The 55784-nt window shown below is 58.2% G+C and carries 56 protein-coding genes, 1 pseudogene and 1 riboswitch (1 of these 58 running past the window's edge); of the genes and pseudogenes, 18 read left to right on the plus strand and 39 right to left on the minus strand.

The genetic code is table 11. From position 1 onward, the window contains the following. Positions 1 to 217: 217 nt before the first annotated feature. The 5 genes from argH to A7P95_RS06200 form a co-directional block, all read right to left on the minus strand. The gene (gene argH, locus A7P95_RS06190; protein ID WP_067592745.1) at positions 218 to 1606 is read right to left on the minus strand and encodes an argininosuccinate lyase; all 1389 of its coding nucleotides are present in this window, start codon (positions 1604 to 1606) and stop codon (positions 218 to 220) included. A 24-nt stretch (positions 1607 to 1630) separates the two neighbouring features. Further along, positions 1631 to 2065, minus strand: a complete 435-nt coding sequence (locus tag A7P95_RS11150; protein ID WP_218916360.1) for an HNH endonuclease — start codon at positions 2063 to 2065, stop codon at positions 1631 to 1633. Between the two features lie 49 nt (positions 2066 to 2114). Further along, positions 2115 to 2339: a hypothetical protein gene (locus tag A7P95_RS11645; RefSeq protein ID WP_156503525.1), complete on the minus strand. Its 225-nt coding sequence runs from the start codon at positions 2337 to 2339 to the stop codon at positions 2115 to 2117. A gap of 134 nt (positions 2340 to 2473) precedes the next feature. Continuing rightward, entirely contained in the window at positions 2474 to 3175 is a 702-nt protein-coding gene (locus tag A7P95_RS06195) for a class I SAM-dependent methyltransferase (RefSeq protein ID WP_067592748.1), read from the minus strand. Positions 3176 to 3306: 131 nt separating this feature from the next. Further along, on the minus strand, positions 3307 to 3945 hold the full coding sequence (locus tag A7P95_RS06200) for an SMI1/KNR4 family protein (protein ID WP_067592749.1): 639 nt from the start codon (positions 3943 to 3945) through the stop codon (positions 3307 to 3309). 162 nt (positions 3946 to 4107) lie between these two features. Here A7P95_RS06200 and A7P95_RS06205 point away from each other — a divergent pair, with 162 nt between their 5' ends. After that, entirely contained in the window at positions 4108 to 5208 is a 1101-nt protein-coding gene (locus A7P95_RS06205; protein WP_067592752.1) for an anhydro-N-acetylmuramic acid kinase, read from the plus strand. Positions 5209 to 5405: 197 nt separating this feature from the next. On the opposite strand, the gene A7P95_RS11155 is transcribed toward A7P95_RS06205, so the two are convergent. From A7P95_RS11155 to A7P95_RS06225, 5 genes are all read right to left on the minus strand, one after another. Then, the gene (locus tag A7P95_RS11155; RefSeq protein WP_082890751.1) at positions 5406 to 5603 is read right to left on the minus strand and encodes a hypothetical protein; all 198 of its coding nucleotides are present in this window, start codon (positions 5601 to 5603) and stop codon (positions 5406 to 5408) included. Positions 5604 to 5678: 75 nt separating this feature from the next. After that, entirely contained in the window at positions 5679 to 6164 is a 486-nt protein-coding gene (locus tag A7P95_RS11160; RefSeq protein ID WP_082890752.1) for a hypothetical protein, read from the minus strand. 86 nt (positions 6165 to 6250) lie between these two features. After that, positions 6251 to 7117 (minus strand): peptidylprolyl isomerase, encoded by an 867-nt coding sequence (locus A7P95_RS06215; RefSeq protein ID WP_067592755.1) that lies wholly within the window; start codon positions 7115 to 7117, stop codon positions 6251 to 6253. Positions 7118 to 7168: 51 nt separating this feature from the next. Next, entirely contained in the window at positions 7169 to 7435 is a 267-nt protein-coding gene (locus A7P95_RS06220; RefSeq protein WP_067592758.1) for a BolA family protein, read from the minus strand. Further along, positions 7432 to 7722, minus strand: coding sequence for a YciI family protein (locus tag A7P95_RS06225; RefSeq protein WP_067592761.1), 291 nt, complete (start codon positions 7720 to 7722; stop codon positions 7432 to 7434). The genes A7P95_RS06220 and A7P95_RS06225 overlap by 4 nt, the downstream gene beginning before the upstream one ends. 414 nt (positions 7723 to 8136) lie before the next feature. Between A7P95_RS06225 and A7P95_RS06230 the strand changes: the two genes are divergently transcribed. The 4 genes from A7P95_RS06230 to A7P95_RS06245 all read left to right on the plus strand — a co-directional run bounded on the left by A7P95_RS06230 (position 8137) and on the right by A7P95_RS06245 (position 12373). Continuing rightward, on the plus strand, positions 8137 to 10212 hold the full coding sequence (locus A7P95_RS06230; protein WP_067592764.1) for a FimV/HubP family polar landmark protein: 2076 nt from the start codon (positions 8137 to 8139) through the stop codon (positions 10210 to 10212). Between the two features lie 313 nt (positions 10213 to 10525). Continuing rightward, complete coding sequence (gene truA, locus A7P95_RS06235) at positions 10526 to 11335, plus strand: tRNA pseudouridine(38-40) synthase TruA (RefSeq protein ID WP_067592886.1); 810 nt, start codon at positions 10526 to 10528, stop codon at positions 11333 to 11335. A 30-nt stretch (positions 11336 to 11365) separates the two neighbouring features. Continuing rightward, positions 11366 to 11611, plus strand: a complete 246-nt coding sequence (locus tag A7P95_RS06240) for a glutaredoxin family protein (RefSeq protein ID WP_067592767.1) — start codon at positions 11366 to 11368, stop codon at positions 11609 to 11611. 147 nt (positions 11612 to 11758) lie between these two features. Beyond that, complete coding sequence (locus A7P95_RS06245; RefSeq protein WP_067592770.1) at positions 11759 to 12373, plus strand: phosphoribosylanthranilate isomerase; 615 nt, start codon at positions 11759 to 11761, stop codon at positions 12371 to 12373. Positions 12374 to 12456: 83 nt separating this feature from the next. Here the strand turns inward: A7P95_RS06245 and A7P95_RS06250 are convergent, their stop codons facing one another. From A7P95_RS06250 to tsaD, 4 genes are all read right to left on the minus strand, one after another. Continuing rightward, entirely contained in the window at positions 12457 to 14085 is a 1629-nt protein-coding gene (locus tag A7P95_RS06250) for an FAD-dependent oxidoreductase (RefSeq protein WP_067592772.1), read from the minus strand. A gap of 155 nt (positions 14086 to 14240) precedes the next feature. Next, entirely contained in the window at positions 14241 to 14933 is a 693-nt protein-coding gene (locus tag A7P95_RS06255) for a DedA family protein (protein WP_067592775.1), read from the minus strand. A 27-nt stretch (positions 14934 to 14960) separates the two neighbouring features. Continuing rightward, positions 14961 to 16292, minus strand: a complete 1332-nt coding sequence (gene glmM, locus A7P95_RS06260; protein WP_067592778.1) for a phosphoglucosamine mutase — start codon at positions 16290 to 16292, stop codon at positions 14961 to 14963. A 401-nt stretch (positions 16293 to 16693) separates the two neighbouring features. Beyond that, complete coding sequence (gene tsaD / locus A7P95_RS06265; protein ID WP_067592780.1) at positions 16694 to 17749, minus strand: tRNA (adenosine(37)-N6)-threonylcarbamoyltransferase complex transferase subunit TsaD; 1056 nt, start codon at positions 17747 to 17749, stop codon at positions 16694 to 16696. A gap of 234 nt (positions 17750 to 17983) precedes the next feature. Here tsaD and A7P95_RS11650 point away from each other — a divergent pair, with 234 nt between their 5' ends. The 7 genes from A7P95_RS11650 to dnaE all read left to right on the plus strand — a co-directional run bounded on the left by A7P95_RS11650 (position 17984) and on the right by dnaE (position 25124). Further along, the gene (locus A7P95_RS11650) at positions 17984 to 18346 is read left to right on the plus strand and encodes a hypothetical protein (RefSeq protein WP_156503526.1); all 363 of its coding nucleotides are present in this window, start codon (positions 17984 to 17986) and stop codon (positions 18344 to 18346) included. An 86-nt stretch (positions 18347 to 18432) separates the two neighbouring features. Next, positions 18433 to 18714, plus strand: coding sequence for a hypothetical protein (locus tag A7P95_RS11165; RefSeq protein WP_082890754.1), 282 nt, complete (start codon positions 18433 to 18435; stop codon positions 18712 to 18714). A gap of 290 nt (positions 18715 to 19004) precedes the next feature. Beyond that, positions 19005 to 19652, plus strand: a complete 648-nt coding sequence (locus A7P95_RS11930; protein ID WP_067592783.1) for a DUF4131 domain-containing protein — start codon at positions 19005 to 19007, stop codon at positions 19650 to 19652. Next, positions 19538 to 20209 (plus strand): ComEC/Rec2 family competence protein, encoded by a 672-nt coding sequence (locus A7P95_RS11935; protein WP_179945905.1) that lies wholly within the window; start codon positions 19538 to 19540, stop codon positions 20207 to 20209. The genes A7P95_RS11930 and A7P95_RS11935 overlap by 115 nt, the downstream gene beginning before the upstream one ends. Beyond that, positions 20173 to 20553 carry a ComEC/Rec2 family competence protein gene (locus tag A7P95_RS11940; protein WP_067592790.1) on the plus strand — a complete coding sequence of 127 codons (381 nt, stop codon included), beginning with the start codon at positions 20173 to 20175 and terminating at the stop codon, positions 20551 to 20553. The genes A7P95_RS11935 and A7P95_RS11940 overlap by 37 nt, the downstream gene beginning before the upstream one ends. Before the next feature lie 105 nt (positions 20554 to 20658). After that, positions 20659 to 21444 (plus strand): hypothetical protein, encoded by a 786-nt coding sequence (locus tag A7P95_RS06285; protein ID WP_067592793.1) that lies wholly within the window; start codon positions 20659 to 20661, stop codon positions 21442 to 21444. 248 nt (positions 21445 to 21692) lie between these two features. Next, the gene (gene dnaE / locus A7P95_RS06290) at positions 21693 to 25124 is read left to right on the plus strand and encodes a DNA polymerase III subunit alpha (RefSeq protein WP_067592796.1); all 3432 of its coding nucleotides are present in this window, start codon (positions 21693 to 21695) and stop codon (positions 25122 to 25124) included. Positions 25125 to 25246: 122 nt separating this feature from the next. Here dnaE and A7P95_RS06295 read toward each other — a convergent pair whose 3' ends face one another. After that, a complete protein-coding gene (locus A7P95_RS06295) occupies positions 25247 to 25801 on the minus strand; it encodes a YagU family protein (protein WP_067592799.1) in 555 nt (184 codons plus the stop codon). A gap of 185 nt (positions 25802 to 25986) precedes the next feature. Further along, a riboswitch (TPP riboswitch) is annotated at positions 25987 to 26081 on the plus strand. 188 nt (positions 26082 to 26269) lie between these two features. On the opposite strand from A7P95_RS06295, the gene cytX reads away from it, so the two are divergent. After that, positions 26270 to 27496, plus strand: a complete 1227-nt coding sequence (gene cytX / locus A7P95_RS06300; RefSeq protein ID WP_067592800.1) for a putative hydroxymethylpyrimidine transporter CytX — start codon at positions 26270 to 26272, stop codon at positions 27494 to 27496. 165 nt (positions 27497 to 27661) lie between these two features. On the opposite strand, the gene A7P95_RS06305 is transcribed toward cytX, so the two are convergent. From A7P95_RS06305 to A7P95_RS06315, 3 genes are all read right to left on the minus strand, one after another. Beyond that, positions 27662 to 28885 carry an aromatic amino acid transporter gene (locus A7P95_RS06305; RefSeq protein WP_179945907.1) on the minus strand — a complete coding sequence of 408 codons (1224 nt, stop codon included), beginning with the start codon at positions 28883 to 28885 and terminating at the stop codon, positions 27662 to 27664. Between the two features lie 291 nt (positions 28886 to 29176). Next, positions 29177 to 29395, minus strand: coding sequence for a hypothetical protein (locus A7P95_RS06310; protein ID WP_067592805.1), 219 nt, complete (start codon positions 29393 to 29395; stop codon positions 29177 to 29179). A gap of 168 nt (positions 29396 to 29563) precedes the next feature. Beyond that, positions 29564 to 30274 (minus strand): BPSS1780 family membrane protein, encoded by a 711-nt coding sequence (locus tag A7P95_RS06315; RefSeq protein ID WP_342667767.1) that lies wholly within the window; start codon positions 30272 to 30274, stop codon positions 29564 to 29566. Between A7P95_RS06315 and A7P95_RS06320 the strand changes: the two genes are divergently transcribed. Further along, positions 30173 to 30394 (plus strand): hypothetical protein, encoded by a 222-nt coding sequence (locus tag A7P95_RS06320; RefSeq protein WP_067592808.1) that lies wholly within the window; start codon positions 30173 to 30175, stop codon positions 30392 to 30394. The two genes, A7P95_RS06315 and A7P95_RS06320, sit on opposite strands and share 102 nt — an antisense overlap. Before the next feature lie 182 nt (positions 30395 to 30576). Here the strand turns inward: A7P95_RS06320 and A7P95_RS11655 are convergent, their stop codons facing one another. From A7P95_RS11655 to pilM, 10 genes and pseudogenes are all read right to left on the minus strand, one after another. After that, positions 30577 to 30723 (minus strand): hypothetical protein, encoded by a 147-nt coding sequence (locus A7P95_RS11655; RefSeq protein WP_156503528.1) that lies wholly within the window; start codon positions 30721 to 30723, stop codon positions 30577 to 30579. After that, positions 30720 to 32759 (minus strand): ATP-dependent DNA helicase RecG, encoded by a 2040-nt coding sequence (gene recG / locus A7P95_RS06325; protein ID WP_067592809.1) that lies wholly within the window; start codon positions 32757 to 32759, stop codon positions 30720 to 30722. Before recG ends, A7P95_RS11655 begins: the two co-directional genes overlap by 4 nt. Before the next feature lie 167 nt (positions 32760 to 32926). Next, entirely contained in the window at positions 32927 to 33658 is a 732-nt protein-coding gene (locus A7P95_RS06330; protein ID WP_156503529.1) for a hypothetical protein, read from the minus strand. A 134-nt stretch (positions 33659 to 33792) separates the two neighbouring features. Further along, positions 33793 to 34869 (minus strand): 3-dehydroquinate synthase, encoded by a 1077-nt coding sequence (gene aroB / locus A7P95_RS06335; protein WP_067592813.1) that lies wholly within the window; start codon positions 34867 to 34869, stop codon positions 33793 to 33795. Continuing rightward, positions 34869 to 35417, minus strand: a complete 549-nt coding sequence (locus A7P95_RS06340; protein WP_067592815.1) for a shikimate kinase — start codon at positions 35415 to 35417, stop codon at positions 34869 to 34871. Before A7P95_RS06340 ends, aroB begins: the two co-directional genes overlap by 1 nt. A gap of 29 nt (positions 35418 to 35446) precedes the next feature. Beyond that, positions 35447 to 37577 (minus strand): annotated as a pseudogene (locus A7P95_RS06345) (type IV pilus secretin PilQ). A gap of 21 nt (positions 37578 to 37598) precedes the next feature. Continuing rightward, entirely contained in the window at positions 37599 to 38129 is a 531-nt protein-coding gene (locus A7P95_RS11175; protein WP_179945906.1) for a pilus assembly protein PilP, read from the minus strand. A 36-nt stretch (positions 38130 to 38165) separates the two neighbouring features. Then, positions 38166 to 38780, minus strand: coding sequence for a type IV pilus inner membrane component PilO (locus tag A7P95_RS06355; protein ID WP_067592821.1), 615 nt, complete (start codon positions 38778 to 38780; stop codon positions 38166 to 38168). 15 nt (positions 38781 to 38795) lie between these two features. Next, on the minus strand, positions 38796 to 39479 hold the full coding sequence (locus tag A7P95_RS06360; protein WP_067592825.1) for a PilN domain-containing protein: 684 nt from the start codon (positions 39477 to 39479) through the stop codon (positions 38796 to 38798). A 1-nt stretch (position 39480) separates the two neighbouring features. Next, the gene (gene pilM, locus A7P95_RS06365) at positions 39481 to 40581 is read right to left on the minus strand and encodes a type IV pilus biogenesis protein PilM (RefSeq protein WP_067592827.1); all 1101 of its coding nucleotides are present in this window, start codon (positions 40579 to 40581) and stop codon (positions 39481 to 39483) included. 131 nt (positions 40582 to 40712) lie between these two features. Here pilM and A7P95_RS06370 point away from each other — a divergent pair, with 131 nt between their 5' ends. Both A7P95_RS06370 and dapC read left to right on the plus strand, forming a co-directional pair. Continuing rightward, positions 40713 to 43079 carry a penicillin-binding protein 1A gene (locus A7P95_RS06370; protein ID WP_067592830.1) on the plus strand — a complete coding sequence of 789 codons (2367 nt, stop codon included), beginning with the start codon at positions 40713 to 40715 and terminating at the stop codon, positions 43077 to 43079. Positions 43080 to 43399: 320 nt separating this feature from the next. Then, entirely contained in the window at positions 43400 to 44593 is a 1194-nt protein-coding gene (gene dapC / locus A7P95_RS06375; RefSeq protein ID WP_067592833.1) for a succinyldiaminopimelate transaminase, read from the plus strand. Between the two features lie 92 nt (positions 44594 to 44685). On the opposite strand, the gene A7P95_RS06380 is transcribed toward dapC, so the two are convergent. The 4 genes from A7P95_RS06380 to ilvB all read right to left on the minus strand — a co-directional run bounded on the left by A7P95_RS06380 (position 44686) and on the right by ilvB (position 49419). Further along, positions 44686 to 45504 carry a class I SAM-dependent methyltransferase gene (locus A7P95_RS06380; RefSeq protein WP_067592889.1) on the minus strand — a complete coding sequence of 273 codons (819 nt, stop codon included), beginning with the start codon at positions 45502 to 45504 and terminating at the stop codon, positions 44686 to 44688. A 93-nt stretch (positions 45505 to 45597) separates the two neighbouring features. Next, complete coding sequence (gene serC, locus A7P95_RS06385) at positions 45598 to 46704, minus strand: 3-phosphoserine/phosphohydroxythreonine transaminase (RefSeq protein ID WP_067592836.1); 1107 nt, start codon at positions 46702 to 46704, stop codon at positions 45598 to 45600. Positions 46705 to 47149: 445 nt separating this feature from the next. Next, on the minus strand, positions 47150 to 47641 hold the full coding sequence (ilvN, locus tag A7P95_RS06390) for an acetolactate synthase small subunit (RefSeq protein WP_067592839.1): 492 nt from the start codon (positions 47639 to 47641) through the stop codon (positions 47150 to 47152). Beyond that, positions 47641 to 49419, minus strand: coding sequence for a biosynthetic-type acetolactate synthase large subunit (gene ilvB / locus A7P95_RS06395; RefSeq protein ID WP_067592842.1), 1779 nt, complete (start codon positions 49417 to 49419; stop codon positions 47641 to 47643). The genes ilvN and ilvB overlap by 1 nt, the downstream gene beginning before the upstream one ends. 288 nt (positions 49420 to 49707) lie before the next feature. Between ilvB and A7P95_RS06400 the strand changes: the two genes are divergently transcribed. After that, positions 49708 to 49887 (plus strand): hypothetical protein, encoded by a 180-nt coding sequence (locus A7P95_RS06400; RefSeq protein ID WP_156503530.1) that lies wholly within the window; start codon positions 49708 to 49710, stop codon positions 49885 to 49887. A 35-nt stretch (positions 49888 to 49922) separates the two neighbouring features. Here the strand turns inward: A7P95_RS06400 and A7P95_RS06405 are convergent, their stop codons facing one another. The 6 genes from A7P95_RS06405 to A7P95_RS06430 form a co-directional block, all read right to left on the minus strand. Further along, the gene (locus A7P95_RS06405) at positions 49923 to 50690 is read right to left on the minus strand and encodes a lysophospholipid acyltransferase family protein (RefSeq protein WP_067592849.1); all 768 of its coding nucleotides are present in this window, start codon (positions 50688 to 50690) and stop codon (positions 49923 to 49925) included. Beyond that, complete coding sequence (gene gmhB / locus A7P95_RS06410) at positions 50690 to 51247, minus strand: D-glycero-beta-D-manno-heptose 1,7-bisphosphate 7-phosphatase (RefSeq protein WP_067592853.1); 558 nt, start codon at positions 51245 to 51247, stop codon at positions 50690 to 50692. Before gmhB ends, A7P95_RS06405 begins: the two co-directional genes overlap by 1 nt. A 48-nt stretch (positions 51248 to 51295) precedes the next feature. Beyond that, positions 51296 to 51838 carry a dTDP-4-dehydrorhamnose 3,5-epimerase gene (rfbC, locus tag A7P95_RS06415; RefSeq protein ID WP_067592856.1) on the minus strand — a complete coding sequence of 181 codons (543 nt, stop codon included), beginning with the start codon at positions 51836 to 51838 and terminating at the stop codon, positions 51296 to 51298. A gap of 270 nt (positions 51839 to 52108) precedes the next feature. Further along, on the minus strand, positions 52109 to 52498 hold the full coding sequence (locus A7P95_RS06420) for a DUF488 domain-containing protein (RefSeq protein ID WP_067592859.1): 390 nt from the start codon (positions 52496 to 52498) through the stop codon (positions 52109 to 52111). Between the two features lie 102 nt (positions 52499 to 52600). Next, positions 52601 to 53029: a hypothetical protein gene (locus A7P95_RS06425; protein WP_067592863.1), complete on the minus strand. Its 429-nt coding sequence runs from the start codon at positions 53027 to 53029 to the stop codon at positions 52601 to 52603. Between the two features lie 96 nt (positions 53030 to 53125). After that, positions 53126 to 54319 carry an amino acid aminotransferase gene (locus tag A7P95_RS06430; protein WP_067592865.1) on the minus strand — a complete coding sequence of 398 codons (1194 nt, stop codon included), beginning with the start codon at positions 54317 to 54319 and terminating at the stop codon, positions 53126 to 53128. Positions 54320 to 54621: 302 nt separating this feature from the next. Here A7P95_RS06430 and A7P95_RS06435 point away from each other — a divergent pair, with 302 nt between their 5' ends. Further along, the gene (locus A7P95_RS06435) at positions 54622 to 55449 is read left to right on the plus strand and encodes a formate/nitrite transporter family protein (protein WP_225748264.1); all 828 of its coding nucleotides are present in this window, start codon (positions 54622 to 54624) and stop codon (positions 55447 to 55449) included. 141 nt (positions 55450 to 55590) lie between these two features. Here the strand turns inward: A7P95_RS06435 and nadD are convergent, their stop codons facing one another. Next, a protein-coding gene (nadD, locus tag A7P95_RS06440; RefSeq protein ID WP_067592867.1) for a nicotinate (nicotinamide) nucleotide adenylyltransferase crosses the window boundary here: on the minus strand, positions 55591 to 55784 show its final stretch. Its footprint extends 427 nt past the window's final position; 194 of the gene's 621 nt are visible here — the last part of the coding sequence; its start codon lies beyond the right edge, outside the window; it ends in the stop codon at positions 55591 to 55593.

Here is a 55784-nt window from a genome sequence, read left to right on the forward strand (position 1 = left end):
ATCAAATCCGGCCAGCCGTTTGACGAGAATCGGCACAAACCAGCGTAAAACAGCAGTCTAAAGTGTTGCAAAAAAGCGGTAGCCGATGGCTATCGCCGCCTTACTGTTGCTTGCGTTTTTAAAAAGTGCTTGACTTTCGATTACGGTATCTTTTGTGTTCCGGCCAGCATACCGCAAGCGGATAGAGCCGGGATTGAGGCTACCTGAAAAATACGTTTCAAGCCTGTTTCTCCAGCAATCCGCGCCAGCGGGCTACCTGAAACTTCACCTGCTCCGGCGCGGTGCCGCCCAGGTGGTTGCGGGCGTTCAGGCTGCCTTCGGGCGTGAGCACTTGGTACACATCGTTGTCAATCAGCGCGCTGAATCCTTGCAGCACGTCCAGCGGCAGGTCTTCCAGCCCGCAGCCTGCCTGTTCGGCGTGGCGCACGGCTTGGGCAACCGCTTCGTGGCTGTCGCGGAAGGGCAGGCCTTTTTTGACGAGATAATCGGCCAAATCGGTGGCGGTGGCGAAGCCTTGCAGCACGGCGGCGCGCATGGCTTCGGGCTTCACGGTGATGCCGCGCATCATGTCGGCGTAAATCCGCAGCGTGTCAATGAGCGTGTCCACCGTGTCAAACAGCGGCTCTTTGTCTTCCTGATTGTCTTTGTTGTAGGCCAGCGGCTGGGATTTCATCAGCATAATCAGGCCGGTGAGGTGGCCGATGACGCGGCCCGATTTGCCGCGCACGAGTTCCGGCACGTCGGGGTTTTTCTTCTGCGGCATGATGGATGAGCCGGTGCAGAAGCGGTCGGCGATGTCGATAAAGCCGAAGCGCGGCGACATCCACAAAATCAGTTCTTCCGATAGGCGGCTCAGGTGCACCATAATCAGCGAGGCGGCGGCGGTGAATTCGACGGCAAAATCGCGGTCGGACACGGCATCGAGCGAGTTTTGGCAGATTTGCTCGAAGCCCAAGAGTTCGGCGGTGCGCTCGCGGCGGATGGGGAAGGTGGTACCGGCCAATGCGGCCGCGCCCAAGGGCATGCGGTTGGTGCGGCGGCGGCAGTCGGCCATGCGTTCGCTGTCGCGGCCGAGCATTTCCACATAGGCGAGCAGGTGGTGGCCGAAGCTGACGGGCTGGGCTACCTGTAAATGCGTGAAGCCGGGCATGACGGTGGCGGCGTTGGCTTCGGCCAAATCCAGCAGGGCAGCCTGCACGTCTTGGATGAGCGTGCGGATGACGGCAATTTCGTCGCGCAGCCACAGGCGGATGTCGGTGGCGACTTGGTCGTTGCGGCTGCGGCCGGTGTGCAGGCGTTTGCCCGCGTCGCCGATTTTATCGGTGAGGCGGCGTTCGATGTTCATGTGCACGTCTTCCAAATCGAGCGACCACTGCAGGCTGCCTGAATCGATTTCGGCCTGGATTTCGGCCATGCCGCGCTGAATATCGGCCAAATCCTGCGCGGAGAGCACGCCTGCTTCGTGCAGCATTTGTGCGTGGACGAGCGAGCCTTGGATGTCCCAGCGGGCGAGGCGTTGGTCGAAACCAATCGAGCCGGTGTATTGTTTGACGAGTTCGGACACGGGCTCGTTGAAGCGGCCGGACCAGGTTTTGTTGTTGGTCATGGGGATTCCTTATTTTTGAGAGAGTTATTTTCCATAGTGTTCATTACGATGGCAGTTTGGGCAGAGTGCAATGGCATTTTCTACACTATCCTCTCCGCCATCTGCTAATCGGATTTTGTGATGAACCTCTAAGTAAGGCTTGTCATCTGATTTTCTGATAAAAGGGGCAGGATTGTTACACACTTCGCAGATTCCTTTTGCTCTTTCCAAAACCTCAGCCACAACATCAGGATTTCTTTTAAATCGTACAACCCTAATAATTTCTTTTTCTGGTTTTTTTGGTGCTGCGTCTAATCTCTTTTTACGTTCTTTTGAACTTATCCTTAGAGATTCAGTAACTCTTTTATGTTCCTCAGCATTTAATGCATCTAAGTTACTCGGAACTTTTTGCTCAAACTCTTCTAATACCTTACGAAGACCAGGCATGGGGGAGTTAGATTGTTTGATATGCAGATGCACTGAGCGGATAGCTGTTAGTAAAGCATCATCACCATTGGTTTCATAAATTTTATTTAAAAAATAAGCTTATTGCCTCTATGCTTGCGCCTCTGGAAAAGGATTTCCCTTCGCGCATGCATCTATATTTATTGATAAATTCATCCGCAGTTGATTGGTTGATACCATGTTTATCATGCAGATATTTTGCTCCACTTATTCTTGTATATTCTCCGTTATATACTCGAACAGCTCTCTCATAAGCTGCTATATATTGTTCTTGTGTAACTTTTCCCATCGGAAGTTCTCCTTTAATTGATAACAGTGAATCAGTCTATACGGGTGGTAATCATGGCACAACCCATACATGATGATGCTGAAGTTTAGCCTTAGGAATTAACAAAAGCTACCTGAAAAACCAGAAACGGGTTTTCAGGTAGCCTTCCCTTTATCTGCGGCAAACACGACGAAATTGTAATGCTGAAAATACAGTGCAGGCTGCAAACCAACTTCGTGCAGCCATTGGAACTGCTCGGAGAGCTTGCTCATGCGGTCGAGCTTGATGCGCTCGAAGGCGGCGGCTTTGTCGGCTTCGGATAAGCCGGGATGGTGCAGGACGTGTTGCCGCCAGGCTTGGGTGTAGGCGGCTTCGGCCTCGGGGGTTTCGCCCAGCACCTGGTCGGCGTTGATGAAGCGGCCGTGCGGGGCGAGCAGGCGGGCGATTTGGCGGAACAAGGGTTGCTTTTGCGCGCCGCTCAGGTGGTGGATGGCGAGGGCGGAGATGATGAGGTCGAAGCAGTTTTCAGGTAGCCTCTCGCACGGTTCGAGCTGCGTGAGGTCTTGTTCGATAAAGCGGAAATTCGGCAAGCCGTGGAAGCGTTCGCGGGCTTTGGCGAGCATCTGCATGGAGATGTCGGCGAGCACGAATTCGGCTTCGGGGCGGCGTTCGTACACAAACGCGCTTATCAGCCCGGTGCCCGCGCCGAGGTCGAGCATGCGGCGCACGTTTGGCACGCTTTCGGCCAGCCCGGCGGCGGTTTGGTAGAACAGGTCGAAGCAGGGGATGAGGGCGCGGCGCTGGCTGTCGTAGCGGGCGGAGGCGGCGTTGAATTGGGTTTGGATGGCACGGTTCATGGGGTGTTTTGGGTTTGGGTTGGGGCGGGTGTTTTTAGCTTTGCGGAAACTCACTGTGTTCGTTTTCAGGCAGCCTTTACCGCGGCAGAGGCTACCTGAAAATATTCATTCGTTGATATGAGGATGGTTTTTCAGGCAGTTTGTGATTGGTGTTGCTCCAATTCTTTGAATTCTGATTGGGAAATCAGGCCGTAATCTTCATGCAGCAGGTATTGGCCGCTTTCCAGGTCTTGTGCGAATTGCGCCAACAGGGCATGCAGGGAGGGGGCTTCGAGGCTGCGTTCGGGGCTGTCGTGCCACATTTGGATGATTTGCCCGGCTGTGCCGCTTGGGGCGGGGTCGAGGTCGATCATCATGCCGTTGCCGCCGCCATCGGCAGTGAGCGGAATCCATTTGGGATTCCACCAGAAATCGGGCTTGATGCCGGGGTGTTCGGGGGAACAGCCGAAATCGGTGTGGTCGGGACGTTGGAAGCTGCCGTCGTCAAACAGGGATTTCCACGTGCCGTATTCTTGGATAATGCGTTCAATCGACAGCCATTCTTGGTCTAGTAATACGCCGGCGATGCCGTTTTCGCCGTTGGCGGCGCGGTAGAGGGCTTTGAAGTCTTCGGGCAGGGGAAAGCCTAGTGTTTGTTCGAGCCGGGCGAAATCGGCTTCGCCGGCGTCGGGATTGAGGGTGTAGTTGAGGCCGAGTTCGGCCACGGCGGCCGGGTATTGCTCCCGGAGGATATTGAGCTGGGTGATGATGCGCTGGAGCAGGGTATGCATGGGGATTCCTTGGCGGTGGAGTGATGTTCAGTTTTTTCAGGTAGCCTTTACTGCACCAGGGGCTACCTGAAAATATCGCCAAGCATTATAGCCCAAGCACCGCAGCGCGGAAGGCCGCCGTTCGCTATATAATGCCGCCGTTTCCCACACTGCTTATCCGCCATGACCCAACACTATATCGGCTTGATGTCCGGCACCAGCATGGACGGCGTGGACGCCGTGCTGGCCGCGCTCGACGGCGCGCGCTGGCAGGGCGCGCTCGGCCACTTTGCCGTGCCCTACAGCCCCGACCTGCGCCAACGCCTGCTCGCCTTGCAAGACAGCGGCGCCCACGAAATCCACCGCAGCGAAATGCTCGCGCAAGAGCTGGCGCGGCTCAACGCCCAAGCCGTGCACGGCCTGCTCGCGCAGCAAAAGCTCGCCCCGGCCGACATCGCCGCCATCGGTGCCCACGGCCAAACCGTCCGCCATGCCCCCGAGCACGGCTACACCGTGCAGCTTATCAACCTGCCGCTCTTGGCCGAGCTCACCGGCATCGACACCGTCGGCGACTTCCGATGCCGCGATATGGCCGGCGGCGGGCAGGGCGCCCCGCTGGTGCCCGCCTTCCACCAGGCCGTGTTCGGCAGCCCCGGGCACAGCCGCGTGGTGCTCAACATCGGCGGCATCGCCAACATCAGCGTGTTGCAGCCCGGCACGCCCCCGCACGGCTTCGACACCGGCCCGGGCAATATGCTGGCCGACGCCTATATACAGCAGCGCTTCGGCCAAGATTGCGACCGCGACGGGCAGCTTGCCGCCGGCGGCCACGTTATCCCCGAGCTGCTGCAAGCCCTGCTCGCCCATCCCTATTTCCGCCGCCCCCCGCCCAAAAGCACCGGCCGCGACCTCTTCTCGCACGATTGGCTGCAAGGCTACCTGAAACCCAACTACGGCCCGCCCCACATCGTGCGCACGCTCAACGCCTTCACCGCGCAAACCATCGCCGACGCCATTGCCACGCACGCTCCCGATGCGCGCGAAGTGTTCGTGTGCGGCGGCGGCGTGTTCAACCCCGTGCTGATGGGCGAGCTGGCCGAGCGGCTGGCCGCCCTCGGCATCCGCACCGCTTCCACCAACGAGCTCGCCTTGCCGCCGCAATGGGTGGAAGCCGCCGCCTTTGCCTGGCTCGCCGCCTGCCGCCTCCAGCGCCAGCCCGGCAACCCGCATGCCGCCACCGGCGCGGCGCGGCCGTATGTTCTCGGCGCTTGGCATTGCGCGTGAGGACGGCTGTTTTCGGGCGGGCAAGTTTTCAGGTAGCCTCTGCCGTGTGCGGGAGGCTGCCTGAAAAACAGAAGGGCAGGATTTATGTGTCCTTACAAAGGCTTGAAAGGCTACCTGAAAATCGCGGGCGGATATTTCAGGTAGCCTTGGTGTTGCGGGGTGAAAAAGGCTACCTGAATTTTCAGGTAGCCTTTTGGTTAGTTCGGGTCGATGCCGTTTTCTTGCAGCAGCTTGAGGATGGTTTGTTGGGCTTGCTGCTGTTGGATTTGTTCGACGAGGCGGGGTTTGAGCTGCTCGAAGGGCGGGGCGTCTTCCATGGGGCGGGTGGCGCTGAGTTTGAGCAGGAGGATGTTGCCGTTGCCTAGGGGCAGGGGTTTGATTTGGCCGCGGGTCATGCCGCGCACGGTGTCGGCGATGGGCGGCGGCAGCTGCTGGAGGCTGAGCCAGTTGGCTTCGCTGCTGCCGTTGGGCTAGCGTGCCATGAGCTGCTCGAAGCTGAGGCCTTTGCGCAGGGATTCGATGGCGGCGTCGGCTTCGGCCTGGCTGGCGAATTGGATGTGTTGTAGCTGGATTTGCTGGGTCATGGCGGCGTAGAGCTGGCGGGCTTCGGCGTCGCTCACGCGCACTTGGCCGGCGAGGTGTTGGGCATAGGCCTGGGCGTAGAAATTGGCTTCGAGGTTGGCAAGCCGGGCTTGGATGTCGGGATTTTTATCGAGCCCGGCGCGGATGGCGGCGGCTTTGAGCACTTCGTCTATTTGTAGCTGTTTGACGGCGTATTGGCGCAGTTGCTCGGCATCGGGTGCGGGCTCGCCGGGCTGGGCGGGGGCTTGCTGCTGCAAGGTTTTCACCTGCTGGGCGATGCGGTTTTCGTCAATCTGCGGGGCGGCGGCGATGGCCCAGCCGGCGGTGAAGGCGGCGAGGGCGAGCAGGCTGGCGGCGAGGGTTTTCTTTTGCATGGCGGTGTGTTCCTAAAAGATTGTTTTGTTGGATTGAATGATAGCGGCTGCCGGAAAAGCAGCCGCTATGTTGCGCTCAATGGAGATTAGCGGATGGTGGCCTGCTGGTAGAGGCGGGCGATTTCTTGCTCGATCAGCAGGTTTCGCAAATCTTGCTGGATTTGCGGCTTGAGCTGGGCAAAGGGCGGCACGCGCACGGGGCGTTTGTTGGCCATATAGAAGACGGCGTAGATGCCGTTGCTCTGCACCGGGGTTTCGGTGAATTTGCCCTGCTGCAGGGATTTGACGGCGTTGTACACCATCGGCGCGCCTTCTTCCAAGTCTTTCAGCGGGGTGAAGGAGGGGCTGATGCCGCCGTTGGCGCGGCTTGGGGTGTCGATGGTGTATTGGCGGGCCACGTCGGTGAAGCGGCGGCCGCGTTTGAGGTCGGAAATGGCTTTTTGGGCGTTGTCGGCGTTATCGAGGATGATTTCGCCGAGCTGCACTTCCTGCGTGCCGCGGTAGCGGTTGGTGATTTCCTGGTAGGCCTGTTGCACTTGGGTGTCGGTTACCGGCTTGCTGCGCAGGATGTGGGCAACCAGGGCTTGGGCGGTAACGTTGCCTTCGAAGGTGTTCCAGTCTTGCTGGAAGGTGGGTTTGCGGTCTTCGCCGCTGCTGCGGGCGTCGGCGCGGGCGCGCTCGATAATCTGCTTGAATTCGGGGGTTTCGTTTAGGCGCAGGCGGCGGGATTCTTGAATCATCAACTCGCGGGTAACGAGGCGGCGGGCGATGTTTTCGCGCAGCTCGCGGCTGTCGGGCACTTGGCCGTTGCTCTGCTCGTTGATGATCTTCACCTGCTGGTCGATTTCAGCGCTGTCGATGCGGGTGTTGTTTACGGTTACGATGGTTTGGGCAGCCAGCGGGGCGGCGGCCAGGGCTGTGGTGAGCAGCAGTGCGAGTGAAGTGCGTTTCATGTTGTCGTCCTCAAATGGAAAGATTGGCTATGTTTGGATTATAAAGGATTTTCAGCTTCGGTACTCTTCCGGCGTTTGCGCGCGGATGCTCAGGGCGTGGATTTGGCCGGGATAGAGGTCGTGTAAAGGCGCTTGCACGGCGCGCTGGCGTTCGATGCGGCTCATGCCGGCAAAGCGCGGGCTGACAATGTGTATCCGGTAGTGGCCGCCGCCGGTGTTGCCGGCGTGGCCGATGTGCAGGTGGCTTTCGTCGGCCAAGTCGAGCAGTTCGGGCTCGAAGGCGGCCTGCAGGCGTTGGCGGATGGTGTGCGCGCTCATTCGGGCAGCACTTTCTTAAACGGGCGGATGAGGATTTCGGCATACACGCCGGCTTCCACATAAGGGTCTTGCCCGGCCCATTCTTCAGCCGCATCAAGCGATTCGAATTCGGCCACAATCAGGCTACCTGAAAAACCGTGTTCGCCGTCGGGCAGGGGGCAGGGGCCGGCCAATACCAGCCTGCCGGCCTCTTGCAGGGCTTTCAGCCTGGCCAAATGTGCCTCGCGGGCGGCCAGGCGGGCTTCGGTGGAATCGGCAACATCTGAGGCCATCAGCATAAACAGCATTTTATATCCCTTCAATGTGGGTGTGGTTTGGGGATAATCAAGGAAGTGCCAATCTTAAAGCAAATACGGCGATTCTGCACTTAAATATCGCTGAATCAAGCCGCATCATCCTATCTTGGCAACAGTGCACTCAGGCAGGCTACCTGAAAATTTCAAATAGCCGTGTTCCGTTAAATAATTAAAAAATGTTTCATTCCTGTATAGAAAATGGGGGCAAATGGCAGAAATGGCTTGGCATAAATAGGAAATAAACGATATGATACCTAGGTTTAAAGAATTTAATCCGTTGCGCGTTAGGCCGAATCGGGCTGGGAGATTGCTTGCGTCAGCCTGTATTCTTCTGTTAGCTCAGAAGCTTAACGAGCATTACTTTAAGGTTGTAAGGGGGATTTGATGTTTTGTAAGCAGTATAAAATGAAGCTGATTGCCGCTTCTCTGGGTTTGGTTGCTTCGGTTCACGCTTATGCCGCGATGGGCGGCATGCAGGTGCATTCGCGCCTGAACGAGCCTTTTTCCGCCACTGTGGTGGTAACCGGCGACGAAGCCCGCGCACTGGCCGGCTCGGCCAAGCCTACCATCAACGGCGCAAACCTGAACGCCACGGTTACCCGCCAAGGTGCCGACCGGGCCGTTATCCGCTTGCGTTCCAGCGCGCCGATTAAAGAGCCGGTGATGACATTCTGGCTCGGCGTGGGCAACCAAAACCATCAATATACCGCCATGCTGGATCCCCGCGACTACCAGCATCCCGATGCCGCTGCCAACCACACGCGTCGCGAACGCCGTGCCGAAGCCGAACCGAGCCGCCGCCGCTCCTCCCGGCATCAAGAACGCGCCGGCCGCCGCGAAGCACCGGTGCAGATTCAAGGCAGAAGCTATCAGATTAAAGACGGCGAACTGCTGGTGGATATTGCCGAACAAGTTAAACCCTCCGGCATGACCCTGCGCCAAACCATCAATGCGCTGGTGGCTGCCAATCCGCGCGCCTTCCGCAACGGCAATCCGGACTTGATGTATCGCGGCGCCACTTTGATTATTCCCGATGCGGCCACTCTGCGCCGTTTGGCACATAACCCGCCGCGCCGCGTGACCACTTCATCCGAACGTGCCGCCGCCGATACCGCGCCGGCTGTTCAACAACCGCCGGTAACCACCGCGCCGACTCCGCCGGTGGAAACCAAACCTGCAGCCTCAGTGCAGCAGCCGGTTACCCCGCCGCCCGCTCCCCCTGTGGAACCCGCCCAGCCGCCGCAGCCTGCTGTGCCGCCGGCAGTGAGTGAACCTGTGGCCGAAGTGCCTGCTTCAAACGTATTGCCGGCAGATCAGGCCGAAGTGGTGGCCAGCATGCCCGAACAGGCTTCCGACATGATGGTTTCCGAGCCGGTAGTCGAGCCTGCTCCGCCTGTGGTGGCTCCGCCTGTAGTAGAAGAGCCGCCGATGGAAGAAGAAGGCATGGACATTATGCAGATGGCCATGTATGGCGGTGGCGGCCTCTTGGTATTGGGCGGTTTGGCTTATCTGCTGCTAAACCGCCGCCGCAAAGGTGCAGCACCTAAGCGCGGCCGGACAGCGGTTGATGAGGAAGATGATGACGACGACGATCTGTATTTCGAAAGCGTTACCGACCATTCCGACAGTATTGCCGCCGCGCCCATCGCGCCTGCCGCACCGGCTCCCCAGCCTGCGCCGGCCGCTCCCGTTGCCCCGCAGCCAACGGTGAGTGAAGAAGACTTGGGCTTGGATTTGAGCCATTTGGACGAACAGCAGCAGCTGGGCAGCACGCCCAGCACTACTGAAGCCGCCCAGCAGGCAGAAGCTGATGACTGGAGCTGGCTGGCCCAGGCCGAAGAAGAACCGGCCGCGCCCGCCCAAGCAGCCGCCCCGGCCGCGCCTGTGGCGGAAACTCCGGCCGCAGAAGACGAATGGCTGAACTTCGGCAGCGAAGAGCCGGCCGATGTGGGCGCTCCGGTGGAAGCTGCGTCGGCTGCCGCTCCGGCAGAAACGGCCGAGGGTTTGGATTGGGTGTTGGACGAAACCCCGGCTGCCGTGCCGCAGTCTTTCCAAACCGAGCCCGCGCCGACCGTTGATTTCGACGTGCCAGCCCAGCCGGAAGCCCCGGCAGTGGAAGATACCGCGCTGTCTTTCGAGATGCCGGAACTGGATTCAGCCAGCCCGCAGCAAGAAGAAGCGCCTGCCGCTTCCAACACGATGGATTTCAATTTGGATTTCGACACGCCGTCTGCTCCGGCAGCCGAGCCTGTTGTTGAGACTGCTCCGGCAGCCCAGCCTGCCGCCGTGGCGGACGAGCCCGCTGTGGCCGGCCCGCTGCCGAAAGAGGCGCTGGAAGCCAAATTGGAACTGGCTAAGATGTATCTGGAAATCGACGACGCCAACACCGCCCGCCAGACCCTGCTGGAACTGATTAACGAATCGGAAGGCAGCAGCATTCAGGCACAGGCACAGGCACTGTTGAACGACATCGGCCACTGATTTTAGCTCCGCTGAAGCTGATGCTTTCAGGTAGCCTATCCCAACCCGGGCAGCATTGCCCGGGTTTTTGCAACCAGGCATTTATGCAGGCTTGGTGTGCAGCGGTTAGGCAGAAATAAGACAAAATAGCGAATGAACTGAAGTTTTTATACGGCGCTAGCTTGCCTCGCCGTATCGGTGTAAGTTTATTTCACGATACGGGTTTGCGCTTCGCCGCCTTATGCCGCAGAGCATTAACCCGCTATCAGGCTACCTGAAAAATTTCCACGCCAACCAAACCAGCAAACGCCTCCCCCTTACTGCGCCACTTTTTATGCCTTCTCCCGCCCCGCAACGCCGCGCCTTGTTTGTCAGCTACGACGGCAGCCGATTTTTCGGCTGGCAGAAACAGGCCGACGGCATCACCACCGTGCAGAACGCCTTGGAAAACGCCCTGAGCGCGATTGCCCAAGAGCCGATAAGCGTTATCACCGCCGGCCGTACCGATACCGGCGTGCACGCCACGGCGCAGGTGGTGCACTTCGATTCCGCCGCCCGCCGGCCGGAGCAGGCTTGGGTGCGCGGCGTGAATGCGCACCTGCCCGAAGGCGTGGCGGTGTGGCAGGTGCGCGAAGTGGCGCCGCAGTTTCATGCCCGCTTCGACGCCTGCGGCCGGCGCTACCGCTATCTGCTGCAATCGGCGCCGGTGCGCTCGCCGCTGCTGGCCGCCCGCGCAGGCTGGACGCATTACGCGCTGGATATCGAAGCCATGCGCCAAGCTGCCGCGCTGCTGGTGGGCGAACACGATTTTTCCAGCTTCCGCGCCGCCGAGTGCCAGGCCAAATCACCGGTGAAAACCCTATACAGCGTGTCGCTGCACGGCACGCCCGAGCTGCTGGCGGTGGATTTCCACGGCAACGCTTTTTTGCACCACATGGTGCGCAACATCATGGGCGCGCTGGTGTATGTGGGCTGCGGCAAGCTGGCCGTGCCCGAGTTCGCCGATTTGCTGGCTGCCCGCAGCCGCCGCCTGGCGCCACCTACCTTTATGCCCGACGGGCTCTACCTCACCGGCGTGGACTACCCGCCGCAATGGGGCGTGCCCACGCCGCCGCTGCCCGCCTGGCTGTTTCCTGATTTATAACGTTTGCCGTGTTTGCAACGAGATAAACGCATGACTTTAACCTTGATGTTCCGCGAATATTGCAGCCTGTGCCACCAGATGCGCGCCGCCTTGCAGCCCTATCAGGCCGAATACGGTTTTGAACTGCAAGTGTTGGATGTGGACGACGATCCCGGGCTGGAAGCGCGCTATAACGAGCTGGTGCCGGTGCTGCTGCACGGCGGCGAGGAAATCTGCCACTGGCATTTAGACGAAGCCAAGCTGCTGGCCGTGCTGCAAAACGCAAAGGCTACCTGAAAACATAGTGGATTAACAAAAATCAGGACAAGGCGACGAAGCCGCAGACAGTACAGCTAGTACGGCAAGGCGAGGCAACGCAGTCCTGGTTTTTGTTAATTCACTATATCTGCCGCCCGTCCGGAAGGCTACCTGAAAGGAATCCCGATGCCGAAAATCAAAATCTGCGGCCTCACCCGCCCGCAAGACGCGCAAGCCGCCGCCGAGCTGGGCGCCGATGCCGTCGGCCTGGTGTTTTACCCGCAGAGCAAGCGTTATGTGAGCGTGCCGCAGGCGCGGGAAGTGGTGGCGGCGCTGCCGCCGCAGGTGGCTAAGGTGGCGCTGTTTGTGAACGCATCGGCGGAAAGCGTCCGTGCGGTGCTGGCACAGCTGCCGATTGATATATTGCAGTTTCACGGCGACGAGCCGCCGGAGTTTTGCTGCCAGTTCGGCAAGCTTTATTGGAAGGCGGTGCGCGTGCGGCAGGCGCGGGATATTGCCGATGCCGCCGCCCGCTATGCCGATGCTGCCGCGCTGCTGCTGGATGCGCACATCGAAGGCCAATACGGCGGCACGGGGCAATCGTTCGATTGGCGCCTGCTGCCGGAGAGCATGCCGCTGCCGTGGATTCTGTCGGGCGGGCTGAACGCGGACAATGTGGCGGAAGCCGTGCGGCAAACCGGCGCGGCGTGGCTGGATGTGTCCAGCGGGGTGGAGCGGGCGCCGGGCATCAAGAGCCGGGATTTGATGGCGCGATTTGTGCGGCAGGCGCGCGAGGAGTGATTGGCAAATGGTGCGGGAAATAGAGAGGCTACCTGAAAATTTCAGGTAGCCTTTATCGTGTGTGGCGGTTGGGCGCTGCCGGCTTAGCGCGGCAGGATTTTCTTGGCGGCTTCCACGCCCCAATACACGGCTTCTTCCATTACGGAATAGCTGCTCAGGTCGCTGTGGGCGAAGAGGAGGCGGGAGCGGTGTTGGCGCAGTTGGAGTAGGGTTTCTTGGGTGAGGTAGCCGGGCGTAGGCACGCTCATGCCGTGGCCGCGCACGCCGATATCTACGGCGGACACGTGCTGCCAGAAGCCGGGGCCGTAGGCTTGGATGAGGTCTTGCGCGGCGTGTTCGAGCAGCTCTTCTTCGCCGGCTTTGAGCAGCCAGCGGCGGATTTCGGAGGGGCTGTCGTGGTTGAGGGCGGTGTAGGCGGTGAAGATGCTGCGTTCGGGTTTGGCGGTGCGGATGAGCTGGTTGGTGGAAACGACGTAGCCGAGGCCGCGGCTGCCATATACGACGTTGTCCCAAGCGAGCTCGCTGTGTTGGGCTTCTTTGGGGAAGCTGTGCAGCACGAAATTGCTCACCAGCCAGGGGGCGTAGGCGGGCAGGTTGAGCGAGAAGCCGTAGCGCTGGGGCTGGGCGATGATGCGGGCGGCCACCATCAGGGGCATGGCGCAGATGACGTGTTGGGCGCGGATGAGGGCGGTGTGGCCGCTTTGGTTGTGGCGCAGGATCACGGCTACGTCTTCACCGGTTTCGCTGATTTGCAGGGCGGTGGCATCTAGAGCGGTGGGCTGGGGGAAGGCGAGCTCGGGGTTTTCAGGTAGCCTTTCGATGGTTTGTAGGCGGATGTGGTGGCGGATGGCTTCGGAGAGGTGGGCGAGGCCGTCGGGCCAGGTGAGCACGGCTTCGTTGGTGTGGCCGCGGGCGGTGAAGTAGTGCAGGCCGGCGAAGGCGGATACTTGCTCGATGCCTTGGCCGTAGTCGTCGCGGCAGCAGTAGTCGAGATACCAGAGCAGGCCGGGGGAGCGGTAGTTTTCCTGCTTGAGCCAGGCGGCGAAGGTGAGTTGGTCGAGGCGGCGCCATTCTTCGTCGGCGGAGGAGAGGGCAACGGGGATGGTGAAGATTTTGAGGCCGTCGCGGCCGCGGGCGGTGCGCAGGCGTTCGACCAGGGCGTGGAAGCGGCGGCTGTCGGCGTCTTCTTGCGGCAGCAGGGAGTATTGCCAGCGTTTTTGGTAGAGCAGGCGTTCGGTGGGGGCGTAGACGAGGTCGGTTTCGCGATAAACGGGCTCGGGCTCGCCGATGCCGCTGAGCAGGATGCCGAGGTCGGCGAGCAGCTGGCGCACATAGATGCTTTCCAGCGAGGGCAGGGCGAGATAGTGGGCGGCGGAGGGGGCGGAAAGGCTACCTGAAACATAGGCGGCGTTGTTGCCGTTGCGCTCGATGCCTTCGGCGAGGAGGAAGTTGTTTTGGCCATGCTTGGCGAGATACCAGGCGGCGGAAAGGGCGGCGGCGCCGCTGCCGAGGATGAGGGTGTGGCAGCGGTGTTCGGATTGGGGCTCGAGGGGAACTTGGCCGTTGCGCAACTGGTGGCCGAAGGGCAGGCCGATGCGGTTGATGTGCACGCTCGGGCGGCGCTGGAGGTGTTGGTAGCCTAAGCGGGAGGCAGCTGCGGCGGCGGAAAGGGCGGCGGCGCTGCCGAGCAGTTGGCGGCGGGTGAGTTTCATTTTTTTCAGGTAGCCTCGGCGGGAGGCGGGGCGAGGGAGGAGATAACAAAATGTCGGGCATGAACGCCCGACCTACGGTTTTTATTTTTCAGGTAGCCTTTTATGCAGAGGCTACCTGAAAAAGTTTGGCAACAATAGATGCGGTGCAAACAGTCTTATTCTGACGGTTCTTGTTCGTTGCCGCTGTGCCGTTTGCCCTGCCCGGCCTGACGTTTTTGGCGCAGCTCTTGCAGCTTGGCGTGGAAGAATTGGCTGCGGCGGCGTTTGCGCTGCCAGAAGTAGAGCAACACCAGGGCGCCGATGCCGATGAGCACGAACAGGATGTGCTGGAACTGGTGCGCCTTCATCAGCAGCCAGTCTTTGTTGGCGGCGCCGTAGTGGCCGAGATACACCCAGGCGGGCACGGAAATGAGCGAGGCGAGGCCGTCCATCAGCAGCCAGCGCCAAAAGGAAACCTTGCCGCTCATGCCGGCGGTGATGAAGATGGGCGTGCGCAGGCCGGGCAAGAAACGCGCCACAAACAACACCCAGCTGCCGTGTTTGTCGAACTTTTCCTGCACTTGCAGGTAGCGGTGCGGCGGCATCAGGCGTTTGATGAAGCGGGCTTTGAGGATGCGGTCGCCATACGTGTGGCCGAGCATGAACATCATGCCGTCGCCGGTGAGCACGCCGAGCATGCCCACCACCACCATAATATGCGCATTGCTGTGGCCGAGGCCGGAAATCACGCCGCCGGCAATCAAGGTGATGTCTTCGGGAATTGGGATGCCGAAGCCGCAGGCAACCAACACCACGAATACGGCCGCATAGCCGTATTGGGTGAACAAGGCTTCTAGGATATCAAGCATGGTGAGGGGTGTTCCTGTGAAACGGCGTTATTTTTGACGGATGCTCTCGGCAATGCGTTCGGCGCAGCGCTGCGCCAGCTTGGTGTCGCGGGCTTCCACCATCACGCGCACCACCGGCTCGGTGCCGGATGCGCGCAGCACCACGCGGCCGTGCTCGGCCAGCTCGGTTTCCACCGATTGCAGGGCGGCGGCGGAGGCAGATTGCCAATCCTGCCCTTTGCTGATGCGCACATTAATCATAGTTTGCGGGAAGGGCAGCCAATCCACGGCGGCGGCCAAGTCCTGATCCAGCGTTTGCAGCGCGGCCAACACTTGCAGCGCGGCGATGGTGCCGTCGCCGGTGTTGTGTTTGTCGAGGCAGAGGATGTGGCCGCTGGCTTCGCCGCCGAGCTGCCAGCCGCGCTGTTGCAACTGCTCCAGCACATAGCGGTCGCCCACTTTGGCGCGGGCAAATTCGATTCCTTGTTGCGATAAGGCCAGCTCCATCGCCATATTGGTCATCACCGTGCCGGCCACGCCGCCGGTGAGCGTGCCGGTTTTGCTGCGGGCGCGGGCGATCACGTAAATCAGCGAATCGCCGTCGTACACTTTGCCTTGTTTGTCCACCATCATCAGGCGGTCGCCGTCGCCATCCAGCGCGATGCCGTAGTCGGCTTCGTTTTGCAGCACGGCGGCTTGCAGGGTTTTGGTGTAGGTGGCGCCGCATTTGTGGTTGATGTTGAAGCCGTTGGGCTGATTGCCTATTTCGATCACGTCGGCGCCGAGCTCGTGGAATACTTTGGGCGCCACGTGGTAGCCGGCGCCGTTGGCGGTGTCCACCACCAGTTTGAGGCCGCGCAGGTTCATGTTGGCGGGAAAGGTGGATTTGCAGAATTCGATGTAGCGGTCGTCGGCGCCGCTCACGCGTTTGGCGCGGCCGAGCAGGTCGGAGGAAACGGTGTGCATTTCCTGCTCCAGCTGCTGTTCGATTTCCTGCTCGATTTCGTCGGAGAGCTTGATGCCGTCTTCGGTGAAGAATTTGATGCCGTTGTCGGCGTAGTGGTTGTGTGAGGCGGAAATCATCACGCCGGCGGAAAGGCGCAGGGCGCGGGTGAGATAGGCCACACCGGGGGTGGGCAGCGGGCCGGTTTGGATCACATTCACGCCGGCGGCGGTGAAGCCGGCCACCAGCGCGGTTTCCAGCATATAGCCGGAAATGCGGGTGTCTTTGCCGATGAGCACGGTGGGTTTGTGTTCGTCGTCGCGCTTGGTGAGCACCTGGCCGGCGGCGTAGGCCAGCTTCAAAACGAAATCGGGCGTAATCGGAAATTTGCCCACTTCGCCGCGCACGCCGTCGGTGCCGAAATATTTTTTTGCCATCGCGAAAATCCTTTGCAGTTGCCGCTTTGCGGGTGGAATGGGCGAATTGTAAAGCAGCGTTCGGGCTTGCGCCAGCGTTGTGGCGGTTAAATCGGGCAAACCTGCTTTGGGGAAAGGGTTTTTGGCGGTTTGGCGGGGCGAAGGCTACCTGAAAAATCTAGGCGGCGGTTTGAATGCGCCCGGCAACAGGCAAACGGGTTTTCAGGTAGCCTCACACCACGTGGCGGATGGCTACCTGAAAAAGGGAAATCCCGTTTGCAAGCGAAGTGGGGGAAGGCTGCTTTAGATGGCGCGGATGATTTTTTGCTTCGCAGAAACTCAGCCTTGACTAGGCCAAGACATCATTTTCAGGTGGACTCAACACCAAATAAAGGCTACCTGAAAATTTTGCGGCACACTGTTTAGCGTACGATTTCCGCCAGCGGCCAGCGTGGGCGAACGCTGAAGCCGGCGGCGGCTTGGGCGGCTTGCAGGTGCATGGCGCCGGCGAAGGCGATCATGGCGCCGTTGTCGGTGCACAGCGGCAGCGGCGGGAAATAGGTGCGCACGGCTTCGGGCGGGCTCTTGGGGCCGGAGCGCACTTGCAGCGCGGAAAGCTCGGTGCGCAGCTTCCAGTTGGCGCCCACGCCGCCGGCCACCACCAGCGTGCGGTAGCCGGTGTGCAGTAGGGCTTGGCGCGATTTGGCGAGCAACACATCCACCACGGCGTCTTGGAAGGCGCGGCAGATGTCGTTGCGCACGGCATCGGGCAGGCCGCCGCCGTGATCGGTGCGCACGGTTTGCACGGCGGTGAGCACGGCGGTTTTGAGGCCGGAAAAGCTCATTTGCAAATCGTGCGAATGCAGCATAGGGCGCGGGAAGCTGAAGGCGTCGGGGCGGCCGAGGCGGGCGAGGCGGGCGAGTTCGGAGAGCTTGGCGCCGCCTGGGTAGGGCAGGCCGAGCAGCTTGGCGGTTTTGTCGAAGGCTTCGCCGGCAGCGTCGTCCACGCTTTCGCCCAGCAGCTCGTAATCACCGATGCCGCGCACGGCCATGAATTGGGTGTGCCCGCCGGACACGAGCAGGGCGACGAAGGGGAAGGCGGGCTTGTCGTCGGCCAAAAGCGGGGAGAGCAGGTGGCCTTCGAGATGATGCACGGGGATAACGGGCTTGCCCAGCGAGAAGGCGAGGGCGTTGGCAAAGGCGCTGCCGGCCAAAAGCGCGCCGCCGAGGCCGGGGCCCTGGGTGTAGGCGACGGCATCGATATCGGCATAGTTTTTACCGGCTTCGCGCAGGCAGGCTTGGGTGAGCGGCACGAGGCGGCGGATGTGGTCGCGGCTGGCCAGCTCGGGTACCACGCCGCCGTATTCGGCGTGCATGGCCATTTGGGTGTGCAGTTGGTTGCCAACGAGGCCGTGTTCGGTGCTGTAGAGCGCCACGCCGGTTTCGTCGCAGGAAGATTCGATGCCGAGAACGAGCATATATAAGGCTACCTGAAAAATATCGGCGGCAATGCCGAAGTGGGAAAGGCATTATTTTAGCGGCAATGCCGGGCGGGGGCTATGTGCGACATAATGAGGCTACCTGAAAGCGATGTCTTGGCATAGCCAAGGCTGAGTTTCTGCGAAGCTAAAGCGTCAGCTTCAACGAGGTGGACCGATGTTTTGGCGAAACCGAGGCTGAAGTTTCTGCGAGGCGAAAATTTTTGGCAGCAGATGTTGGCTTATTTGAAGAAACGAACAGCGGCGGCAAAAATATGCCACCCGATAAGTGCGGAAACGGGGATTGTTGTTTTTTTGCACACGCTAAATCGGCTTGCGGAAACGGGTTTTACTATCGCGCGCTCCGGCGTAATGCAAAAATATGCAAAGGAAAGCAGTGCAGTATATTGGCATGAAAAATATATATTTTTTGGCTATAACGATAGAAACACCCCGTTATTGGGGCGGAATATGTTAATTAATGCTCGGCCGGGCGCAGCTTTTTGCCGGCGGCCGGGCGCAGCGGCAGGAAGCCGGATTAGGATAATTGCGTTGCCAGCGGCGGGCAAACGGCGGATAATGCGCAGCAATTCTTAATTGGAATTTATCTGTGCGACGGCTAGAGGTCCGCAGATAGGGAATTTTTAAAGTTATAACTTGAATTTGTTTAGAGGTAATTCAACATGAAAAAATCTTTGTTTGCCGCTGCCCTGATGTCTCTGTTCTTGGCTGCTTGTGGTGGCGAAGCTCCGGCTCCCGCTGCTTCTGACGCTTCTGCTGCTTCCGCCGCTTCTGAAGCTGTAATGGCTTCTGAAGTTGCCGGTGCCGCTTCTGCCGTAGAACAGGCTGCTTCTGAAGCTACTTCTGCTGTTGAAGGCGCTGCTTCTCAGGCTACTGCTGCTGTTGAAGGTGCTGCTTCTGAAGCTACTGCTGCTGTTGAAGGTGCTGCCAGCTCTGTTAAGTAATCCAGCGGTTACTTGAAAACTTAAAGCCTTGCCGATGTGCAAGGCTTTATTTTTGCCTGCCGCCTGCCTGCTGATTTGGGTTCAGCATGGCGGCGGCAGTGTTTTTGTAGTGGATTAACAAAAACCAGTACGGCGTTGGCTCGCCTTGCCGTACTGCTTGTACTGTCTGCGGCTCGCCGCCTTGTCCCGATTTTTGTTAATCCACTATAAGTGTCCGCTTTGCCAAACATTGGCCGGATTTGCGATAAAATCGGCCGCTTGATCAAACAGGAAAACGGCGGGAACGGCAAATGATTCGGGGCGGATTGTGGTGGTGGATAGCGGGTGTGCTGCTGGCATTTGGTTTGCCGGCAGCACATTTTGCTGCTGTTGCCTCTGCTTCGGTGGTGCTGCTGGCTTTGCTCGGCTGCTGGCAGCGGGCACGCGGGGCGTGGTGTTTGCTCTTGGGTTTGCTCTACGGCGTGTGGCGGGTGCAGCTGGCGCTGGCGCAGCAGTGGCCGGCCGAGCCGGAGTTTCAGCGGGTGCGGCTGGATTTTCAGGTAGCCTCGGTGGCGGAGGTGTCGGCGCAGGCGGTGCGCTTTGAGGCTTGGGCGGAAACGGAGGAGGGGTGGCGCTACCGGCTGCTGGTGTCCGACCGGCAGCTGCGCGAATGGCGGCCGGGCAGCCGCTGGCGGATGACGGTACGGGTGCGGCCGACGGTGGGCGAGCGCAATGCAAACGGCTTCGACCGCGAGGCATGGGCGCTCAGCCGGCGCATCGACGGCATCGCTTCGGTGGCGCGTGAACGGGCAGAACTGGCGCCGGACACGGGCTGGCAGGCGCGTTGGCAAAACTGGCGCCGGACACGGGCTGGCAGGCGCGTTGGCAAAACTGGCGTTACAACCGGCAGCAGGATTGGCAGCAGGCGGCGCAGGAATATCCCAACGGCGCGGCGCTGATGCAGGCTTTGGGCGGCGGCGGATACGGCGGGCTGGCGGACGAGCATTGGCAGTCGTTCCGCAACTTGGGCATCAATCATTTGATCAGCGTGTCTGGGCTGCACATCGGCATGGTGGCGCTGGCGGCGGCTTGGTTGGCGCGGCTGGTGCTGCTGCAGCTGCCGTTGGCGGAGCCGCGCCGTTGGTATTTGGCGGCGGGCTTGGCGGCGGCGTTGTTTTATTCGGCGCTGGCGGGCTTCGGCGTGCCGATTCAGCGCAGCCTGCTGATGCTGGCGGTGTTTGCCTGGCAGTGGTATCGGCGCGGCAGCCCGCAGCCTTGGCGGGCGTGGGGCTGGGCGCTGGCGGCGGTGTTGCTGTTCGACCCGCTTTCGGCTTTGAGCGTGGGCTTTTGGTTTTCCTTCGGCACAGTGGCGGCGCAGAGTGGTGCGCGGGCGATACGGCTTGGGAGTGGGACGGAGTGCATTTTGAGTTTCTCACGCCGCCGCGCAGCCCGGAGGCGGACGATAATGAGCAAAGCTGCGTGCTGCGCGTGGTGGCGGGCGGGCAGGCGCTGCTGATTGGCGGGGATTTGGGCGTGGCGGGCGAGCGCTGGCTGGTGGGGCAATATGGCGATTCGCTGCGCAGCCAGCTGCTGGTGTTGGGGCATCATGGCAGCCGTTCGTCTTCTTCGTCGGCTTATTTGAACACGGTGGCGCCGGAAGCGGCGGTGGCGGCCAACGGCTTTGCCAATTCCTACGGCCATCCGGCTGAAATCGTGCGCCACCGGCTTTCGGCGCACGGCATTCGGCTCTACACCACGGCGCGCGGCGGGCAGCTGGATTTTGTGTTGGGGAAAAACGGGGAAATGCGGCCGCGGCGGCTGGGCAGGCGGTTTTGGCATCGCAAGCCGTTTGAGGAGTGAGTGTTTTCAGGTAGCCTGTTGGGAGTGGTTGGAGGCTACCTGAAAAACAGGGAAGGTGTAAGATTGTCGTATTGAAGCTAATTTTATTTTTAGAAAGGGAAGAATATGCGAGCTTGGGCTTGTTGGCTGGCGGTTGGCTTGGCTGTTGTGCTGCCGTGGCAGGCGGTGGCGCAGGGTGTACGTTTGCAGCAGCGGGAAGTGGTGGCGCAGGAAACCGCGCAGCAGGCGATGGAACGGATTTCGAAGAGCCGGAATATGCAGGTGTGGGATAGGCTGACGGCGGAGGAGTATCGGGAGATACCTGCGGGTAGGCGCGTTAGAGATAGGAATTTTTCGCGGCAGGCTGTGCCATTGAGAAGGATTGTGGGGATTCCGAGGGAGGATGTCCAATCAATAGAGTTGAAAGTGATTAACGGATTGCATCGTTATGAGATTGCTGTGTCGAGGCCTGAGGAAGTTAGCGCTGGAATAAGGCCAGGCAAAGCCAGTGCCATGATTTCTGAGGAATATTATGACCGAGCAACTGATTACGCCTATTATTCGATTGAACCGCAGGAATTTGATCGGGTTTTGGATATTATTGAGAATATGCAGGTTAAGGTTTATCCGCGGGACACTGATAGAGGGTATGACTACCGGATGGCTATCAGTATTAAATATAAAGATGGGCATACGGTTTATCTTGCTAGTGATGGGCTTTATTGGGCTCACAACCATACCCGGGGCTCGATTATCGGTTTGGGCAGAGAGCCTATCCATGTGGATTACAGCTTCAGAGATTTGAACATATTGTTTCAATATATTGACCCAAACATGATTATTTTCTCTACTCGGTATGGTTCTACGGCATTTTTCGATCAATGGGAAGCCGAGCGCCATCTGCCGCAGTAATCCCGGCATCATGCTAAATTTTCAGGTAGCCTCCAGAGGCTACCTGAAATCTTGTTTGCCGCCATCCCAACACGCCCCGCCGCGCCCGCCGCCCGTTTGCGGTACAATGTGCGCCCTCATTCTGTTCAATCAGGCTACCTGAAAGCGTCAGCTTCAACGGTTAAAACGATGTCTTGGCGCAGTCAAGGCTGAGTTTCTGCGAAGCTAAAGCCGCGTAGCTCCATCCATCCCGTCCCCAAGCCCGAAATATGACCGCCCCCGTTTACATCCCCCTGCGCCAACACACCGAATTTTCCATCACCGACGGCACCTTGCGCATCAAAGAGCTGGTGAAGAAGGCCGCCGCCTTCGGCCTGCCCGCGCTGGGCATCAGCGATTTGATGAACACCTTCGGCCTGGTGAAATTCTACAAAGCCTGCCGCGTCGCCGGCATCAAGCCCGTGGTGGGGGCGGATGTGTGGGTGGCCAACCCGGAAAACTCCGAGCAGCCCTTCCGCGCCATGCTATTGGTGCGCAACGAAGCGGGCTACCGCCGCCTGTGCGAGCTGCTCACCCGCGCCTATGTGGGCAGCGACCGCAACGTTGCCCACGCCGAGCTGGAGCCGCAATGGCTGGCCGAAGGCGGCAACGAAGGCCTGATTTGCCTCTCCGGCGCGCACCTGGGCGAAGTGGGCCGCCAGCTGATGAACGGCCACGCCGATGCCGCCCGCGCCGCTGCGCAGAAATACACGCAATGGTTTCCCAATGCTTTCTATCTGGAGCTGCAAAGGCTACCTGAAAAACCGGAATGGGAAACTTCGGTTTCAGGTAGCCTCAAACTGGCGGCCGAGCTGGATTTGCCCGTGGTGGCCACCCATCCGGCACAATTTCTCAACCCTGATGATTTCAAGGCGCACGACGCGCGCGTGTGCATTGCCGGCGGCTGGGTGCTGGCGGATAAGCGCCGCCCGCGCGAATTTGTGTCCGGCCAGTATTTTGCCTCGCCCGAAGAAATCACCGCCCGCTTTGCCGACCTGCCCGAAGCGTTGCAAAACACGGTGGAAATCGCCAAACGCTGCAACCTCACGCTCACGCTGGGCAAAAACTTCCTGCCGCAGTTTCCCACGCCCGAAGGCATGAGCCTGGACGACTACCTCGCCCACCTTGCCAACCAAGGCCTGCGCGAGCGGCTGGCCGCGCTCTATCCCGACGAGGCCGAGCGCGCACAAAAGCTGCCCGAATACCAGGCGCGGCTGGATTTTGAGTTGGGCACCATCGTGCAGATGGGCTTTCCGGGCTACTTCCTGATTGTGGCCGACTTCATCAACTGGGCGAAAAACAACGGCTGCCCGGTGGGCCCGGGGCGCGGCTCGGGCGCCGGCTCGCTGGTGGCCTATTCCTTAAAAATTACGGATTTAGACCCGTTGCGCTATGCGCTGCTGTTTGAGCGCTTCCTCAACCCCGAGCGCGTGTCGATGCCCGACTTCGATATCGACTTCTGCCAAAACAACCGCGGCCGCGTGATTGAATATGTGCGCCAAAAATACGGTTTCGAGGCAGTGAGCCAGATTGTTACCTTCGGCACGCTGTCTTCCAAAGCCGTGATCCGCGACGTGGGGCGCGTGCTGGAGCTGCCCTTCGGCGTGTGCGACAAGCTTTCCAAGCTGATCCCGCTGGAAGCCAACAAGCCGCTGAGCCTAGGAAAGGCGATGGAGGCCGAGCCGGAAATCGCCAAGGTGTTGGAAGAGGAAGAGGCCGAAGAGCTGATGGAGCTGGCCAAAAAGCTGGAAGACCTCACGCGCGGCCTGGGCATGCACGCCGGCGGTGTGTTGATTGCGCCGGGCAAGATTTCCGATTTCTGCCCGGTGTATCAGGCCGACGAATCCGCCTCGCCCGTGTCGATGTATGACAAGGGCGACGTGGAAGACATCGGGCTGGTGAAGTTCGACTTCCTCGGCCTGCGCAACCTCACCATCATCGAAATGGCGCAGGCGTTCATCGCCCAAACCACTGGCGAGCATATCGACATCAACCACATCGATTTAGACGATCAGCAGGCCTACGAAGTGTTCCGCAAGGCCAACACCACGGCCGTGTTCCAGTTTGAATCCACCGGCATGAAAAAGATGCTGGCGCAGGCCAACACCACTAAGCTGGAAGAAATCATCGCCTTTGTGTCGCTCTACCGCCCCGGCCCGATGGACCTGATTCCCGACTTTATCGCCCGCATGAAGGGCGCGCACTTCAAATACATGCACCCGCTGCTCGAGCCCGTGTTGCAGCCCACCTACGGCATCATGGTGTACCAAGAGCAGGTGATGCAGGCGGCGCAGGTAATCGGCGGCTATTCGCTCGGCGGCGCGGATTTATTGCGCCGCGCCATGGGCAAGAAAAAGCTGGAAGAAATGGTGAAACACCGCGCGATTTTCGCTGAAGGCGCGGCCAAGCGGGGCATCAGCCAGGAGAAGGCCGACGAAATCTTCGACTACATGGAAAAATTCGCCGGCTACGGTTTCAATAAATCCCACGCCGCCGCCTATGCGCTGGTGGCCTACCAAACCGCTTGGCTCAAAGCGCACTATCCCGCCGAATTCATGGCCGCCACCATGTCGAGCGAATTGGACAACACCGACCAGCTCAAGCTCTTCTACGACGACGCCCGCGATAACGGCATCCGCTTCCTGCCGCCCGATGTCAACCATTCCGGCTACCACTTCCAGCCCAACGCCCAACGCCAAATCCGCTACGCGCTCGGCGCCATCAAAGGCACCGGCGAAGCTGCGGTGGAAGCCATCGTGGCGGCGCGGGAAGCCGGCGGCGCGTTTACCAGCCTGTTTGATTTCTGCGAACGCGTGAGCCGCCAGCACATCAACCGCCGCACCATCGAAGCCCTGGTGCGCGGCGGCGCCTTCGACAGCATCGAGCCCAACCGCGCCCGCCTGCTCGCCAACATCGACCTGGCCATGAGCAACGCCGAACAGCAGGAAGAAAACGCCAACCAAGGCGGCCTCTTCGATATGGTGGAAGACGCGATTGCGCCACTGGAAATGACAGACGTGCCAGCCTGGGGAGAAGCCGAGCTCCTGGCCGAAGAAAAACAAGCCATCGGCTTCTATTTTTCCGGCCACCCCTTCGGCCCTGCCGAAAAAGAAGTGCGCCAGTTTGCCCCCGCGAAACTGTCGCAGCTCAAGCCCAACGACAACGTGCGCGTGGCCGGCTTCGCCACCGCTGTGCGCAGCATGGTGGGCAAGCGCGGCAAAATCGCCTTCGTTACGCTGGAAGACACCGGCGGCAAAGCCGAAGTGATGATTAGCGGCGAAACGCTCGAACAGCTCGGCCGCGACACCCTGCGCGCCGACCAAGTGCTGATTGCCGAATGCCGCATCAGCAAAGACGACTACGGCGGCGAAGACGGCCTGCGCATCATCGCCAACCGCCTCTACACCCTGCAAGAAGCCCGCAGCCACTACGCCCGCGCGCTCACCCTACACCTTTCCCCGCAGCACGACATCCGCCGCCTGGCCGAGCTGCTGCAACAGGGCGGCGAAGGCAAACGCGTCCCCCTGCGCCTGCATTATGCCAACGGCAAAGCCGCCGGCGAGCTCATCCCCGACGGCCGCTGGCAGCCCTGCCTGAACACCGAGCTGCTCGAAGCGCTGGTGTCGCTGCTCGGCGAGCGGCAAGTGAGTGTGAGCTGGTAGAGGCTACCTGAAAAAACCGGTGCAGGTTGGGTTAGTTGGCAAGCTGTAATCCAATATCTGCTTCTTTATGTTGGATTACGCCTGCGGCTAATCCAAGCTCCATTTGCCGCGGCCATCAATCATTAATCATTCCACCATTTTCCGTACAAGGGGCGGCCGAAATGCGCCAGCACCGCAATCATGCAGATTTCGATGGAAACAGACCAATAAATGTGCCCCATGATTTCGCTGAAATGCTCGGCAAAATTCAAGTTCCACAGCCAACCTGTTGCGCCGTCGGCATATTTCGGATTGCGGAAGCCGAAGGCGGGAATCAGCAGGCCGTGCATCACCAGCGTGATGATGATGCCGTACAACGCACCCCACCACAAACGCATCTTCGACCAATACATCGATCCGACTACATAAACCAAAGCGAAGGCAAAGCTAAACAGCCAGTGGTATAAAGTAACCGCACCCAAAACGTGCACGCCCTGATAGGTATAGTCTAAAGAATGCTGGTTGATGCCCAGCCAGCCCAACCAGGCGTCGATATGCGCCCCCGGCGGGGAAATTTCGCCCGGCATGCGCGGCGGGGTATTCACTTCCGAGCCCCACTTGACCAAAGAGCTGATAAAGCCGCCGATTAAAGTAGTCCACACGATAACTTGGCGGTTTTGTTTGTCCGAAAAATTCATAGCATTCCCTTTTTTAAAAAGTAAAATTTTCAATACACTAGCAAAGGTTTTCTCTTGTTGGTGAGCGGTATTATACATAGACAGCACAAAGATGTGCGGGCTTGAGGGGTGAATATATTTTCAGGTAGCCTGCTGCCCGTTTGGCAACTGGTTGGACAAAGCGGGGCGGCGGGGTATAATCAGCGGGCAATTAGTCGGGGTGCTGCGCAAAGCGGCTGAGAGGATACCCGTTGTACCTGATCCGGTTAGCACCGGCGTAGGGAACTAACTATGGCGGATGATGGAACCATCGCGGCGTTGGCTTGCCGGGTTGCGCTTGGAATCGAATCTGCCGGCATCCGAAGGCGAAGCTGCCTTTTTCTCAGTGCGTGTTGTGTGCCCCGGCCTAAGTTGCCGGGTTTTTTGTGGCCATGTGCGGCGCGGAGGCCCGGCTGGTTTTGCAAACGAACAACTGGGAGCAGGCATCAAATGGAACAAGATCAAGGCGGTAAACTTTCGGCGGGCGCTTCGGCGCTGATTTGGTTTGGGGCGGCGGTGTCGGTGGCGGAAATCCTCACCGGCATGCTGTTTGCGCCGCTGGGCTGGCGCATGGGGCTGTTGGCGGTGGCCGTCGGCCATGTGATTGGCGGGGTGTTGTTTTACCTGGCCGGGCTGATTGGGGCGCAAACGGGGCGCAGCGCGATGGAAACGGTGCAGCTTTCCTTCGGGCGGCGCGGCTCGCTGCTGTTTGCGGCGGCGAACGTGGTGCAGCTGGTGGGCTGGACGGCGATTATGATTTTCACCGGGGCGCAGGCTGTGGCGGCGCTCACGGCGGGCTGGAGCGGGGCGCAGGCCGGGTGGTGCATTATCATCGGCATGCTGATTTTGCTGTGGCTGCGTATTGGGATGCGCAATTTCAGCAAAATCAATGTGGTGTCGATGAGTACGCTGTTTTTGCTCACGCTGTGGCTGAGTTTTCAGGTAGCCTCGGGCGAGCCGGCGGCGGCTGTGCAGCAATCGGAAGCGATGAGCTTCGGGCTGGCGGTGGAGCTGGCGGCGGTGATGCCGCTGTCGTGGCTGCCGCTGGTGTCGGACTACACGCGGCGTGCGGCTAAGGCGCGCCCGGCCACGCTGGCGGCCACGCTGGCTTATTTCTGCACCAGCTCGTGGATGTATGCCATCGGTTTGGCGGCGGCGCTGTTTGCCGGCCAGAGCGAGATTGCGCCGATGCTGCAATATGCGGGGCTGGGCGCGGCGGGGATTGTGGTGGTGGTGTTGTCTACGGTGAGCACCACGTTTTTGGATGCGTATTCGGCGGGGGTGAGCGCCCATGCCATCAGTGGGCGCTTGGGCGAAATGGCGGTGGCGGCGGGGGTAACGCTGCTGGGCGTGCTGCTGGCGCTGCTGTTTGATGTGGGGCGTTTTGAGGCGTTTCTGTATTTTATCGGCTCGGTGTTTGCGCCGATGATTGCAGTGCAGATAGCGGATTATTTTGTGCTGAAACGTGCGCCGGCGGCGGGGGCGGTGGATTGGGTGAGCCTGGCGCTGTGGCTGGCGGGCTTTGTGTTCTACCGCAAAATGCTGGAATGGCAGCCGCCTTTGGGCACCACGCTGCCGGTGATCGCGGCCACTTTTGCGCTGACGGTGTTGGTGCGCAAGCTGCTGGCGGCGGCAAAATCCGGCGGTGCAGCTGCGGCGGGCCCGCATGGGAATTGAGCGGGCAAGGCATGATAAAAGAGGGCGCGGGCAGCGTCCTCTTTTTTCAGGTAGCCTCTAAGCGGCCGTAGGTTAGGTATGAATGCGCGATCTACATTTTTCAGGTAGCCTCAAATGTTTTCAGGTAGCCCTTGGTAGGCTACCTGAAAAATTTTTGCAAACCAATCAGCCAGTAAACACAGGCAAAATATTCGCACGACTGAGGACTTGCGCAGCCACGTTGGCCAGGCCGAACAGGAATACCCACACCATCAGCCAGCGTCCGCCATACACGCTGTAGCCCTTGCCCGCGCCGAACTTTTTGCGGCAGGCGTGCAGCAGCAGGGCGGGCACGAAGGCCGTCCACACCGTGGCGGCGAAGCCGACGTAGCTGATGGCGATCACGAAGCCGGTGGGAAACAGCAGGCAGGCAACGAGCGGCGGCAGGAAGGCCAGCGCGGCGGCTTTGCTGCGCCCGGCGCGGTTGCGGCCGAAGCTGAACAGGTCGGTGAGGTAGTCGAGCAGGCCGAGGGTCACGCCGAGGAAGGAGGAGGCGATGGCCATGTAGGAGAAGAAGGAGAGCACTTTCACCAGCCCGCTGCCGGCCACTTGCGAGAGCGCGGCGAGTAGGGCGGCCACGTTGTCTTGCGCGGCAATCACGGGGGCAAACTGGCTGCGCGGCAGGTTGCCCTGCACGGCAAACTGCCACAGCACGTAGATGACCAGCGCAATCAGCGTGCCCAGCCACAGCGAGCGGGCCACTTTTTTGGCGTCGCCGCGGAAGTAGTCGAACAGGCCGGACACGTTGCCGTGGAAGCCGAAGGAGGCGAGGCACACGGGCAGGGCGGTGCCCAGGTAGATCCAGTAGTTGCCGCCGTGGCTGCCGGCCAGGGTGTCGAACAGGATGGCGCTTTGCGCGGAGCCGAGCAGGCCGCCGTTGGCCCACAGGAAGGTGATGACCATGCCGCCGATGAGGATGCTGGTGGCGCGGTCTACCCAGAAGGTGGACCACCACACGCAGCCGGCAAACACTAGGGTGAACACAATCTGCCCCACCGGCAGCGGCGCGCCGAGGGCTTGGGCGGTGAGGTTGCCGCCGGTGAAGATGTAGGCGTAGGTGAGCAGGTAGAGTACGAAGGCCACGGAGAGGCCGGTGATAATGCTCCAGCCGCGGCCGAGCAGGTCGCTCACGATGGTGTCGAAATTGGCGCCTTGGGGGTAGTGGGTGGTGGCTTCGAGAATCATCAGGCCGCTGGAGAGCATGGAAAACCAGGTGTAGAGCAGCACGGCGAGCGAGCCGGCAAACCAGATGCCGGCGGTGGCGGTGGGGTTGGCGAGCATGCCGGCGCCGACTACCGTGCCGGCAATAATCATGGCGCCGCCGAAAACGGAGGGATTTTGGTTCATGATGTGATGGGGTGTGGGGGAGCGTTGGCTTAGCAGAAGTATTGCTTGGCTATGTTTTAGCTTTGCAGGAACTCGCTTCGCACGTTTTCAGGTAGCCTTTTGCGCTGTTGGCGGGCAACGGGGAAAAGGCGGGAAATAAAACCGCCGCCCCGAAAAAGCGGCGGCTGCGGCAGGATTATACGGATTGCGGCTTGGTTTGACTATAAAGTTGCGGGGAAGAGGCTACCTGAAAGCGCCAGCTTCGGCGCAGCTAAAACGATGTCTTGACACAGTCAAGGCTGAGTTTCTGCGAAGCTAAAGCGCCAGCTTCAGCGCAGCTAAAATGCTGCCGAAGCGTTGCCGGGCATCGATGCGGGGCGGCGTAGGCTTGAGCGGCGTGAATAGGCTTTGGTTTTTCAGGTAGGTGTTGATGAGCAGGTTTTCCGCTGCCACCAGCGAGAAAGTGCCGATGAGGCGGCGTCGGTTTTGGCTGGCGATGGTTTTGAGGGTTTGGAAGGCGGTGGGGGCGGGCATGGGCGGTGTGTGTGAGTGTTTGGATGAATGGTTTTCAGGTAGCCGCATGATACGGGAAGGCTACCTGAAAATGTATTGGCATCGGATTGCAAAGGAATGCGGTTTGGTTTTCAGGTAGCCTGTATGCCGGTGGAGGCTACCTGAAAATTTGGGCGGCGGGCGCGAACGTTATTCCTCTTTGAAAAACAAATCGCGGTACACCGCATAGGGCAGGAGAAACAATATGGGCAGGAAGGCCAGCATGATGAGGATAACCAGCAGCACGACCAGCCAGCCCATACCGGATGATGCTGATAGCGAGCTCAGCAGCCCGATTAGAAACACGGTGCTGAATATCGTGCCGCAGAAGGCAAGGCCGACATAAAGGGCACACAATATCGCGCCGACGATATTGCGGAGGAAGCCTTTGCAGCTCAGGCCGACGGCGCGGAACAGTTTTTCGTTTTGCAAGATAATCAGCGTGGGCACGAGGAAGGTGAGCGCCAGGTAAACGACGAAGAAACCGATATTCAAGGCGTTCATGCCGGCCGGCATATCGTTTTGCCTGCTGTAGGCGAAAGCTTCTAAGCCGTCTAAACCATCATTACCAAGTAGAATGAATATGGCTATGCCGTACAGGAAGGAGAGCGCCAGGCTGAACAGGCCTGCGCCGAGCAGGGATTTGCCGTTTTTCCAGAAGCCGGTGAGGAAGATATCGCCGATGCCGAAGTTGCCACGCTGTTCGAGGCTCTGCGCGGCATAGGCGATGCCGGCTAGGATAACCATCATGAACAGCGGTTGCAGCAACATGCCAATAAAAGGCAGCAGAATGATGACGAAGTTGGCAAGCAGGATCAGCAGCGACGCGCCCAGCCATTTGATTGGCTGCTGCTTGAACAGTCGCCAGACGTTGCGCAGCCAAACGAGCGCGTGGCCGGGGCCGACGGATTGCGGTTCGCCGAGATAGCCGTCGGCATCGCGGCTGGGCTGTTCTTCGGCGGGGGGGAGGGCGGAGCGTAGCGGTCGAATTCGGGGGTGTTCATGATGGCTTGGCTGTGGTGAGGATAGGGCTATATTTTAACTGAAGAAGACTGTGGACGCAGGGGGCGGCGGCTTGGTGGGCGGCGGGTTGTGGGGAAAATGCACGGCGGCAAAGGCTGGGTTTCTCGGAGGGGGAAGGGCTACCTGAAAACGCAGTTGCATTACATTGACAAGCAAGGCGGTTTGTTTTCAGGTAGCCCGAAGGAGGCGCGATAGGCTACCTGAAAAACAAGGGCTACCTGAAAATCTGTTTTACCCAAATCGCAGGGCATGATTGTTTTCAGGTAGCCTTTGTTGTGTGCGTTCACACGCCGAGATAGGCTTCGCGGCTGGCGAGCCAGCGGTCGAGGTGGCGCTCTACGATGTCGGGGTGATGGGCGATGAGCTCGGGGGCGAGCTGGCGGGCGGCTTCGAGCAGGGGCAGGTCTTGTTCCAAATCGGCGAAGCGCAGCATGGGCAGGCCGCTTTGGCGGGCGCCGAGGAATTCGCCGGGGCCGCGGATGTTGAGGTCTTGGCGGGCGATTTCGAAGCCGTCGGTGTGTTCGTAGATCACTTTGAGGCGGGCTTTGGCGGTGTCGCCCAGGGGCTCGGCAAACAGCAGCACGCAGCTGGATACGGCCGCGCCGCGCCCCACGCGCCCGCGCAGTTGGTGCAGTTGCGAAAGCCCCATGCGCTCGGCGTGTTCGATCACCATCAGCGCGGCGTTGGGCACGTCCACGCCCACTTCGATCACGGTGGTGGCCACCAGCACATGAATGCGGCCGGCGGCAAATTCGGCCATCACGGCGGCTTTGTTGGCGGCTTTCATGCGGCCGTGCACCAGGCCGACGGTGAGCTCGGGCAGGGCGGCTTGCAGCTCGGCGAGCGTGTCGGTGGCGGTTTGCAGTTGCAGCACTTCGCTCTCTTCAATCAGCGGGCACACCCAATAGGCCTGCTGCCCTTTTTTGCAGGTGGCCAGCACGAAGCCTTCCACTTCGCGGCGGCGCAGGTTGTTTACCAGGCGGGTTTTGATGGGGGTGCGGCCGGGCGGCAGCTCGTCGATAATGGATACATCGAGGTCGGCGAAGAAGCTCATGGCCAGGGTGCGCGGGATGGGGGTGGCCGACATCATGAGCTGGTGCACGTCGCGGCCCTTGTTTTTCAGGGCGAGGCGCTGGGCGACGCCGAAGCGGTGTTGCTCGTCCACAATCACCAGGCCGAGGTTGTGGAAGGATACGTCGTCTTGAAACAGGGCGTGGGTGCCCACGGCGAGGCAGATGCGGCCGTCGGCGAGCGCGGCTTTGGCCTGCTCTTTTTCTTTCTTTTTGAGGCTACCTGAAAGCCAGGCCACACTGATGCCGAGCGGTTCGAGCCATTGGCGGAATTTGATGTGGTGTTGTTCGGCGAGGATTTCGGTGGGCGCCATCACGGCCACTTGGGCGCCGGCTTCGATGGCGGCGAGCGCGGCGAGCGCGGCTACGATGGTTTTGCCGCTGCCCACGTCGCCTTGCAGCAGGCGGTGCATGGGGTGGGGCTGGGCGAGGTCTTGGCGGATTTCGGCCAGCACGCGCTGTTGGGCGGCGGTGAGGGCGAAAGGCAGGCTCTGCACCAGGTGCTCGGCGAGGCTGCCGTCTCCTTCCAGCGGCATGGCTTGGCCGCTGAGGCGCTGGGCGCGGGCGAGGCGCATGGAGAGCTGCTGGGCGAGCAGTTCGTCGAACTTGAGGCGCTGCCAGGCGGGCAGGCTGCCGTCGGAAAGCTGGCTGACGCTATATTCGGGCGGCGGGGCGTGCAGGAGGTGCAGGCTGGGGGCGAGCGGGGGGAGTTTGAGGCGGGCGAGCAGGTTTTCAGGTAGCGTGTCGGCGAGGTCGGTGTGCTCGAGGGCTTGGCGGATGATGCGGCGCAGGGTAGGCTGGCTGAGGCCGGATACGGTGGGGTAAACGGGGGTGAGGCTTTCGGCGAGGCTTTGGCCGGCGGCGTCGCGGATTTTGGGGTGCACCATTTCGTCGCCGAAAAAGCCGTGGCGGATTTCGCCGATGGCGCGGATGCGTTTGCCTACGGCAAGCTGTTTTTGCTGGCTGGGATAGAAGTGGATGAAGCGCAGGTGGAGCACGCTGCCGGAGTGGTCGCGGATTTGTACGATGAGCTGGCGGCGGGGGCGGAATTGCACTTCTTGGTGGGTGACTTCGCCTTCTACTTGGCAGGAGAGGCCGACGGGGGCGTCTTTGATGGGGGTGAGGTGGGTTTCGTCTTCGTAGCGCAGGGGGAGGTGCAGCACGGCGTCCCACAGGCTGCGGATGTGCAGCTTGGCGAGTTTGCCGGCGGTGGTGTCGGTAAGCTTGGGTTGTTGTTTGAAGCTGGGGCTCATGGGGAATGGGCTACCTGAAAATGGTTTGGCTGCGGCCAAGGCTGGGTTGGGCGAAGCGAAAACGGGTGGCGGGATTGTACTGGAGTGGGTGGGTTTCAGGTAGCCTTAAGCCTAGTGATGTATGGTGGTAGTTCGATAATAATAAAAAAGTAATAATTTCTGGACAATCAAATCAATTGCTGGTTAATCCGGTTCATTATATCTAGGTTTTTCAGATTGATAATGGGAATACCGAAATAATCGGCATAACTAATGGTCTGTCCGGTCCCGCCGGTTTGCCGTGTCCTACCTTGATGGTTTTCACAGCCGTCTTCGGTATAACACAAAACAAAACGGACTGGGCGAATGTCAAGCTCCAATTTGTTTATATCGACTGACCCATTTGCTTTTAATTGTTGCATCAATGTGATGCAGCCAGTATCCTGAAAAGGTTCGATTCCTATGATTTGGAAGAGATTTCTTGCCAATGGTGTAATGTACTGTATTTCCTGTTGTAATAATTTGGCTTGCGTGGGGTGGAAATAAGCTGTGATGCCAAACAGCATTTTGTGGGCGGTTTCGTCTGTAATTTTATCTGTGTCGATAGCGTAATAAATGTCTTTGGCAGATTTTTCGTCTTTTGAATGGGTAAGCAACAAAGCCTGTTCGAAATAGCTATCCAAACCACTTGCGCCGCCGGAACGCAAAATCATATCGCGTGATTGCAAAAATCGAGCAATTTGCTCTGCGGTTGCCCGAACATTTTCCATCATTCCTGCTGCAATTTTATGTTCTCGGCAACCGATGCCAGCATAATACTGCGAAATAGGTATTAAATGGTTAGTTTCTATATACTGTTTTAATATTTCAAGAAATTGCCGTACCCAGTTCAGATCTGTTTCTATTTTTCTATGCCGCATTTGGTGTACAACTATCTAAATCAGTTTTAATCGTAATTAATCGTTTGGTAGTGAACAGTTTTAAATTTTGTTGAATTTTATATTTTCAGGTAGCCTGCTGCGGGGAGAGGCTACCTGAAAATTTGGCTGGCTGTTTAAACGCTTTGTAGTAGGGAGGCCATGTCTTCTCGGCTGAAGCCGGCTTCTACGGCGGCTTGGCCGAGCTGCTTGAGGAGGACGAGGCGGATTTGGCCGGCTTGGTTTTTTTTGTCGTGCTGCATGTGGGCGAGCCAGGTGTCGGCGCTGAAATCGGGCGGGGATACGGGCAGGCGGGCGGCTTGCAGCAGGCGGATGATGCGCTCGGTGTCGGCGGTTTTCAGGTAGCCTTTGCGCTCGGAAAGGCGGGCGGCGAGCACCATGCCGGCGGCCACGGCTTCGCCGTGCAGCCAGTTGCCGTAGCCCATTTGGGTTTCGATGGCGTGGCCGAAGGTGTGGCCGAGGTTGAGGTGGGCGCGGATGCCGTGCTCTTTTTCGTCTTGTTCGACGATATCGGCTTTCATTTGGCAGCAGTGGCGGATGGTGCCGGCGAGGGCGGCTTGGTCTTGCTGCATGAGGGCGGGCATGGTGTGCTCGAGTTGGGCGAGGAAGTTGATGTCGCCGAGCAGGGCGTATTTGATGACTTCGGCGAGGCCGGCGGAAAATTCGCGCGGGGGGAGGGTGCGCAGGGTGGCGGTGTCGGCGATGACGGCTTGGGGCTGGTAGAAGGCGCCAATCATGTTTTTGCCGAAGGGGTGGTTGATGCCGGTTTTGCCGCCCACGGAGGAATCGACTTGGCTGAGCAGGGTGGTGGGGATTTGGATGAAGGGGATGCCGCGTTGGTAGGTGGCGGCGGCAAAGCCGGCTAGGTCGCCGATAACGCCGCCGCCGAGGGCGAGGAGGGTGGTGCGGCGGTCGGTGTGGTGTTGCAGCAGGCCGGTGTAGATTTGCTGGAGGGATTCGTTGCTTTTGTATTGTTCGCCGTCGGGCAGGATGATGGCGCAGAAGGGGATGCCGAGCTGGCGGCAGGCGGCTTCTACGGGGGCGAGGTAGAGGGGGGCGACGGTTTCGTTGCTGATGATGGCGGCTTTGTCGCGGATGTGGGGGCGGATGAGCTCGGCGAGATTGTCGAGCAGGCGGTGGCCGATATGGATGGGATAGCTGTGGCCGGGGGTGTGGACTTGCAGGGTTTGCATTATGGGGCTTCTGGGCTGGATTGTTGGATGAGGTGCAACAGCTGCTTGGTGATTTGCGGGCAGGAGTGTTGCGGGGAAATGTTGAAAACGAGGTGGGCGGTGGCGCGGTAGAGGGGGTCGCGCTGTTGGTAGAGCTGCTTCAGTTTATCAAGCGGGTCGGCTACCTGAAGCAGGGGGCGGCTTTTGTCGTATCGGATGCGTTGGTAGAGAATTTCGGGGGTGGCGTGCAGATAGATAACGGTACCGCGGTTTTGCAGGCATTGGCGGTTTTCGGGGGCGAGAATGGCGCCGCCGCCGGTGGCGAGGATGAGGGAGTGGCGCCGGGTGAGTTCGTCGATAACGGCGGCTTCGCGTTTGCGGAAGCCGGCTTCGCCTTCCAGCTCGAAAATAGTGGGGATGGAGACGCCGGTGCGTTGGCAGATGAGTTGGTCGCTATCGACAAAATCACGGTGCAATAGCGCTGCCAATTGCTTGCCGTGTGTGGTTTTGCCTGCGCCCATCAAGCCGATGAGAAAAATATTGCCTGCCATGTTGTCCATGGCAGGCATTTTAACCGAATCAATCGGAAGATGGCTACTTAGTAGCGCAGAACGTTGCCTTCGCTGCCCATAATGCGCGGGGTGATGAAGATTAGCAGTTCGTTTTTCTCAGTATTGCGCTTGGTACCACGGAACAAGGGGGCAATGACTGGTATATCACCCAGCAACGGCACTTTGTATTGGGCATTGGAGTTATCTTCTTCATAGATACCGCCCAAGATAATGGTGCCGCCGTCTTCCACCATGGCACGGGTGTTCAGCTCTTTGGTTTGCAAGCAAGGCGTACCCAATACGCTACAGGTTTCATCTACTGAGTCTTTGTTCAGTTTAATGTCCATAATCACATTGCCATCGGGCGTGATCTGCGGGGTCACCGTCAAGCCCAACACGGCTTCTTTGAAGCTGGTGCTGGTGGCGCCGCTGGAAGAGGCTTCCTGATAGGGGATTTCCCGACCAGATTTGATGGTGGCTTCTTTGCGGTCTTGAGTCAGCACGCGCGGGCTGGAGATAATCTTACCGCGGTTCTGCTCTTGCATAGCGCTCAATTCCAAGCCGAGTGCACCGGAAGACAGGGCGCGCACGATGGTTAGTGATGGTTAGTGAAGACGTGGCGGCTGCGGCCGGCAGGTTTACGTTCGGGGCAAAGTTGAATATGTCACTAGTAGAGCCACCTAAGCCACTACCAAATCGGGTTGAGCCGATGGTGCGGTTGTAACCAAAACGCACACCTAAGTTACGGGAGAAGCCGTCTTTGGCCTCAACAATACGGGCTTCAATCATCACTTGGCGGGCAGGAACGTCTAATTGTGCAATTAGATTTTCAAATTCTTTGATTACATTACGGTTATCTTTGATAATCAAAGTATTGGTTGCGGGGTCGATTACAGCAGAACCACGGCTGCTCAGCAGGGTGTTACGATCGTTACCGCTAGATCGAGAGCCACCATTCTCATCGATGTTCAAAATTTTACGGAATTCGTTGACGTCTTTGTATTTCAGTTGGAAAGTACGAGATATCAGCGGGCCGAGCTCTTCAACACGCTTGGCGGCTTCTAAGTCGTTAATGTCCTTATCTTGCCATTCTTTGCTAGGGGCAACGTTGATGATGTTACCATTACGGCGGGCTTCCAATCCACGTGCCTGCATCACCAAGTCCAAAGCCTGATCCCAAGGTACATCCTTCAGAGATAAGGTCATCTTGCCCGAAACGCTGTCGCTGGCCACGATATTCATATTGGACTCTTTGGCCAAAATTTGCAGAATAGTGCGCACATCTACGTCTTGGAAGTCCAAAGAAACGCGCTTACCTGTGAAGTGACGGTTACGATTCCGGTTGATGCCGTCTTCAGCTACTACAGTCTTGGGGGAAACGGTAATAGAGTAGCGGCTGGCAGCTTGGTTAGTTTTGTATTCCCAACCACCCTGAGTCTTAATGGTGATTTCGGTATCATTGCCCAAACGGCGCAGATTAATGGTGCGAACCGGAGTACTGAAATCGGTTACATCAAGATTACGTTGTGCAGCGATCGGAAGTTGGTTATTTCTCATCAAAATAACCAAGTTATTGCCACGTTGTTTAACTTCCGGAGTGCCACGATAGCCAGCAGTATTGATTTCGATTACACCGGAGTTATTGCTGCCTTTGTGGAAGTCAACGCCTACATTGGCGGTATTGCTCCCAAGAGTACTTTGGGCAGCAGCTGGCCTGCTATCGGTTACAGTCAGAGTTTCCTGTTGGATTTGGTTAGCAGGAGCAGCCGCTGCTACCGACGTTCTAGCAGGAGACTGCCCAGCTTCGTTGATATAAATCCAAACTTCATTGCCTTTGATTTCTGCATTGTATTGGCCAGGGCGGTTCAAGTTGAGCAATACGCGGGTTTTGCTGCTGTCTTGGGCAACAGCAATCTGGCTCAGAAGGCTGTCATTATATTGGAGTACTGGCTGGCTAAGATTGGCACCAGTATTCGGAAAGTCTAAGGCAATACGAGACGGAGTGGTGGTAATGAAACCACTCGGTTTCAGCATATCGCGGTCAAAACGGATTTTGACGACTTTTTGGTTGTTTGGCAGAGCTGATACATTGATATCCGTGATGTTACCAGCCAATACGCCTTGCATGGCCAAGCTCATACCTAAAGCGGTTAGATAGTACAGTTTTTTGATCTTCATAGCGTAAATCCCTTGGTAAGTTTAATTAGGTTTTGATTGGTTAGCATCTTGGGTGTTCAATTCCAATTCTGCTGTTCGACGTTGCCATGCACCGTAACTGTCTTCTGTTACTTCAGACAAAATCAGCTTGTCTGGAGTAATGGCAGTAATCTGGCCATAGTTTTGACCAAGATAATTACCAACGCGTACGGTATAAGTATGACCATCTGCTTCCACAAAGGCGGAAAGCTGATTCCCTTGTTTGATGGAACCCACATAGCGCAAGCTTTCCAAACTGAAGTTTTCCAAAATTTCTTTTGGCCTATTTGGATTGGGGGCGTTAACGCCATTTTGCTGGGTGGGGCGGAGGCGCTTGGAATCAAAAATATTCAAGCCATTAATAACCGGATCAATATACTCTGGAGATTTTGAAATTGTAGGAATCTCTGGTTGGCGAACATTATTTTTCGCTTGGGTTCGAGCATTGTCCATCCATTGTTGCAAGTCACCTTTGGTTAGAGAGCAGGCTGTCAGCATGCAAAGTGCTGAGAACCATAATATATTTTTCTTCATCGTAAATATCCTTACATAAAGACTTTGATGTATTGGTTATTCAGCCTGAGATGCGGCAGATGCAGCAGCAGCTTCGCTGGGTGCTATTGCTTTATAAGTGTTGGCATTAGCAGTTAAGGTAAGCAAGCCGTTGCTATCTTTGGCATCCGAAGGAACAAGGTTTATCTTATCCAATGTAACGATACGGGATAAACGACCGACATCACGAACAAATTGTGCAATTTGCTCATAGCTCCCAGTGATAGAGATTTCATATGGAAGTTGTTGCACGTTATCCAGATCAACGGGTGGTAAAGGTTTGACACTGTTCATCCGCATGCTGTTTTTCGCACCAGCCTGATGCAATTCTTGAATCAGGTTAGGAATTTCAGCATCGGTTGGCAATTGTTTCAACAATACGTTAAAAGCGGTACGGATTTTTTCCAGCTCATCTTTTAATACGGGAAGATTTGCTGCCTGGTTGGCTTTATCCTGATATTCTGTTTTTAATTCCTCTTCTTTTTGCTCTAGGGTGCCTAGCTCTTCCCATTGGCTTTGAAAAAGGGCAAAGTAGCCAGCAGCTAAAAGAAGAACAACGATAACAATACCAGCGCCAAGCTGAACCAGTTTGTTTTGTTTATATAGATTATTTAAATCAATTTTTTGTGCCATGATTGGATCCTTCCGTTAGTTTGCAGGGGAAGAAGTAGGTACGGAAGAGGTAGCAGATGCTGCTGTGTTGGGTGCTACTACGGAAGCAGCTGAATCCGTGGCTGATTCTGTAGGCATAACTACAGGAGCAAAGTTTGCAGAATCAGGATTCATTGGAGCAGAAGCAGAAACCGCTACGGAAAGCTCAAATTCTTGTACAGAATCTACTTTATTGATGCTATCCAAGGAAGGTTGCCCGAAAACATTGGTAGTCGGGATCACGCGCATGAAGTCAGCAATTTTACTGTCGCTGGTTGCCTTGCCTATCAGGGTATAAGTGCTGACATCTTTAGCTTTGATGCCGGTTAGGTAAACACCTTCGGGTGCGACGGTATTCAAGGAGTCAATCATCCTAGCAGCTTCAAAGCGTTTGTTTTCCAGCTCTTCAACTTTTGCTTTACGAGCCAAGAAATCACGTTTTTCAGCTTCTAAAGATTGCACTTCTTTAATTTCAATATCCAGTTTGGATATACCATCGGCCAATTCTTGGTTACGAGACTCTTGGTTGAGAATCATGCCGCTGAGAGATACATAGGTAAGCACAAGCAGACCCACGCCTACTAATGCAGAAAACACCATCAGTCGGGTAAATTGCGTTTTTCTTTGCTTGTCCTGTTCCTCGCGGTAGGGCAGCATATTGAGTCTAATTAATGGAATCATTTTACAGTCCTCTTACAGCCAATCCGAAGGCAACGGTTAGTTGGCCGGATTCTAGGTTGAATTTAGAAGTTTCGGTCTGCTTGCCGGTTTGGGTGCTAGCAATAGGTTCTACTTGTTGGGTAGAGATATTGGTTTGCGCATAAACGGTTTTAGCGAGGCCGAAAGGCTGCATGAACGGGCACCCAGAAATTAGGATATGCTTCACGCTGTCTTGGTAGTCGCTACTTACAGTCGTGTAGTAGAACTGTAAAACCCTCTGAATTTCTTGGGTAAGCTGACTGTTGAAATGGTCGGCTACCGCACCTTGGAAGGCAGCCGGTTTGTTACCTTTAAAACGCATGCTCCAAGCATCGTCTTCGCTCAGCTTATACTGACGCTGGATGTTGTGGGTCAGCTGTTTGTTGCCGAAGTTGGTTTCCTGTTTATAGACGATATTGCCGTTTTGCAGAATCAAGGCTTTGGTTTGCTCTTCATCCACATGGAAAATAGCCAGTTTTTGATGCTCCAGATCCGGGGCGAATTGATCAATCCAAACGGAGAAGGCATTCACAACTGCAAAAGTGTCCACGTCCATTTGAGATAGCGGAATGTCGGCATCTGCGAATAGATCTGATCGCAAATCTACGTCATCGCGTTTGGCTGCGGCCATCACTACTTCAGTAACATTACCGTTTTGCAATTCATCGGTAATTTGGTAGTCATAACTCAGATTGTCGGATCCAATGGTTTGGCTGGCTTCTAACTCAACGAACTCTTCCAAAGGCAGGTCGGAGCTACGTGCGTCATAGGAGACATTTTGGATAGTAGTTAATGACTGTGGCAGGGCGGCTGTCACATTCTTACAACTGCTACCGAGCTGTTGGTAAGCTTGTTGTAAATATGACACGAGTTGGTCATGGTCTTCGATGTTGCCGTTTATAATAACGCCCTTGGGAAGGGGTTGGATGGTGTAGTTTTCCAGCCTTAAATTACCCGGAACGCTGCCGGCAAGATGTACCATGTTAATGGCATTTGGCGTAATATCCACGCCCAAGCAGCCTTTGCTGCCAAAAGACATTTTAGTCTTTTGTTTTGATTTTTTTGGTTTTTTTGATATTCGCATCTTTAAGCCTCCCTTTGAAAGACCGGCGAATCGGTCACAGGTAAATTTATATCAGGTTTAGCGTTTTCTTGCATAAATTAAGGTATAGTTTACTTTAGTCAAAGTACATATTGATAGAAAAATCTTTAGTTATGTTCAGAAAAATTTTTAAAACAGTGTTTGGATTGCTTTTGGGGCTGGCCTTATTCGGGGTCGGTCTGTTGGCGATTGCGGTTTTGGTTACCTATCCGAAGCTGCCCACTTTGGAGACGGTAACAAATTATCAGCCGAGGATGCCGCTGACGATTTATTCTTCAGACGGTAAGTTGATCGGCATGTATGGCGAGGAGCGCCGTGCGTTTACCAAAATTGACGAATTTCCGCCGGTGTTGATCAATGCGGTGATTGCGGCAGAGGATAAACGCTTCTACCAGCACTGGGGCGTGGACGTGACCGGTGTGGCGCGCGCGCTGATCGGCAACTTCCGTGCCGGCGGCGTGCAATCCGGCGCCAGTACCATTACCCAGCAGGTGGCTCGCAACTTCTATTTAACCAACGAACGCAGCTACCGCCGCAAATTCAACGAAGCGCTGCTGGCTTATAAGATTGAGCAGTCGTTGAGCAAACAGCAGATTCTCGAGCTGTATTTTAACCAGATTTATTTGGGCCAACGCGCTTACGGTTTTGCTGCCGCTTCGCAGATTTATTTCAATAAGCCGGTTAAAGATCTGACTTTGGCCGAAGCCACGATTTTGGCCGGCCTGCCCAAGGCGCCGTCTTCTTTCAACCCGATTGTGAATCCGGCTCGAGCCAAACTGCGCCAGCAATATATTCTGAACAATATGGTGGAAGAGAAGATGATCACGCCGCAACAGCGCGATCAGGCTTTGGCCGAAGAGCTGCATTACCAGCGCCAGCAGGTGGAGATTGACCAAAACTCCCTGTATGTGGCCGAAATGGTGCGGCAGGAAATGTATGACCGCTACGGCGAAGAGGCCTACACCCAAGGCTTCCGCGTGTACACCACAGTCAGCTCGGAAAGCCAAAAGGTGGCCACACACGCCCTGCGCCGTGCACTTAAAGGGTTCGGCATAGGCGCGTATCGCGGTGCGGAAGCCTTTATCGACCTGAAAACCATCGAGCCGGATGTGCTGGACGAAAACCTAGACCAATATCTGGATGCGGTCTACACCGTAGACGGTTTGCAGCCCGCTGTGGTGTTGCAGGCCAGCCGGTCGGGCATTGAAGCTTATATCCAGGGCGGGGACCGCATCAAAATCAGCGGCAGCTCGCTCAACTATGTGGCACGCACCATCAACAACGGCAAAGACAACGCCATCCGCCCCGGCGCGGTAATCCGCGTGCGCAAACTGGATCGCGGCTGGCAGATCAGCCAGATGCCGGAGTTGCAGGGCGCATTTGTGGCCTTAGACAGCAAAACCGGCGCCATCCGCGCACTGGTGGGCGGGTTCGACTTCCACAGCAAGAGCTTTAACCGCGCCACCCAGGCCGAACGCCAGCCCGGCTCCACCTTCAAACCATTTGTTTATTCCGCTGCCTTGGCCAAAGGCATGACGGCGGCCACCACCATCAACGACGCGCCGCTCGAGTTGCCCGGCATGGGTTCCGGCGGCCGCCCGTGGCGCCCGAAAAACTCCGACGGCCGCTATTCCGGCTTCATCACCCTGCGCCAGGCGCTGACCGCTTCCAAAAACATGGTGTCCATCCGCATCGTGATGGCGCTCGGCCCGCACGAAGTGCACCAATATGTTCAGCGTTTCGGCTTCAACCCTAGGCAGATTCCCGATTCCTTATCTATGGCCTTGGGCAGCGGCGTGGCCACCCCCTTGCAGATGGCGCAGGCTTATGCCGTGTTTGCCAACGGCGGCTACAAAGTTTCGCCCTATGTGATAGACCGCATCGAAGACAGCCAAGGCCGCCTGCGTGCGCAGATGAAGCCTTTGGTGGCCGGCGAGAGCGCGCCGCAGGTGATTGACCCGCGCAACGCCTACATCATGTACACCATCATGCAAGACGTGGTGCGCCGCGGCACCGGTGCGCGCGCCAATGCCCTCGGCCGGCGCGATATTGCCGGCAAAACCGGTACCACCAACGAAAACAAAGACGCCTGGTTTGCCGGTTTCAACCCCGATTTGGTGGGCGTGGTGTATATCGGCTTCGATAAACCGCGCAGCATGGGCCGCGCTGGCTTCGGCGGCACGATTGCCCTGCCGGTGTGGGTAGAATACATGCGCTACGCGCTCAAAGGCGTGCCGCAGAAAGAAATGCCGATGCCGGCGAAAATTGTGCGCAACGGCGGCGAATACTTCCTGCAAGAACAGCAGAGTACCAGCGCCCGCCTGGCCATCGACAACCGCGGTGCCGCGCCTGATGCGGCCGATATCCAAGCCGCCGGCGGCGATCCCGTGATTCCCGACGAAGGCACGGCAATCGAGCCGGTACAGCCGCAAGGCGGTGGCGGTGCCGCGCCCTCGCAGGAGATTGACGCGCTGTTCTAACCGGCACTGCGCCTGAAGCAGAAGGCTACCTGAAAACCATCAACACGCTGTGTTCGGTTTTCAGGTAGCCTTTATTCATAGTATCGGCTTGACCCGGAGGCTACCTGAAAAAATCTCAATTGCCACAGATAAGAATCTTCCCATTCATAATCTTCAGCTTGAAGGCTACCTGAAAATCCTGCCGCAGCCATCATCCCGCTCCAAACTTTGATTTTCGTAAAAGCAAAGCCTTTGCGGTTTAAAGACTCCGTTTTTCAGGTAGCCTGATTGCCCCTTGGCGATTACAATAGCCGCCTCTCCCCATTTCCCGAGCGCACATCATGAACCCGCATTTAGCCCAACTCCAGCCCTATCCCTTCGCCCGCCTGCGCGAGGCCATGCAAGGCGTGGACGCCCCCGCCGGCCTCGCCCCCGTGCCGCTGCAAATCGGCGAGCCCAAACACCCCGCGCCCGCCGTGATTACCGATGCGCTCACCGCCGCCCTGCCACGCCTCGACACCTACCCGCAAACCCTCGGCCTGCCCGAATTGCGCCAAGCCTGCGCCGGCTTCCTACAACGCCGCTACGGCCTCACGCTCAACCCAGACAGCGAAATCCTGCCCGTGCTCGGCAGCCGCGAGGCGCTGTTTTCCTTCACCCAAGTCGTGCTCGACGGCAGCGCGCAGCCCAAGCCCGTGGTGGTGTGCCCCAACCCGTTTTACCAGATATACGAAGGCGCCGCGCTCTTGGCCGGTGCGGAAACCGCCTTCGCCAACTGCCACGCCCCGCGCTTCCAGCCCGACTGGGGCAGCGTGCCCGAAGCCGTGTGGCAGCGCACCCGCCTGGTATTCGTGTGCTCGCCGCACAACCCCTGCGGCAGCGTGATGCAGCAGGCCGACTGGGCCGAGCTCTTCGCCCTGCAAGACCGCTACGGCTTCATCATCGCCGCCGATGAATGCTATTCCGAAATCTATTTTGAAGGCGAAGCGCCCATCGGCTGCCTGCAAGCTGCCGCCGCACTGGGGCGCAGTTTCGACAAACTGGTGATGTTCACCAGCCTTTCCAAACGCTCCAACGTGCCCGGCCTGCGCTCCGGCTTCGTGGCCGGCGACGCCAAGCTGCTCAAAGATTTCCTGCTCTACCGCACCTACCACGGCAGCGCCATGAGCCTGCCCGTGCAAATGGCCAGCATCGCCGCTTGGAACGACGAAGAACACGTGCTTGCCAACCGCCGCCTGTATCAGGAAAAATTTGCCAAAGTGCTGCCGATTTTGGCGCAAGCCTTTGAAGTGGAACGGCCGGACGCATCGTTTTACGTGTGGCTGAAAGCGCCCGACGGCGACGATTTGGCCTTTACGCGCACGCTGTGGCGCGAAGCCGCCATCCAAGTGCTGCCCGGCCGCTTTATGGCGCGCGACACGGCGCAGGGCAACCCGGGCGCGGGCTATGTGCGCATCGCGCTGGTGGCGCCCGTGGCCGATTGCGTGGCGGCGGCGGAGAAGATTGTGGAGATTCGGCGGCGGTGTTATCCGTAGGCGGTTCGCTGAAATACAGGCGGAATAAAGAAAAAGGCTACCTGAAAAAATTTTCAGGTAGCCTTTGTGTTGGATATGCTTGAAGTTTGCGGCTAATCAATGCGGTAGTGTAGCAGGCGGGTGCTTTCTCGTATGGAAGGCACGAGGCGCATGATGTGGTAGGAGAGCCAGCCGGTGCGCTTCCATTCGGCGGGAAAATCGCCGATGAGGAGCCGGCTGGAGACGAGGTGCAGGTTGCCGGCCCATTGTTCGGCTTCGCGTTCGTTGTCGCAGTAGGATTCGAAGCGGGCGCTGGCGTTTTTCATGGCTTCGTGGCGGGCGGAGTGTTTGGCGGTCCAGCTGTTGCACATGTCGAAGGCGATTTCGCTGCCGCTGAAGCGGGCGGCGAGGTTTTGGAACAGGCTGCGCACGGTGTCGATGGGGAAATACATCAGCACGCCTTCTATCACGAAGAGGAATGCGGCTTCGGGATGGCGGGTTTGCAGATCTTCCATCCATTCGGTGCTGAAGGCGGAGGAGGGGAGCAGGGTTTCGTTGGCTTGCGGGGGGAGGAGCCGGCGGCGCAGTTCGATGACTTCGGGCAGGTCGAGCTGGTAGAAGGGGGCGTTGCCGGCTTGGCTGCCGAGGCGTTCGCGGCGGCTGTCGAGCCCGCAGCCGAGGATGACGATGACGGGGTGGGTGTGGCGGCGGATGAAGTCGGCGGTGAGTTGGTCGAAATGGCGGGAGCGGATGGCGGTGCCGACGATGGTGTGTTTGGCGTGGGCGAGGCCGGTGAAGTCGTAGTCGATTTGTGGCACGAGTCGGCAGGCGGCTTCGTCGCGCAGGATGGGGTTGGGCTGCTGGGCGGCGCGGTATTTCATGTAGAGGGGGATGAGCAGGGTTTCGCTGACGGCGTTTTCGATTTTAATCATGGCGGGCTCCATCGATAAAGGGCTACCTGAAAAGGGGAAGGCTACCTGAAAAATAGTTTTCAGGTAGCCTGATTATACGCCTGGGGCAGGGGATTAGCCGTAGCGTTTTTGGAATTCGCGCATAAATTCGATCAGGGCTTCCACGCCTTGCAGGGGCATGGCGTTGTAGATGCTGGCGCGCATGCCGCCCATGCTCTGGTAGCCGCGCAAGAGGCGCAGGCCGCGGGTGGTGGATTCTTGGGCGAAGAGTTCGTCTAAATCGGGGTTGCCGGTGCTGAAGATGACGTTCATTTTGGAGCGGGCGGCGGGGGCGACGGGGTTGCGGTAGAAGCCGCCGCTGTTGTCGATGGCGGCATACAGGGTTTTGGCTTTGAGGGTGTTGATGGTTTCCATCTGCGCCACGCCGCCTTGCGATTGCAGCCAGCGGAACACGAGGCCGGCGATGTAGATGGGGTAGGTGGCGGGGGTGTTGTACATGCCTTGGCGCTGGATGTGGGAGCGGTAGTTCCACACGTCGGGCACGCGACTGGAGCAGCGTTCGAGCAGGTCTTCGCGGATGATGACGATGGTGGTGCCGGAGGGGCCGATGTTTTTCTGCGCGCCGGCATAAATCACGCCATAGTCGGCCACGTTGATGCGGCGCGACAAAATCTCGCTCGACATGTCGCACACGAGGGGCGGCATGCCAGCGCCGAGTTTGGGCGCTTCGCGGTATTGCAGGCCGTGCACGGTTTCGTTGATGACGAAATGCACGAAGGCGGAGCCCGGGTCGATGTCCCAGGAGGAAACGGGCGGCAGGTCGGTGTAGTTGAACTGCTCGCCGCCGTGTGCGGCCAGGTGGATGTTTACATCGGAAAGCTTGCCCATTTCCTGATGGGCGATACGGCTCCAGTTGCCGGTTACCACGGAATCGACGCGCTTGAAGCCGTTGCTCAGGTTCATCACGGTCATGTTGAATTGGGCGCTGGCGCCGCCTTGCAGGAACAGGACTTTGTAGTTGTCGGGGATGCCGAGCAGCTGGCGCAGGTCTTGCTCGGCGTGGTAGAGGATGCTCATGAATACGTCGGAGCGGTGGCTCATGGTCATCACGGAAAAGCCGGTGCCGTTGTAGTCGAACATTTCGCTTTGTGCGGTGCGCAACACGGATTCGGGCAAGACGGCGGGGCCGGCAGAGAAATTATAGATGGGGGTGTTCACGATGGGGCTCTGGGGATGAAAAAGGCGGCGTTTGCCGCTGCGGTTTAAGCAAATTGGCGGGAAGATGGTTGGGGATTCTATGCCGCGCTTAGGGTGGCGGCAAGGTTTTCGGCGGTTTTCTGCAAAATGGGGGAATAGTGGAAAACCGGTTATTAACTATTATTTCAGGCATTGAAAAGTGATTTTCACTGCTTTGATTGGAGATTTGGTGTTTATTGCTGCCGGCCGAGTTAGGGCAAGTGAAGAGCGCTCTGTGGCGGTTTTGGTCTTTGGGCGTGGGTTGGTTTTAGCTTTGCAGAAACTCTGCTTCTTGCGGAAGCTCGGTTTTCAGGTAGCCTTAAGCACTGTGGAGGGGGAAGCTGTGCCACAAATATTTTCAGGTAGCTTGTATTGCTGCATACAGGCTACCTGAAAAATTTCCAACCTATCTCAATAGGCCGCTCAAACATCAAATTTTCAAAATCCGCTCGCCGCGACCGATGCCGGCGGCGCCGGTGCGCACGGTTTCCAGAATCAGGCCTTTGGGCACGGTTTCCAGGAAGCTGCTGAGCTTGTCGCTGGTGCCGGTGATTTCGATCACATAGCTCTTGTCGGTTACGTCCACCACTTGGCCGCGGTAGATGTCGGTGAGGCGCAGCAGCTCGTCGCGGTCTTTGCCCACGGCGCGCACTTTCACCAGCATCAGCTCGCGTTCCACATGGCGGCAGTGGTTGAAATCGATCACTTTCACCACTTCCACCAATTTATTCAGCTGCTTGGTGATCTGCTCCACAATTTGGTCGTTGCCGTGGGTAACGATGGTCATGCGGGAGAGGGTGGCGTCTTCCGTGGGGGCGACGGAGAGGGAGTCGATGTTGTAGCCGCGTGCCGAAAACAGCCCGACCACTCGGCTCATGGCGCCGGATTCGTTTTCCATCAAAACGGATAAAATGTGTCGCATTATGGCACGCTCCTTTTGTCGTAGTGGCGGTCGGTGACTTCGTTTACATCAGAATCGGCTTTGCGCTCGCGCATATGCGGCGGCAACACCATTTCGTCCAGCCCCTTGCCGTTGCCGACCATGGGGAAGACGTTTTGTTTGCGGTCCACCACGAAATCCATAAACACCAGGCGGTCTTTCAAGGCCAGCGCCTCGCGCAGCGCGCCTTCCACGTCGGCCGGGTTGCTGATGCGCATGCCCACGTGGCCGTATGCTTCGGCCAGCTTCACGAAGTCGGGTAGGGTGTCGAAATAGGTTTCCGCCTCGCGGTTGCTGTAATACAGCTCCTGCCATTGGCGCACCATGCCTAGGTAGCCGTTGTTCAGGCAGATGATTTTCACCGGCAGATTGTATTGTTTGCAGGTGGCCAGCTCCTGAATATTCATCTGCACCGAGCCTTCGCCGGTGATGCAGCAGATGTCGCGCTCGGGCGCGGCCAAATAAGCGCCCATGGCATAGGGCAGGCCCACGCCCATGGTGCCCAAGCCGCCGGAGTTGAGCCACTGGCGCGGCTCATCGAAGGGGTAATACTGCGCAGCGAACATTTGATGCTGACCCACGTCGGAAGTGATGATCGCCCGGCCGTTGGTTACCTCGGCCAGCGTGCGGATCACCTGCTGCGGCAGGATCACATCCGAGCGCGGCTCGATATACAGGCCGTCGCGGCTGCGCCAGGCTTCGATTTGCTGCCACCATTTTTCCAAGGCGGCCGGGTTGAGCGCGAGCTCCTGTTTGCGCCACAGGCCGAGCATTTCCGTTAATACGTTTTTCACGTCGCCCACAATCGGCACGTCCACCTTCACGCGCTTGGCGATGCTGGATGGGTCGATGTCGATGTGGATGATTTTCTTCGGGGCTTCCAAGAATTTGCCGGGCACGGAAATCACGCGGTCGTCGAAACGCGCGCCCACCGCCAAAATCACGTCGGCATTCTGCATGGCCAGGTTGGCTTCATAGGTGCCGTGCATGCCGGGCATGCCGAGGAAGCGGCGGTCGGAGGCCGGGTAGCCGCCCAAGCCCATCAGCGTGCCGGTGCAGGGGGCGTCGAGCAGGCGCACCAAGTCGATGAGCTGTTCGGAAGCGTTGCCCAAAATCACGCCGCCGCCGAAATACACCAGCGGGCGTTTGGCTGCCGCCAGCATCTGCACGGCTTTCTTAATCTGGCCGATGTGCCCGTGCGTAACCGGCTGATAAGAGCGGATAAAGATGTCTTCCTGCGGATAGCTGAATTTCGACAGCGTTTGCGTGGCATCTTTGGTGATGTCCACCACCACCGGGCCGGGGCGGCCGCTTTGCGCGATTTGGAAGGCCTTTTTGATGGTGGGCGCCAAATCGTCCACCGAAGTGACCAGAAAATTGTGCTTCACGCAGGGGCGCGACACGCCCACCATGTCGATTTCCTGGAAGGCATCCGTGCCCACCGCCGGCGAGGCCACCTGGCCGGAAATCACCACCAGCGGGATGGAATCGCTGTAGGCGGTGGCGATGCCGGTGATGGCGTTGGTGGCGCCCGGGCCGGAGGTAACCAGCGCCACGCCCACCCTGCCGCTCACGCGCGCATAGGCATCGGCGGCGTGTACCGCGGCCTGCTCGTGGCGCACCAGGATATGCTCGAATTTGTGGAGTTGATAGATGGCGTCGTAGATTTCCAGCACCGCGCCGCCGGGATAGCCGAACACGTATTCCACGCCCTCGGCCTTGAGACTTTGCACCAATATTTGTGCGCCTGATAATTGCATCAAACCTCTCCTTTATGCACATCAGCCGATCGTTCGGCGGCGGCTTTACCACGGCACGGTAGTGCGCTGGCCGGAGCCGGGCGGTTTAGGGTACGCGAAACGGCAACAACCGGTAACAGCCAACCGCCGCATCCGTCGGAAGAGATGCAGGGGTTGTGTAAAAAAGGGAAAAGCAAGATACCGCAGGGCGGCGCAAAAAACAAGGCTTTGGAATAAAAAGCCGTTTCAGCGGCAGAAACGGGCGCGATGGCCGGCCGGGCGCAGGGAAAATGCCCGGTGCGGCGAAAGATGAATGATGACAAGAAATTAGCTAGAGCAGATACTGCAAAAACGGCTTGGGGCTACCTGAAAAAGGAAAGGGAAAACGAAAAAGGCTACCTGAAAAATGCCGGGGCTCAGTTTTCAGGTAGCCTTTTGCTTTCTGTGGCGGCAATGCGGTTTAGCCGATTATGGCGAATTAACTTCTGATACGGCATTAGCGCCGATGGAATCGCCGTTTGCCCTTATGCTGCGTTGTTTTGCTGCGGGCTGCCTTTGGCTTGGCCGGCATAGCAGGGGCCGCGGCCGGTGATGCGCGGCATTTGGCTTTCGATGGCGGCCTCGCAGGCGGCGGTGAGCTCGTTGATGCTGCCGGAATCGTGCTTGATCGGCGGGCAGATGACGACGCTGATTTCGCCGGGATGCTTGAGGAAGGAGTTTTTCGGCCAGAATTCGCCGCTGTTGAGCGCCACGGGCACGATGTCCATCTCCAAAAGCGTGGCGGTGCGGGCGGCGCCGCTTTTATAACGGCCTTTGCTGCCGGGCTTCACGCGCGTGCCTTCGGGGAAGATGGTGATCCAGAAGCCTTGGGCTTTGCGTTTGCTGCCCTGCTCGATGATTTGGGCGGCGGCCTGGCCGGGGTTGCGCCGGTCGATGCCGATGGTGCCGGCGAGCTTGAGCCCCCAGCCGAAGAAGGGGATGAGGAAGAGCTCGCGTTTGGCCACAAACACTTGCGGCGGGAAGATTTTTTGCATGGCGAGCGTTTCCCAGCCGGATTGGTGTTTGCAGCAGATGATGGCGGGGCCGGCGGGGATATTTTCGGCGCCTTCCACGCGGTATTTGAGGCCGACGATGTTTTCCAAGAGCCACATGAGCATCAGCGCCCAGCGGGTGGCGAGGGTGTGGATGCCGCGCGGGAAGGGGGCGGCCAGCACCAGCACGACGAACAGGGGCGGGGTGATGAGCGCCATCAGCAGCCAGTAGGCGAGGTTGCGTATCCAGAGTGAAAACATCAGGCCTCCTGTTCGGCGGCGGTTTGGTTGACGAGGTGTTGGGCGAAGGCGAGCAGGTCGTCGAACACTTGGGTGTTTTCAGGTAGTCCGCCGGCGGAGAGGGTTTTCTTGCCTTTGCCGGTGAGCACGAGCACGGGCTGGCCGCCCACGGCGTCAATGGCCTGCAAATCACGTAGGCTGTCGCCCACGAGGTAGACGCCTTGGGCGTCGGTGTTGAAGCGGTTGAGGATGTCTTCCACCATGCCGGGCTTGGGCTTGCGGCAGTGGCAGTGGTCGGCGTCGGTGTGGGGGCAAAACCAGATGCCGTCGATGCTGCCGCCGGCTTCATGGGCGAGGCGGTGCATTTTTTCGTGCATTTCGTTGAGGTCTTGCATGGAGAAGTAGCGGCGGCCGATGCCGGATTGGTTGGTGGCGATGGCCACGGTGTAGCCGGCCTGCTTGAAGAAGGCGACGGCGTCCATACTGCCGGGCAGGGGCACCCATTCTTCTTCGGATTTCACAAAGTCGTCGCGGTCTTGGTTGAGCACGCCGTCGCGGTCGAGGATGATCAGTTTCATGGCGGGATATTGGTTGGGGCTGGGTTGGGCGGGGGTTTCAGGTAGCCTTTAGCCGAACAGGGCGGCTTGGGCGAGGGCGCGGCCGGCGGCGTCTTTGGCGGAGAGCTGCGGCGGGCCGGCCAGCGGCCAGTCGATGCCCACGGCGGGGTCGTGCCAAAACAGGGTGTGTTCGTGTGCGGGCTGGTAGTAGTCGGTGCATTTGTACACGATTTCGGCGTGGCTGTCGGTTACGTAGAAGCCGTGGGCGAAGCCGGGCGGTATCCACATTTGGTAGCGGTTTTCGGCGGAGAGCACGGCGCCCACCCAATGCCCGAAGGTGGGCGAGGAGCGGCGTAAATCCACGGCCACGTCGAACACGCCTCCAGACACGACGCGCACGAGTTTGCCTTGCGGATGAACGGTTTGATAATGCAGGCCGCGCAATACGCCGTGCTCGGATCGGGAATGGTTTTCCTGCACGAAGGTGTGGTGGCCGATGTGTTGGCGGAACCAGTTGTCGTGGAAGGTTTCCATAAAGAAGCCGCGTTCGTCGCCGTGGATTTGCGGCTCGAGGATTTTAACGTCGGGCAGGGCGGTGTCGAAGATATTCATGCGGGTGTGTGCGGGGGAATTAGTGTGAAGGCGCTATTTTACCGAGAATGCGGGGGTTGAGGCTACCTGAAAAATGGGGCTTCGCCAAAGTGGGGCGTGGTTTGCGCCAAGCTGAAAACGGCGGATATTTTAGCTTTGCAGGAATTTGAGTGGCTCTTGTTAATTGTGTTGAAGCGGATGTTTTCAGGTAGCCTCTATTCACAGCAAAAGGCTACCTGAAAAATATCCGGCACAAAGCAGAATGCCTGCCAAGCTAAAAATGGCAACGCTTCAATCTGGTGCTGCCGCATCGCCGCCCCAATCGACTGTTTCCCAGCCGAGCACTTGCGCCAGCACGGAGAGGTGGCTCTGCTGCGGATGGCGCACGGCGGTGAGCAGCACGGTATCCGGCGCGGCGGCGAGCTGCTGCTTGAGCGCGAGCAGGGCGGCATGGGCGCTGCCGTGTTGCAGCTCTTCGGTGTAGCGGGCGGCGAATTCGGGGAAACGCTCTTGCGGCGCGGCGTGATACCAGCGGCGCAGTTCGGGGGAGGGGGCGATGTCTTTGAGCCACTGCACGGCGGCGAAGGTTTCTTTGCGGATGCCGCGCGGGTAGAGGCGGTCGCAGAAGATGGCGGGGGAGGAAGAGGGCATGTAGCCGTAGATGCGGCGGATGGCGGGCATGGCGGGGCTTTCTGCTGAGGGGCGGCGGGATGTTTTCAGGTAGCCTTTGCGCGGCTTGGGGCTACCTGAAAAATAGTTGGCACTGGCGGCGTGAAGCTGGCTCTAGAAATCGCAAATGCAGGACACTCGATCGTTTTCCAAACGTACCAGGAGGAAACAGTTATCCGAAGATTCTTCTTCAAAGGTTACGCTACAAGATGGCGTGATGGTTTGATTGTTTTCTTTGTTTCGGATGGTGAAGGTGATATTCAGCTTGCTTTTTTCTTCAAATTCAAGGAATGAGCGGCTCATATTGAAATTATATGTGTCGCTGTTGGGCGGGATGTCTTGGTTGATGATATAGGGTTTATTGTTGATTTCGAGTTTTTCCAGATATGGGGTGCCGGATTGGTTGTTGTGCAGCAGGTTGATGGAATAATACTTGCTTTGGGTGAGAGTGATCAGGAAATAGCCTGCTAATATCAGCAAGATGAGGGTTATCAGCAAACTCTTGATCAAGAGTTTGATATGGCTTCTGGCGGGTTTCTTCATGGTTTCCTCGGTGAGATTGGGCGCTTGGGGAAAAGGCTACCTGAAAACCAGTTCGCACCGTTTTCAGGTGGCCTTCTTATTCCAGCCTGCCTGCGGCTATTTCAACACTTCGGCAAAGGCGTTGGCCACGTAGTCGATATTCTTCTCGTTCAGGCCGGCCACGCACATGCGGCCGTTGCTCACCATATAAATAGCAAACTCTTTTTGCAGCCGTTCCACCTGCTCGGGCGAAAGGCCGGTGAAGCTGAACATGCCGCGCTGTTTGGTGAAGTAGCCGAAATCGCGGCCGGGCACTTTGGCGCTGAGCACTTCTTGCAGGCGGCTTCGCATGGCGCGGATGCGGTCGCGCATTTCATACACTTCGCCTTCCCATTGCTTAAACAGGTCTTCGTTGTTCATCACGCCGTCCACCACGGCATTGCCGTGCGAGGGCGGGCTGGAATAGATGCGGCGCACGGTGAATTTGAGCTGGCCGAGCACGAGCTTGGCTTCTTCGGCGCTGGGGCAGGCCACGGAAAGGCCGCCCACGCGCTCGCCGTAGAGCGAGAGGTTTTTGGAGAAGGAGCTGCTCACAAACACGGGCAGGCCGAGCTCCACGGCGCGGCGCACGGCATATACGTCGCTTTCCATGTCGTCGGCGAAGCCTTGGTAGGCGATGTCCATGAAGGGGATGAGTTTTTTCTCTTTGATGATGCCCAGCAGCTCGTCCCACTGCTCGCGGGTGAGGTCTACGCCGGTGGGGTTGTGGCAGCAGGGGTGCAGGATGAGCACGTCGTTTTCGTTCAGCGTGCGGAAGAAATCTTTCATTTCTTGGAACTTCACGCCGATGGTGGCCGGGTCGTAGTAGGGGTATTTGCCCACTTCGAAGCCGGCGCCTTCAAAGATGCTCACGTGGTTGCCCCAGGTGGGGTTGCTCACGTAGCACTTGGCCTGCGGAAACCATTCGCGGATGAAATCGGCGCCCACGCGCAGCGCACCGGAGCCGCCGAGCGATTGGATGGTGGCGATGCGGCCTTCTTTCACGGCGGGGTTGTCGGCGCCGAACAGCAGTTTTTGGCAGGCGGCGCGGTAGGCGGGCGTGCCTTCCATCGGCAGGTAGCCGCGCGGACGCGGGGTTTCGGCCAGGGCGCGCTCGACGGTTTTCACGCACTCAAGCACGGGCAGGCGGCCTTCGCCGTCGTAGTAAACGCCTACGCCGAGATTGACTTTCTCGCTGCGCGGGTCTTGGTTGTATTTCTCCATCAGGCCGAGGATGGGGTCGCCGGGGTAGAACTCAACGTGCTGGAACATGGTGGTCTTCCTTGAAATTCGTTGGGGAAAGGGGAAAAACGGGCGGAATGAAACGGCGCGATTTTACGCCGGTTTGCAATCAAGAGGCTACCTGAAACGGCGGCGGTGCACAACAGAGATTCTCGCATCGGACAGGAAAATTCTGCCGCGCCGTGCCGGATTATTTCGAGTGAAACGATGCTAAATCAAACAAAGCGCAAATAAATCCGCAAAACGGTTTGCACAGCTGCATGGTTTTCAGGTAGCCTTGCGTGCCGGCCGAAACCATGCGGCCGAAGCGCGATATCAAACACATATTCACAATGGATTTGCAGCAATTTAAGGGAGGGTTTATGCAGGGTTCGACGTTTGTTTCCGCCATTGAATACAACTGCCGCAAGAAATCGGCGCTGTTCGACGGCAATAAGGCCAAATATGCCGTGCGCTCGATGTATGCGGGGGTGATCCTCACGCTGGGCACGGCGGCGGGCGTGGTGGCGGCGGATACGCTCAATATGGTGCACCCTGCGCTGGGGCGCTTTGCTTTTCCGTTTATGTTTGCCTGGGGGCTGGTGTATATCCTTTCGCTCAACGCGGAACTCACCACTTCCAATATGATGTATCTCACCGCCGGCACGTTTCTGAAAAAAATCAAATGGCACAAAGCGTTGGCAATTTTGATGTATTGCACGCTTTTCAACCTGCTCGGCTCGATGCTGGCCGCCTGGCTGTTTGACCAAACCAGCGCGTTTGCCGGGCTGAATGTGCACAATTACCTGCCCAGCCTGGTGGAACACAAACTGGAGCGGGGCAGCCGGCTGGTGTTGTTTGAAGGGATCATGGCCAATCTGTATGTGAACGTGGCGGTGATGGCCTATCTGCTGCTGAAAGACCAGATGGCGAAAATCGTGGGCGTGTTTGCGGCGGTGTATATGTTTGTGTTTCTGGCCAACGAACACGTGGCGGCAAACTTCGCTTCTTTCTCGCTGGTGGCGTTCAACCCGATTGCCGGCGAGGTGGGGCATTTTGAAATGCTGAATATTCTGCGCCATTGCAGCATCGCTTTCTTTGCCAACTGGGTGGGCGGCGGCCTGCTGATCGGCCTGCCTTATGCCTTCTTGAATAAGGATGAGGAGCGGTATGTGGATTGATGTGGTGGATAAATGCACTTCCGCTACTGTTAAAAAGGATGTGATGAAAAAAAGCGGCCTGCGGGCTGCTTTTTTGTTGGGTGCGGGTTGGGGAAGTTTTTTCAGGTAGCCTTTCGTGCCGGAGGGGCTACCTGAAAATATTTATCGGGCGCGTGGCGGGATGTGGTAGAGATGGTGTTGGCGGATGTAGGCGAGCACGGTGGGGGGAAGGTCGGGGCTGGTGCCGCTGGCGGCGAGCTGTTGGCGGATTTGGGTGGAGCTGGCGGGCAGGGGGGCGGCTTGCAGGATATGCAGCCGGCCTTGCGGCAGGGCTTCGGCCAGCCAGGCTTGCAGCG

It is taken from the genome of Eikenella longinqua (assembly GCF_001648355.1).
In the GTDB taxonomy this organism is placed as follows: Bacteria; Pseudomonadota; Gammaproteobacteria; order Burkholderiales; family Neisseriaceae; genus Eikenella; species Eikenella longinqua.

Coding starts and splice junctions, on each gene's coding strand:
- argH (WP_067592745.1), bottom strand. CDS start 1,606: ATGACCAACAACAAAACCTGGTCCGGCCGCTTCAACGAGCCCGTGTCC.
- A7P95_RS11645 (WP_156503525.1), bottom strand. CDS start 2,339: ATGGGAAAAGTTACACAAGAACAATATATAGCAGCTTATGAGAGAGCT.
- A7P95_RS06195 (WP_067592748.1), bottom strand. CDS start 3,175: ATGAACCGTGCCATCCAAACCCAATTCAACGCCGCCTCCGCCCGCTAC.
- A7P95_RS06200 (WP_067592749.1), bottom strand. CDS start 3,945: ATGCATACCCTGCTCCAGCGCATCATCACCCAGCTCAATATCCTCCGG.
- A7P95_RS06205 (WP_067592752.1), top strand. CDS start 4,108: ATGACCCAACACTATATCGGCTTGATGTCCGGCACCAGCATGGACGGC.
- A7P95_RS11155 (WP_082890751.1), bottom strand. CDS start 5,603: ATGACCCGCGGCCAAATCAAACCCCTGCCCCTAGGCAACGGCAACATC.
- A7P95_RS11160 (WP_082890752.1), bottom strand. CDS start 6,164: ATGCAAAAGAAAACCCTCGCCGCCAGCCTGCTCGCCCTCGCCGCCTTC.
- A7P95_RS06215 (WP_067592755.1), bottom strand. CDS start 7,117: ATGAAACGCACTTCACTCGCACTGCTGCTCACCACAGCCCTGGCCGCC.
- A7P95_RS06220 (WP_067592758.1), bottom strand. CDS start 7,435: ATGAGCGCGCACACCATCCGCCAACGCCTGCAGGCCGCCTTCGAGCCC.
- A7P95_RS06225 (WP_067592761.1), bottom strand. CDS start 7,722: ATGCTGTTTATGCTGATGGCCTCAGATGTTGCCGATTCCACCGAAGCC.
- A7P95_RS06230 (WP_067592764.1), top strand. CDS start 8,137: ATGAAGCTGATTGCCGCTTCTCTGGGTTTGGTTGCTTCGGTTCACGCT.
- truA (WP_067592886.1), top strand. CDS start 10,526: ATGCCTTCTCCCGCCCCGCAACGCCGCGCCTTGTTTGTCAGCTACGAC.
- A7P95_RS06240 (WP_067592767.1), top strand. CDS start 11,366: ATGACTTTAACCTTGATGTTCCGCGAATATTGCAGCCTGTGCCACCAG.
- A7P95_RS06245 (WP_067592770.1), top strand. CDS start 11,759: ATGCCGAAAATCAAAATCTGCGGCCTCACCCGCCCGCAAGACGCGCAA.
- A7P95_RS06250 (WP_067592772.1), bottom strand. CDS start 14,085: ATGAAACTCACCCGCCGCCAACTGCTCGGCAGCGCCGCCGCCCTTTCC.
- A7P95_RS06255 (WP_067592775.1), bottom strand. CDS start 14,933: ATGCTTGATATCCTAGAAGCCTTGTTCACCCAATACGGCTATGCGGCC.
- glmM (WP_067592778.1), bottom strand. CDS start 16,292: ATGGCAAAAAAATATTTCGGCACCGACGGCGTGCGCGGCGAAGTGGGC.
- tsaD (WP_067592780.1), bottom strand. CDS start 17,749: ATGCTCGTTCTCGGCATCGAATCTTCCTGCGACGAAACCGGCGTGGCG.
- A7P95_RS11650 (WP_156503526.1), top strand. CDS start 17,984: ATGTTGGCTTATTTGAAGAAACGAACAGCGGCGGCAAAAATATGCCAC.
- A7P95_RS11165 (WP_082890754.1), top strand. CDS start 18,433: ATGAAAAAATCTTTGTTTGCCGCTGCCCTGATGTCTCTGTTCTTGGCT.
- A7P95_RS11930 (WP_067592783.1), top strand. CDS start 19,005: ATGATTCGGGGCGGATTGTGGTGGTGGATAGCGGGTGTGCTGCTGGCA.
- A7P95_RS06285 (WP_067592793.1), top strand. CDS start 20,659: ATGCGAGCTTGGGCTTGTTGGCTGGCGGTTGGCTTGGCTGTTGTGCTG.
- dnaE (WP_067592796.1), top strand. CDS start 21,693: ATGACCGCCCCCGTTTACATCCCCCTGCGCCAACACACCGAATTTTCC.
- A7P95_RS06295 (WP_067592799.1), bottom strand. CDS start 25,801: ATGAATTTTTCGGACAAACAAAACCGCCAAGTTATCGTGTGGACTACT.
- cytX (WP_067592800.1), top strand. CDS start 26,270: ATGGAACAAGATCAAGGCGGTAAACTTTCGGCGGGCGCTTCGGCGCTG.
- A7P95_RS06310 (WP_067592805.1), bottom strand. CDS start 29,395: ATGCCCGCCCCCACCGCCTTCCAAACCCTCAAAACCATCGCCAGCCAA.
- recG (WP_067592809.1), bottom strand. CDS start 32,759: ATGAGCCCCAGCTTCAAACAACAACCCAAGCTTACCGACACCACCGCC.
- A7P95_RS06330 (WP_156503529.1), bottom strand. CDS start 33,658: ATGCGGCATAGAAAAATAGAAACAGATCTGAACTGGGTACGGCAATTT.
- aroB (WP_067592813.1), bottom strand. CDS start 34,869: ATGCAAACCCTGCAAGTCCACACCCCCGGCCACAGCTATCCCATCCAT.
- A7P95_RS06340 (WP_067592815.1), bottom strand. CDS start 35,417: ATGCCTGCCATGGACAACATGGCAGGCAATATTTTTCTCATCGGCTTG.
- A7P95_RS11175 (WP_179945906.1), bottom strand. CDS start 38,129: ATGAAGAAAAATATATTATGGTTCTCAGCACTTTGCATGCTGACAGCC.
- A7P95_RS06355 (WP_067592821.1), bottom strand. CDS start 38,780: ATGGCACAAAAAATTGATTTAAATAATCTATATAAACAAAACAAACTG.
- A7P95_RS06360 (WP_067592825.1), bottom strand. CDS start 39,479: ATGATTCCATTAATTAGACTCAATATGCTGCCCTACCGCGAGGAACAG.
- pilM (WP_067592827.1), bottom strand. CDS start 40,581: ATGCGAATATCAAAAAAACCAAAAAAATCAAAACAAAAGACTAAAATG.
- A7P95_RS06370 (WP_067592830.1), top strand. CDS start 40,713: ATGTTCAGAAAAATTTTTAAAACAGTGTTTGGATTGCTTTTGGGGCTG.
- dapC (WP_067592833.1), top strand. CDS start 43,400: ATGAACCCGCATTTAGCCCAACTCCAGCCCTATCCCTTCGCCCGCCTG.
- A7P95_RS06380 (WP_067592889.1), bottom strand. CDS start 45,504: ATGATTAAAATCGAAAACGCCGTCAGCGAAACCCTGCTCATCCCCCTC.
- ilvN (WP_067592839.1), bottom strand. CDS start 47,641: ATGCGACACATTTTATCCGTTTTGATGGAAAACGAATCCGGCGCCATG.
- ilvB (WP_067592842.1), bottom strand. CDS start 49,419: ATGCAATTATCAGGCGCACAAATATTGGTGCAAAGTCTCAAGGCCGAG.
- A7P95_RS06400 (WP_156503530.1), top strand. CDS start 49,708: ATGAATGATGACAAGAAATTAGCTAGAGCAGATACTGCAAAAACGGCT.
- A7P95_RS06405 (WP_067592849.1), bottom strand. CDS start 50,690: ATGTTTTCACTCTGGATACGCAACCTCGCCTACTGGCTGCTGATGGCG.
- gmhB (WP_067592853.1), bottom strand. CDS start 51,247: ATGAAACTGATCATCCTCGACCGCGACGGCGTGCTCAACCAAGACCGC.
- rfbC (WP_067592856.1), bottom strand. CDS start 51,838: ATGAATATCTTCGACACCGCCCTGCCCGACGTTAAAATCCTCGAGCCG.
- A7P95_RS06420 (WP_067592859.1), bottom strand. CDS start 52,498: ATGCCCGCCATCCGCCGCATCTACGGCTACATGCCCTCTTCCTCCCCC.
- A7P95_RS06425 (WP_067592863.1), bottom strand. CDS start 53,029: ATGAAGAAACCCGCCAGAAGCCATATCAAACTCTTGATCAAGAGTTTG.
- A7P95_RS06430 (WP_067592865.1), bottom strand. CDS start 54,319: ATGTTCCAGCACGTTGAGTTCTACCCCGGCGACCCCATCCTCGGCCTG.
- A7P95_RS06435 (WP_225748264.1), top strand. CDS start 54,622: ATGGATTTGCAGCAATTTAAGGGAGGGTTTATGCAGGGTTCGACGTTT.